This is a genomic window from Variovorax sp. Soil_C_33 (assembly GCF_057656935.1).
This window is the reverse complement of record NZ_JBDGJK010000014.1, coordinates 110619-166161: the sequence shown is the minus strand read 5'-3', so window position 1 is coordinate 166161 and position 55543 is coordinate 110619. Positions and strand designations below refer to the sequence as shown.

Here is a 55543-nt window from a genome sequence, read left to right as displayed (position 1 = left end):
GCGCCGAGCCCGATGGCGCGTTCATAGGCGGCCTTGGCGTCCTGCACGCGGAAGGCGATCGCGCAGACGCTGGGCCCGTGCTGACGTGCGAAACGCTGCGCAAAGGAGTCCGGCTCGGCATTGACGATGAAGTTGATCGTGCCCTGCCGGTACAGCAGCACGTTCTTGTGGCGGTGCTTGGCCACGGCCTTGAAGCCCATGCGCTCGAACACCTGGCCCATGGCGGCCGGATCGGGTGCGGCGTACTCGATGAATTCGAAGCCGTCGGTGCCCATGGGGTTCTCCCAAGGGGTGAAGGCGGGGGCGTCGGCGGTGCTCATGGGCTTGTCTCCAATGGAAGGCGAGAGGATGGAAGGCGGGATTCAGTGTCGCGCCGCGCATGCGCAGCGTCCGTGTTGAACTGTAAAAGCGCAAGCCATCATGATTTCAGCGTTATCGCGCCCGATTCAATGCTTGGACGCAAGAAAACTGCGAAAATTTAGGAATGAATGCACTCGACAAGCAAGATCGGCTTATTCTGCGCACCCTGCAGACCGACGGCCGCGCCACCTACGACCAGCTGGCCGAAGAGGTGAGCCTCTCGCCCAGCGCGGTGCTGCGGCGGGTCAAGCGCCTGGAGGAAAGCCGCGTGATCGACCGCTACGTGGCGCTCGTGAAACCCGAAGCGGTCGGGCTTGGGCTCACGGCTTATCTCAACGTCCGGCTCGAGAAGCACACGGAGAGCCACAAGCGCAACCCCATGGATCTGTTCCGCGCCAGCGTCCAGACCTGGCCCGAGGTGGTCGAATGCGCGGCGCTGACGGGCGAGATGGACTATCTCTTGCGCGTGGTCGTTGCCGACATGGCGCACTACAGCCGCTTCATCATGGACACCTTGCTCAAGCACCCGAGCGTGCAGGACTGCAAGACCAGCTTCGTGCTCGACCGCGTCAAGGCAACCACTGCCGTGCCCGTGTAACAACATATTGGTTGCGTGCACCCCACGGGATTGGTATTCGTTTACCAATGACCTACGTTTTCGACCCTACGGTCTTGTCGTTTAGGGGAAAACCCTTATATTGAATGCATGCTAACCGCCAAGGCACTCCTCAAAGCCTCGCTTGGCCTCGGCTCCTTCCTGAAAGCGCCGATGGTTGAGGCCCAACCGCGCGCCGCCGCGCCCGCACCCGTCATGGTGCCGATCCGCTCGATCGGCCCGCGTGAGCGCGACCGCATCGCGCAGCATCTTCTTTCCCTCAAGCCGCACGATCGCTACCTGCGATTCGGCTATGCCGCCTCCGACGAGCAGGTTCAGCGCTATGTCGACGGCCTGGACTTCGATCGCGACGAGCTGTTCGGCATCTACAACCGCCGTCTCGACCTGATCGCGATGGCCCATCTTGCGTTCGCCCCGGCAGACCAGCACAAGGATTGCGCCGAATTCGGCGTCTCGGTGGCCGAACATGCGCGCGGGCGCGGCTATGGTGCCCGGCTCTTCGAGCGCGCGGTGGTGGTCGCACGCAACGAAGGCATCGGCATGCTGTTCATCCATGCGCTGAGCGAGAACGCCGCCATGCTCAAGATCGCGCGCAATGCCGGCGCGACCGTGGTGCGCAGCGGCTCCGAGTCCGAGGCGCACCTGGAGCTACCCGTCGCCACCTTCGACAGCCGCATGAGCGAGATTGCGCTCGAGCACTACGCGCAGGTCGACTTCCAGCTCAAGACGCGTGCCAAGCAGTTCTGGGCCTTCCTGGCCGACCTGCAGGAAATCCGCAGCGGCGTGCGTGCCGCCCGCGACCAGTCCTCGCCCTGAGCGGGGCCATACCGGGGGAGGCGCGTGCTTCTTCCGGTATCCTTGGGATCCCCCAACTCCGCCCTCCCGCAGTGGCCGACCCTCACCCTGAACGCGCGCCCGTCGAACGCGAAGACAAGCGCAGTTTTCTGCAGAAGCTCGCCGAATTCATTCATCCGGGCCCCGACTCGCGCGACGAGCTGATCGAAACGCTCGCAGACGCCGAGGACAACGACGTGATCGGCGCCGAATCGCGCGTGATGCTCGAAGGCGTGCTCCGCATGGCCGACATGACCGCCGGCGACGTGATGGTGGCGGCGCCGCGGATGGACCTGGTCAACATCGACGCACCCTACGACGCGCTGCTGCATCTCGTGATCGACACTGCGCACTCGCGCTTTCCGGTGTACGAGGGCGAAAAAGAAAACATCATCGGCATCCTGCTCGCGAAGGATCTGCTCAAGCTGCAGCGCGCGCCGGGACTGAACATCCGTGCGCTGTTGCGCCCCGCCACCTTCGTGCCTGAGAGCAAGGGCCTGAACGACCTGCTGCGCGAATTCCGCGGCAACCGCAACCATCTCGCGATCGTGATCGACGAGTTCGGCCGCGTGGCAGGCCTGATCACCATCGAGGACGTGCTGGAGCAGATCGTCGGCGAGATCGAGGACGAGTTCGACATCGCCGAGGACGAGGGCGATATCTTCGGCCTGGCCGATCGCACCTACCGCGTCTCGGGCGATACGCCGATCGAGCGCGTGGCAGAGGCTTTCGGCATCGTGTTCGACGAAGAAGTGCTGAGCGAAGACTTCGACACCATCGGCGGCCTGATCGCGCACGAGATGGGCCATGTGCCCAAGCGCGGCGAGCACTATGCGCTGGGCGCCTTCGACTTCGTCGTGCTGCACACGAAGGGTGGCGCGGTGCGCTGGTTCAAGGTCTCGCCCGCACGCGGCGACGACGCGACCGATTGAAAACGCTCGCGCGCGCGCTGGGCTTCGGCATTGCGGGGCTCGCGCAGGCCGCTGCCATCGCGGCCCCCTGGAACGGACAGCCGCTCTGGTGGCTGCAATTGATCTCGCTCGCCGCGCTGGTCTGGCAGCTCGATGCGCTGCGGGTCCGCACCAGCCCGCGCCCCTCGTGGCGCAGCGCAGCTTTCTACGGCTGGCTGTTTGCGACCGCCTGGCTTTGCGGCACCTTCTGGTGGCTCTTCATCTCGATGCACACCTACGGCGGGCTCGCTGCGCCGCTCGCCGCGCTGGCGGTGTTGGCGCTCTCTGCAGCGCTGGCGCTGTACTACGCCGCGGCCTGTGCCTTCTTCGCCGCGTTCGCACCGGCCAGCCGGGCGTACGCTGCTGTGCTGTTCGCGGCGCTGTGGACCCTGGCCGAGCTGTTGCGAAACAGCCTGTTCACCGGCTTTCCTTGGGGCGCCGGGGGCTACGCGCACGTCGACGGGCCGCTTGCCGCCTATGTGCCCTGGCTCGGCGTCTACGGCGTCGGCGCACTGGCCACGGGCATCGCGGCGCTCGCGGCGCCGGTGCTGCGTCACGCGCACGGCCGCGCATTGGCGGTGCCTGTCGGCGCCGCGCTGGTGCTGCTTTGCGTGCCCGCTCTCATCGGCGCGGTACGCGGCGAGGCCGATGAAGCAGCGCAGTCGCGCGGCCGCCTCGGCCTCGCGCTGCTGCAAGGCAACATCCCGCAGGACGAGAAATTCATTCCGGGCGGCGGCATCGCGACCGCGCTGAGCTGGTACGGCGAGCAGCTGCAGAGCGCGACCGCGCCGCTCGTGATCACGCCCGAGACCGCGCTGCCCTTGCTGCCTTCGCAATTGCCGCCTGGTTATCTCGATGCGATCGCTGCGCGCTATGCGAACGGCAAGCAGGCCGCCATCGTGGGCCTGCCCTTGGGCGATGGCCGGCTCTACACCAATACCGTGCTGGGCTTCGGTCCCGGCCGGGGCACGCCCTATCGCTACGACAAGCACCACCTCGTGCCCTTCGGCGAGTTCATTCCGAGGATGTTCCGCTGGTTCACCGAGATGATGAACATCCCGCTCGGCGACTTCAAGAGCGGCGGCCTCGCGCAGCCGTCCTTCGCGTGGCAGGGGCAGCGCATCGCGCCCAACATCTGCTATGAAGATCTGTTCGGCGACGAGATCGGTGCGAACTTCCGCGACGAGGCCAGCGCGCCCACCGTGCTGCTCAACGTGAGCAACATCGCCTGGTTCGGCGACAGCATCGCGATCGACCAGCACCTGGCCATCTCGCGCATGCGCGCCCTCGAGTTCCAGCGCCCGATGGTGCGCGCCACCAACACCGGCGCCACTGTCGTCATCGACCACCGCGGCCGCGTCACGCATGCGCTGCCGCGCCTCACGCGCGGCGTGCTCGTGGCAGAGATCGAAGGCCGCGCCGGGCTCACGCCCTACGCGATGTGGGTGTCGCGCTTCGGGCTCTGGCCGCTGTGGGGCCTGGCCCTGCTGATCGTCGCGACGACGCTGTTGCTCAACCGGCCACAGGCCAGTCGCGCAACTTCCCGGGGTTGAGCAGGCCCTCAGGGTCGAAGCGTTTCTTGAGCTCGATCACTTCGGTCGGCAGCGGCCCGCCGGCCTTGCCGTCCTCGACGATGTTGACGTGCGGGTTGTTGATGTGCACGCCGCGCTCGCGGTGCATGCGGATGATCTCTTCGAGCCGCTCCTCGGTCGTGAAGCGCACCAGCTGCAGCCCGCTGCAGGTCATGAGGCCTGCGGCAGTGCGCAGGAATTCCAGATGCATCATGACCTCGCCCGCGAACAGCTGCTCCATCTCCTTGACCTGCTGCAGATGCTGTCCGGGCGTGAAGCCGCTTTGCAGATAGGTCAGCGTCTTGTCGACCTTGAGCGCATGCAGCGTCGTGTGGTTCCAGGTGAACTCCATCAGCGTGCGGTTGCTCTTCTGCACTTCCTCGGCGGTCTTGCGGTAGCTCATTCGGCCGCCGTGCGCCTCGACAAGTTCCAGCATCGGCGCCTCGCAGGATTCGGCCACAAGCGAGAGCACCGCGTGGCAACCCTTCGGCAGATGCTCGGCCAGCTGCGCCAGGTGGTCGGGCACAGGGCTTCCGAAGAACGCGATCTCGCGCTTGACGATCCCCGGTGCATGGGCGAGGGCGTCGGCAAAGGCCAGCGCGTGGTCGAAGGCTTCGAAGACAACCAGGCTCTCCAGCCACGGATGGGCAGGTGCCAGCCCCACCTCGAGCTCGAGCACCAGCCCGTTGGTGCCCCACAAATGGTGCATGCGCATCGCCTCGGCACCGCGCAGCTCGACCACCTGCGGCTTCGCCTCGATCGTCATCGCGCGCAGGCCCAGCACGTTGCCGATGGCGCCTAGGGGCCCGTAGTTGATCGAGCCGATGCCGCCGAAGCCGCCGCCGAACAGGCCGCCGAGCGTCGCGCTGCGGTAGGTGGAGGGCACGCAGCGCAGCTCCTGGCCCGAGGGCCGCGTGTGCTTTTCGAGCTCGCCGAGCCGGATGCCGGCTTGCGCGCGCGCAACGCCGGGGCGCACCCATTGCATCGCGTTGTAGCCCGTCATGTCGAGCACCACGCCGCCTGCGAGCGGCGTGGTCTGGCCGTAGTTGCCGGTGCCGCTGCCGCGGATCGTGATCGGCACGCCGCGACGCGCGCACGCGCCCACCACCGCGCGGATCTCGTCATCGGTGCGCGGGCGCACCACCGCGTCGGCGCGCTTGTCCTTCAGCTGGCGCTGCAGCACCGGGCTGAACCACGAGAAGTCCTGTGAGAGCCGGGCGATGCGGCTTTCGTCGGTGATCCAGTCGAGTTCGGGCAGTTCGAGGTGCAATTGCTCGATGGCGGATGCGGGCGCGTTCATGGAGAAATCAGTCTTGTGAAAGTTCGCTCGCGTGCCAGGAGCCGAGCGCGAGCTTGGTGAGCCAGGCCATCAGCACGAACAGCGCGACGCCGGTGAAGGAGATCAGGAGCAAGGCGGCGAACATGCGCGGGATGTTGAGCTGAAAGCCGGCCTGCAGGATCTGGTAGGCCAGCCCCGCACCGGAGCCGCCGGTGCCGGCCACGAACTCGGCCACCACGGCGCCGATCAACGCCAGGCCGCTCGAGATGCGCAGCCCGCCGAAGAAGTAGGGCAGCGCGCTCGGAACTCGCAGGCGCACCAGCTGCTGCCAGCGTGTCGCGCGGTTGAGCTTGAAGTAGCTTTGCAGATCGGGCTCGACGCTGCGCAGGCCGAGCGTGGTGTTGCTGATGATCGGAAACAGAGCGACCAGTGCCGCGCATACCACCATCGCGGCGGTCGGGTTCTTGACCCAGATGATGATGAGCGGCGCGACCGCGACGATCGGCGTCACCTGCAGCAGCACGGCATAGGGGAACAGCGCAGTCTCGATCCGCTTGCTCTGCACGAAGAGGAAGGAGATCAGCACGCCGGCCACCGTGGCCGCCAAGAAGGACAGCACCGTGATCTTCAGCGTGACCAGCAGCGCGTTGCCCAGCGGCACCCAGTCGGCGATGAGCGTCTTCATCATCAGGTAGGGCGAGGGCACCAGGTAGGGCGGCAGCTCCATGGCCGTGACCAACCCTTGCCATAGCGCGACCAGCGCCACGCCCACCAGCACGGGATAGATCACGCGCTGAACGCGCGGCTGCTGCAGCAGAGGAATGCGTGCGCTCAAACCGAGGACTCCTCGTGCGTGCCATTGCTGGCGCGCAGCAGGCTGTCCTGCAGCCGTTTCGCATAGCGGCTGAACTGCGGCGAGACCATGAAGTCGGCGCTGCGCGGATAGGGTTCGTCGATCAAGACCTGCTCGACCACGCGGCCCGGCCGCGCGGCCATCATGATCACGCGGTTCGAAAGGAACACCGCCTCGTGGATCGAATGGGTGACGAAGATCACGGTGAGCTTCTTCTTGCGCCAGAGGTCGAGCAGTTCGGCATCGAGCTTGTGGCGTGTGATCTCGTCCAGCGCACCGAAGGGCTCGTCCATCAACAGCAGGTCGGGCTGCGTCACCAGCCCGCGCGCGATCGAGACGCGCATCTGCATGCCGCCCGAGAGCGCGCGCGGCAGGGCCTGCGCGAACTTGTCCAGGCCCACCAGCTCGAGCGCCTCCGCGACACGGGCGTCGGCCTCCTTGCGCGGCACGCCGGCCAGATCCAGCGGCAGGCGCACGTTGCTGCGCACGCTGGCCCAGGGCATCAGCGTCGGCGACTGGAACACGAAGGCCATCTTGTGCGCGCAGGTGTGGAGCTCGGCCACCGGCCTGCGCCACAGCAGCAGGCGGCCGTCGCTCGGCTCCAGCATGCCGGCCACCATCTTGAGCAGCGTGCTCTTGCCGCAGCCCGAGGGGCCGAGCAGGGTGACGAACTCGCCTTCTGCGATGGCGAGGTCCACCGGCAGCAGCGCCTGCGTGCCGTTCGGGTAAGTCTTCTCTGCCGAGAGCACCTCGACCGCGGGCATGGCGGATACAGCGGGTGCCGCGGGCGGCGCGAGGACGGCGGGCTCGATGCGATTCATGGCGATGTCAGGGCAGGACCTTGGCGTCCTTCACGAACTCGGTCGTGTAGGTCTTCGCGATCTCGACCTTGGCCGGATCGAGCAGCTTGGCCGCGACCAGGAAGTCGTAGCTCGCCCTGGTGCGCGCATCGGTGATCACGCCGATGCCCATCGTCGCGGCATCGCCGCCGGTGATCATGCCCATCTCCTTGAGCTTGGCGACGCTGTAGGCCAGCTGGTCGTCGGTCATGTTGGGGTTGTCCTTCTTGATCAGCACGTTGGCCGGCGCCGGATCGGCGAGGTAGCTCTTCCAGCCCTCGGCCGAGGCCTTGACGAAGGCAGCCACCTGCTTGCTGCGCTCTTTCACGGTCTTGTCCATGCACGACACGGTGGTGGCATAGGCCGGGAAGCCGTGGTCGCTGAACATCAGCACCGTGCTCTTCACGCCGGCCTTCTGGATCGCGTAGGGCTCCGAGGTCAGGTAGCCCTGCTGGGCGGTGTTCTTGTCGGCGACGAAGGGCTGGATGTTGAAGGTGTAGGGCCGCGTCTGCTCGTCGGTGAGGCCGAACTTGGCCTTCAGCCAGGGCCAGTAGCCGCGGTTGGCCTGCGAGCCGATCAGGATGGTCTTGCCCTTCAGATCCTCGAACTTCTTGACGTCGTCGTGCGCGATCAGCACCTGCGGGTCCTTCTGGAAGAAGGCCGCCACGTTGATCACCGGCACGCCGCCTTCGCGCACCTGCATCATCTGGATGTCGCTCGAGCCCATGATGCAGTCGGCCTGGCCGGCGGCCATCATCTGCGTGATGTTGACCTGCGGGCCGCCCATCTTGATGGTGACATCCAGCCCGTACTTCTTGTAGATGCCCTGCGCGACCGCCTGGTAGAAGCCGCCGTGCTCGGCTTGCGCATACCAGTTCGTCATGTAGGTGAACTTGTCCTGGGCTTGCACCGGGGCGGCGGCAGCGAAGGCGAGTGCGGCGGCCGCGGCCAGGTGACCGGTGCCGAGAACGAAACGGTTGCGCATGGTGTGGACCTCTCTCGATGAAAAAGACGGGTGGAAACGGGGCGCTCTATGCAAGTAGCGGGCCTCAGGCAATGGATAGGAAAGCGGACTGGATGAAGCCCTGCTGGTGCCCGCGCTCCCAGGTGGTTTGTTCGCGCACCACCCAGCGCAGCGCGTAGAGCTCGGTCAGCGCCTGCACCCAGCTGGCGGCGAGCGTGTCGAGGATCTCTTCGCCCTGTTCGCGCGTGGCGCTGGTGGGGTCGCCGATCACGCCGCTCGGGCCGAAGTCGCGCGCGGTCCAGGCGCAGGCCGGGCGTCCGTCGGCCGACAGCAGCTTGATCGGGAAGGGCGGCGGAAAGTTGGCCGCGGCGCGTTCCATGTGCACCGTGTCGGGCGCGAGCGCGAGCATCAGCGCGGTCTCGGAATGGCCGGCGTGCATCGAGAGCTTCTTCTCCTGCTCGCTGATCTGCCTGCTCGATGCATTGGGCAGGCGCGAGACGCCGTGCGGCACGACCACGAAGTCGCCGTGACGCAAGCGCAGTTCGCGCGCCGCCATCTCCAGCACCTGGGGCTGGCCGCCGTGGCCGTTGGCGAACAGCAGCTTGCGAAATCCGGCACGGTAGACCGACTCGCCGATCTCGGTCACGGTCGAGAGCAAGGTGGTGCCGGTCAGCGTCATGGTGCCGGGAAAGTGCAGGTGCTCTTCCGATTTGCCGTAGGTGATGGTCGGCAGCGCGAAGGCACGCACCTCGGCCGGCAGGCGCTCGAGTGCCTTGCCCATCACGCCGGATGCGATCACGCTGTCGACCGAGCAGGGCAGGTGCGGTCCATGCTGCTCGATCGCGCCGCAGGGCAGCACGATCACCGTGTTCTCGCGGTCGGGCAGCGCATCGATCTCGGTCCAGCTCAGGTAGGGCAGGAAGCGGTGGGGCGGGATGTAGCCGTGAAGCATGGGAGCGTCCTGTGTGTGGGAAGAGGGGGGTGTGCTCAGGCGAAGCGCGCCATCGCGTTGCCGACGCGCTGCATGAAGCGCTTCCGCTGGGGCTCGGTCGCCACGTTCATGTGGTAGTGCGCGTGATAGTCGACGCGCGCCTGCCGTCCGGTGAGCCGCAGCATGTAGCGCGTCACGATCTTGCGCGGCGGGTCGCCCATGTACCAGGCCACCCAGCGCGGGCGGCCGTAAGTCACGACGGCCGAGATGCGCTTGATGTGCGTCAGCATCGGCTTCACGTTGGCCGGGTCGCTCAAGTCGAAGGCCACGCCCGGCATGAAGAGGCGGTCGAAGTAGCCCTTCAGCATCGCCGGCAGGCCGAAGCACCAGGTCGGAAAGCAGAACACGATGCCCTCGGCCCACTGCAGCCGCTCGATGTAGGGTTTGAGCGCCAGCTGGTTGCTCGGCACCTCGTGGTAGCCCAGGCGCTCCTCGCGCGAGAGCACCGGATTGAAGCCTTCCGCATAGAGATCGCAGTCGTCTACCTCGTGCCCGGCCGCGCGCAGGTTGCGCAGCACTTCCTGGTGCAGGGCGGCGTGGAAGCTGGTTTCGACCGGGTGGCAGTAGACGACGAGCACGCGCATGGGGATTGTTGACCGCTTAATCAGAGCAAGTGGTCAGGTTACGCAAGCGACGTGCCAGCGCTGTCGCACCAAAAGAGAGCCGTGTCGCTCGTTGTGCCCTCCTTCGACAAGTGCTACGGTCGAACTTCCGTCGTACATCCGACGACACCGCGAAGGGGAATGCCGTGGGAGACCCGATACGCCCGTTGCAACCGGGAGAAGCTGCGCCCGAGTTCGCATTGCCCGCGGTCAATCTCGAGGGAGCGGTCTCTCTCTCCGACTTGCGTGGCCGTCCCTTCCTGATCGGCTTTTTTCGCGGCCTGCACTGCCCGTTCTGCAGGCGACAGGTGATGCAGCTTGGCCACGTACAACCCGCCCTGCAGAGCGCAGGGGTCAAGACCCTGGCCGTGATCAATACGCCGTTGGAACGCGCCCGCCTGTACTTCCGCTACCACCCGACGCCGATCGTGCTGCTGAGCGACCCGGATTGCCGCTCGCACCAGGCCTTCGGCGTGCCGCACATCGAGTTCCTGCCCGAAGGCAGCAGCGAGCGGCCCGAATGGCCGCACCGCGCCAGCATGGCGCAATTCGAGGCGGCACGCGTCAATCCGACCGGCGAGCTGCCGGAGCCGTTGCAGCCGATGGCGTCCAACCCCGTACTCAACGCCAAGGACGGCTTCGAGCTTGACGAAACCGATTTGGCGATCTTCGCGGACCACGGCACTCAGCTGGTCGGACACTTCCTGGTCGATGCGGCCGGCATCGTCCGATGGGTGCACATCGAGGCGCCCGACGGGCCGAACAGCCTCTGCATCTTCCCGAATGCGGCGCAGATCATCGCCGCCGCCGGCAGCCTGTGATGCCGACGAGGCGCGGCCATGACCAAGGAAAGGAATCGCTGGATGGAAGCCTCGGACGTCATTCCGATGTTTCCCAGCCTGGTCTGGAAAATCCAGATCGAGGCCGGCTTGCGCGATGCGCTGGGGCGAAACATCCTCTCCGCGCTGGCCGACATGCGGCGCGGACTGCCGCCGCTGGAAGCCGGCCGCGGTTGGCAGTCGGGGCAGGCGCTGCATGATCGCGAGGACTTTGGCGACCTGGTTTCGTGTATTCGTCGCGGCGCCGCGAGCATCCTGCGATTTCTGCGCGTCGGCGATGCCGCCTTCGAGATCACGGCCTGCTGGGCCACCGTTCTGGCCAAGGGCGCCGCGCACAAGATTCACAGCCACCCCAACAATTTCCTGAGCGGCGTCTACTACGTGCACACCCCACCGGGCGCCGACGCCATCAACTTTCACGACCCGAGAAGGCAGGCCGCCGTCATCAGGCCACCGGTCGTGGAGTTGACGGCGGACAACACCGACCAGGTGGTGGTCAAGGTGCGCAACGGAGCGCTTCTGATGTTCCCCTCCTTCCTGGAACACTCGGTCGATGCCAATCCGAGCGAGGAAGAACGCATCAGCGTCAGCTTCAACGTGATGTTCTCTTCGTTCACGCAGCAGATGAGCAAGCCGCTCTGGTAGCACCAGCCAGGAGATCCCGATGGACGACGAGACACTCAACCTCAGCATTCGCAAGTTCCTCAAGATGGTCGGCGTCAGCTCGCAGCGCGAGATCGAGCAGGCGGTGGCGAAGGCCGTTGCCGCCGGTACCGGCGCCGAGACCTTTGCCGCCACCATGACCCTGGAGATCCCGGCGCTGGGGCTCAAGGTCGGGTTCGACGGCGACATCAAGCTGCGCTAGGCCTTGATCCCGCAGCCGCCCAGCACGAAGGCCACCAGCTCGCGCGCGATCGGCTCGCGCTCGATCGGCGCATCCGGCGGCAGCCCCAGCATGACGCGCGTCTGCAGCGCGTAGTCGGCGTAGCTCTGGGTCATGGCCCAGATGTGCATCAAGAGCAGGCGCGCGTCCAGCGGCCGCATCTGCCCGCGCGCGATCCAGCCGTTGATGATGTCGACCTTCTTTTGCGTCCAGGCCTGCGCGTTGGGCCAGTAGCGCTCGAGGTTGCGGCCGCCGTCGAGCACTTCGCGCGTGAAGATGCGCGAGATCTCGGGGTTGTCGAAGGCGTGGTCGAGTTTCTTGCGAATGTAGTCGCCCAGCACGGCGCCCGGGTCGTTGGCATGCTCCTCGAAGGAAAACACCACCTTCCAGTCGTGCAGCACCTGCATCAGCAGCTCTTCGTAGAGCTCTTCCTTGCCGGCGATGTAGTAGTGCAGCTGGGGCTTGGTGAGGCCGGCGCGCGCCGCGATCGCCTGGGTCGAGGTGCCCTTGAGCCCGTGCAGGCTGAATTCGGCGATGGCCGCGCCGCGGATCGCGGCCAGGATGCGTTCGCGCCCCGGCCGTGCGCGCGACAGCGGGCCGTCGGGCGCCGGCATCTGTTGCGCCACCACGGGCGCGGGGGAAAGGGTCGGGGTCGTCATCGCTTGGGCGGGCTGTGCCGCCTTGGCGATGGTAGCGCTTCGGTCCGATCTCGCCCGCGGCACGCTGCCGGGCCGCCTGCATCGACGCATGCACACAAGGCATTTCAGGCCTGTGACGCCATGGCACGCTTCCTGTATCGTCTCGCCGCTTCGTGAAATTAGTCACATCCCAACAGGAGCTCCCATGTTCTTCGCCCCCCGTTTCCGCACCTTCGCGGCCACCGCTGCGCTGCTCGCCGCCAGTGCCATCGCACACGCCCAGCAGGCCTTGCCCAACGTCGTGATCCTCGCGACCGGCGGCACCATCGCCGGCGCCGGCGCCTCGGCCGTCAACAGCGCCACCTATGCGGCCGCCAAGGTGCCGGTCGACAAGCTGATCGCCGGCCTACCCGAGATTTCCAAGGTCGCCAACGTGCGCGGCGAGCAGGTGTTCCAGATCGCCTCGGAAAGCTTCACCAACGACAACCTGATGGTGCTGGCCAAGCGCGTCTCGGCCTTGTCGAAGCAGGCCGACGTCGACGGCATCGTGATCACCCACGGCACCGACACGCTGGAGGAAACCGCCTACTTCCTGAGCCTAGTGGTGCGCACCGCCAAGCCGATCATCGTGGTCGGCTCGATGCGCCCGGGCACCGCGCTCTCGGCCGACGGCGCGTTGAACCTGTTCGACGCCGTCAACGTCGCCGCCAGCAAGGACGCCGGAGGCAAGGGCGTGCTGGTGACGATGAACGATGAGATCCAGAGCGGCCGCGACGTCAGCAAGGTCGTCAACATCAAGACCGAGGCCTTCAAGAGCCAGTGGGGTCCGCTGGGAATGATCGTCGAGGGCAAGAACTACTGGTTCCGGGCGCCGGTCAAGCGCCACACGATGCAGTCGGAGTTCAACATCGACGAGATCACGGCGCTGCCCGCGGTCGACATCGTCTACGGCTACGGCAGCGTGCCTGCCACCGCGATCGACGCGCTGGCCAAGAGCGGCGTGAAGGCGCTGATCCACGCCGGCACCGGCAACGGCTCGGTGGCCGACCGCATCGTGCCGGTGCTGCAGAAGCTGCGCGGCGACGGCGTGCAGATCATCCGCAGCTCGCGCGTGTCCGACGGCTTCGTGATCCGCAATGCCGAGCAGCCCGACGACAAGTACGACTGGGTGGCCGCGCACGACCTGAAGCCGCAGAAGGCGCGCATCCTGGCGATGGTGGCGCTCACGAAGACCAACGACCCCAAGCAACTGCAACGCATCTTCTGGGAGTACTGAGGCCCCCCGGCTTTTCACTTCGCTTCGCTGCGTGTAATTCGCCACCCCCCGAGGGGGAGGCTCGGCCGCCTTGGGGCGGCCCGGCGGCGGCCGACTTCACCTCTTGAAGCGGCATGCACCTTGACCGGCCGCAGCGGCGCAAGCCCTGCGGCCGTTCCTGCGTCTGGGCGCTCTTAAAATGGCCCACTCGTCGCGTTGGAGGCCGCCCGCTTCCGACCGGCCACCAGGCCCACCATGCTGACCTTCCAACAAATCATCCTCAAGCTTCAGTCCTACTGGGACGCCCAGGGTTGCGCGCTGCTGCAGCCCTACGACATGGAGGTGGGTGCCGGCACCTCGCACACCGCCACCTTCCTGCGCGCCCTCGGCCCCGAGCCCTGGAAGGCCGCCTATGTGCAGCCGAGCCGCCGCCCCAAGGACGGCCGCTACGGCGAGAATCCGAACCGCCTGCAGCACTACTACCAGTACCAGGTGGTGCTGAAGCCGGCGCCGAGCAACATCCTCGAGCTCTACCTCGGCTCGCTCGAAGCGCTGGGCTTCGATCTCAAGAAGAACGACATCCGCTTCGTCGAGGACGATTGGGAGAATCCGACGCTTGGCGCCTGGGGCCTGGGCTGGGAGGTCTGGCTCAACGGCATGGAGGTGACGCAGTTCACCTACTTCCAGCAGGTCGGCGGCATCGACTGCAGGCCGATCACCGGCGAGATCACCTACGGGCTGGAGCGGCTCGCCATGTACCTGCAGGGCAAGGAAAGCATCTACGAGCTGGAGTGGGCGCCCGGCATCAGCTATGGCGACGTGTACCACCAGAACGAGGTCGAGCAATCGACCTACAACTTCGAGCACAGCGACGCCGACTTCCTGTTCACTGCCTTCGCCGCGCACGAGAAGCAGGCCAAGCACCTGATGGAACAGAAGCTTGCGCTACCGGCCTACGAGCAGGTGCTCAAGGCGGCCCACAGCTTCAACCTGCTGGATGCGCGCGGCGCAATCAGCGTGACCGAGCGCGCGGCCTACATCGGCCGCATCCGCAACCTCGCGCGCAGCGTCGCGCAGAGCTACTACGAAAGCCGCGAACGGCTCGGATTCCCGATGGCGCCGCGCGAATGGGTCGCTGAGATCTCGAAGAAGGCGGCCTGATCGATGACTTCCAAGAACAACCTGCTCGTCGAACTTTTCGTCGAGGAACTTCCCCCCAAGGCGCTGAAGAAGCTCGGCGACGCCTTCGCTTCCGTGCTGCGCGACCAGCTGGTGGCCCAGGGCCTGGCCAATGCCGGCTCGGTGCTCACCGCCTACGCCTCGCCGAGGCGCCTCGCGGCGCACCTCACGAACGTGCTGGGCCTGGCCGCCGACCGCGCGGTCTCGCAGAAGCTCATGCCGGTGGCGGTGGGGCTCGATGCCTCGGGCAACGCCAGCCCGGCGCTGCTCAAGCGCCTGACCGCGCTGGGCGCCGACGCCTCGGCCGTGCCCGGCCTGAAGCGCGCGATGGACGGCAAGGCCGAGGCGCTGTTCTTCGAAAGCACGGCCAGGGGCGCGACGCTCTCTGAGGGCCTGCAGAAGGCGCTGGCCGAGAGCATCGCCAAGTTGCCGATCCCCAAGGTCATGAGCTACCAGCTCGAGACCGGCTGCGAGCTGCCCGGCTGGAGCAGCGTGAGCTTCGTGCGTCCGGCGCACGGGCTGGTGGCGCTGCACGGCGACACGGTGGTCCCGGTCGAGGCGCTGGGCCTCCGAGCCGGACGCGAAACGCGCGGCCACCGCTTCGAGGCGCAAGTCGATCCGATCGTGCTGCGCGATGCCAACAGCTATGCGGTGCAGCTGGCCGACGAAGGCGCCGTGATCGCGGGCTTCGAGGCCCGCCGCTTCGAGATCGCCCGCCAGCTCGCCGAGGCGGCGTTGACGGTCGGCACCGGCTCGCAGCCGATCGACGACGATGCGCTGCTCGACGAGGTCACGGCCCTGGTCGAGCGCCCGAACGTGCTGGTGTGCGAGTTCGAGCGCGAGTTCCTCGACGTGCCGCAGGAGTGCCTCATCCTCACGATGAAGGCCAATCAGAAATACTTTCCGCTGCTCGACGCCGCGGGCCGGCTCACCCACAAGTTCCTGGTGGTCAGCAACATCCGGCCCGACGACGCCAGCGCGGTGATCGGCGGCAACGAGCGCGTGGTGCGCCCGCGGCTGGCCGATGCCAAGTTCTTCTTCGACCAGGACCGCAAGAAGTCGCTGGCCTCGCGCGTCGAGTCGCTGGCCAAGGTGGTCTATCACAACAAGCTCGGCACCCAGGGCGAACGCGTGCAGCGCGTGATGCGCATCGCGCACGCCATCGGCGAGCAGCTGGGCGCCGCGTCGCACGACAGCACGCTGGCGCCGCACGCGGTGCAGGCGGCACAGCTGGCCAAGGCCGACCTGGTGACCGACATGGTGGGCGAGTTCCCCGAGCTGCAAGGCACCATGGGCCGCTACTACGCGCTGCACGACGGGCTCGAGCCCGCGGTGGCCGACGCGGTCGAAGACCACTACAAGCCGCGCTTCGCGGGCGACGAGCTGCCGCGCAACCCCGTCGGCATCGTGGTCGCGCTGGCCGACAAGCTCGAGACTCTGGTGGGCATGTTCGGCATCGGCAACCTGCCCACCGGCGACCGCGATCCCTTCGCGCTGCGCCGTCATGCGCTGGGCGTGATCCGCATGCTGATCGAGCGCCGGCTGCCGCTCGACCTGCGCGCCTTGCTCGGCCAGTCCTTCGCCGCCTTCGCGCCGAAGGCAGGCGAAACCGCGCTCGCCGACCCGACCGAAGCGCTCGAAGCCTTCCTCTACGACCGCCTGGCCGGCAGCCTGCGCGAGCAGGGCGCCAGCGCCCAAGAGGTCGATGCCGTGCTGGCGCCCCAGCCCCAGCGCCTCGGCGAAGTGCCGAAGCTGCTCGCCGCCGTGCGCGCCTTCGCCGCGTTGCCCGAAGCCCCGGCGCTGGCCGCGGCCAACAAGCGCATCGGCAACATCCTGAAGAAGTCGCCGGAAGCCGATGCGCACGTGAGCGCGCTGCTGCTGCAGGAGCCGGCCGAGAAGGCGCTCCATGCAGCGATGCAGGAGGTCGTGCCTGTCGCCAATGCGCAGTTCGACGCCGGCGACTACACCGCTTCGCTGCAAACCCTGGCCGCACTGCGCGAGCCGGTCGATGCCTTCTTCGACGGCGTGATGGTCAATGCCGACCAGTCCGACCTGCGCCTCAACCGCCTGGGCCTCCTGATGCTGCTGCATGCGGCGATGAACCGCGTGGCGCAGCTCGAGCGCCTCGCCACCTGATCGGTACGCCATGAAAATCGTCATCCTCGACCGCAACGGCACCCTCAACGTGCATCGTGAGGACTTCGTCAAGAGCGACATCGAGTGGACGCCGCTGCCGGGCGCGCTCGAGGCGGTCGCGCGGCTCAACCACGCGGGCTGGCATGTCGTGATCGCCTCCAACCAGTCCGGGCTCGGGCGCGGACTGTTCGACATGGCTTCGCTCAACGCCATGCACGCCAAGATGCACAAGATGCTGGCGGCCGTCGGCGGCCGCGTCGATGCGGTGTTCTATTGCCCGCACAGCCCCGACGAGGGCTGCGAGTGCCGCAAGCCCAAGCCGGGCCTGTTCCTCCAGATCGGCGAGCGCTACGGCGTCGACCTGGCCAACGTGCCGGTCGCGGGCGACAGCCTGCGCGACATGCAGGCCGGCGCGGCCGCCGGCTGCGAGCCGCACCTGCTCTTGACCGGCATGGGTGCGGCCTGCCGCGGCGTGACGCCGTTGCCGCCCGAGTACCCGCCGAACACCAAGGTGCACGACGACCTGGCGGCCTTCGTCGACTTCCTGCTGGAACGCGAAGAGCAGCAGGCCGCCCTGCAGGTGGCTGTCTGATGGCCTTTCTTCGATCCGTCGTCCACGCGCTGTGGATGCTCGTCACTGTGATCCCCTGGGGCATCATCATGGTGGTCAGCTCGCTCTGGAAGCGCGGCATCCCGCTGTACTGGATGGCCGTGCGCTGGCTCGGCTGGGCCATCGGCGGCGCGCGGCTGCTGCTGGGCATCAAGACGCGCGTGAGCGGCATGGAGAACCTGCCACAGGACAAGCTCGCCGGCTGCGTGCTGCTGGTCAAGCACCAGTCGACCTTCGAGACCTTCCTGATGCCCACGCTGATGCCGCACCCGCTGGCCTTCGTGTTCAAGAGGGAGCTGATCTACGTGCCCTTCTTCGGCTGGGCCATGGCCCGGCTCGACATGATCCACATCGACCGCAGCCAGCGCACGCAGGCTTTCAACAAGGTCGTCGCGCGCGGCCGCGAGCTGTTGGCGCAGGGCATCTGGATCATCATGTTTCCCGAAGGCACGCGCATTCCGCGCGGCCGGCAGGGCGTCTACAAGACCGGCGGCACGCGGCTCGCGTGCGAGACCGGCGTGCCGGTGGTCCCGATCGCCGTGACCTCGGCCAAGGTCTGGCCGCGCAAGGCCTTCATCAAGCGCCCGGGCGTGGTCGATGTCTCGATCGGCCCGGCCATTTCGAGCGTCGGGCGCCGGCCCGACGAGCTGATGCGCGAAGTCGAGGCCTGGATCGAGGGCGAGATGCGCCGGCTCGACCCCGAGGCCTACGTCTCGATCGAGACGGTTTCGGCCTGAGGCCCGGCCATGCGCAGCCTGCTGCAGTTCACGCTCGACCTGTTCGACGAGCCTGCGCCGCCTGCGCCCCCGCCTGTCGTCGAGCAGGCGCCGGCGGGCACCGTCTTCCCGCCGGCGATCCCGCTGGCCGATGCGATGAGCCCGGCCAGCTTCGTCCATCCGCGCGCCACGCGTGAGCTGGTGCTGGGCCACGCTCGCGTGGCCTATGAGTTCACGCGCGGCAAGCGGCGCACCATCGGATTCGTGGTCGGCGCCGAGGGGCTTTCGGTGCGCGCGCCGCGCTGGGTGGCGCTGCGCGACGTCGACGCCGCAGTGAAGGAGAAGGCCGACTGGATCCTGCGCAAGCTGTCCGAGACGCAGCAGCGCCATGCGCAGCTCGAAGCGGCGCGCATCGAGTGGAAGGACGGCGTCAACTTTCCCTTTCTCGGCGAGCCGGTGGTGGTGCGGCTCGATCCGCACCATGCCTTCGACGGCATCGGCGCCATGCTCGATGCGGGGGCGGGCGTCGAGCCGCACACGCTGCGCCTCGCGCTGGCGAACAACGCCAATCCGGCCCAGATCCGCGATGCCGCGCAAGCCTGGCTGATGCGTCAGGCGCGGCGTGTCTTCACCGAACGGCTCGACCACTTCGCGCCCCGCCTCGGCGTGGCCTGGCGCAAGCTGGCGCTGTCGAACGCTTCCACGCGCTGGGGCAGCGCCAGCGCCGACGGCGCGATCCGGCTGCACTGGCGGCTGGTGCACTTCAAGATGTCGGTGATCGACTACGTGGTGGCGCACGAACTGAGCCACCTGCGCGTGATGGACCACAGCCCGCGCTTCTGGGAAACGGTGGAAAGCGTGGTGCCGGACTACGGCGCGCTGCGGCAGCAGCTCAAGGAGCAGCCGGTTCCGAAATGGTGAACCGGCGCCATCAGCGTGCGTGCGTCACGCCGCCATCGACGACCAGCGTCGAGCCCATCACGTAGTCTCCGGCCCGCGACGCGAGGTAGATCGCCGCACCCGCCATGTCCTCCGGCTCGCCGATCCGGCCGGCCGGAATGCGCCCCTTGATCTCGTCCCCGTGGTCGCGCGCGACCTTGTTCATGTCGGAGGCGAAGGCGCCCGGCGCGATCGCGCTCACGACGATGCGGTCCTGCGCAAGCCGCAGCGCCATGCGGCGCGTGAGCTGGATCAGCCCGGCCTTGCTGGCCGCGTAGGAGTAGGTTTCTTGCGGATTGACCGAGATGCCGTCGATCGAGGCGATGTTGATGACCTTCGCCAGGTGGTCGGTTGCCGCCTTCTTGAGCATCGGCGTCAGCGCCTGGGTCAGGAAGAAGGGCGTCTTGAGGTTGAGGTCGACCACCTTGTCCCAGCCGCTCTCGGGAAACTCCTCGTAGGGCGCGCCCCAGGCGGCACCGGCGTTGTTGACCAGGATGTCGAGCGTGTCTTCGTGCTTCGAATACGCGTCGACCAGCGCTTGCGCCCCCGCCAGCGTCGACACGTCGGCCGGCAGCGAGACGCAATGGCCGAAGGCCGAGAGTTCCTTGGCCGTCTGGTCGCAGGCGGCGGCCTTGCGCGCCGAGATGTAGACGCGGGCGCCCTGCGCCAGGAAGCCTTCGGCGATCATGCGGCCGATGCCGCGCGAGCCGCCGGTGATGAGGGCGCTGCGGCCCTCGAGCGAAAAGAGTCGGGTGGTGTCCATGCGTTATGTCTCCTGAGGATGCGGCACAGCTTAGTACGGCGTGCCGGCGATTCGCGTCACCTTGGCGCCAGACACCGCCTTGCTGCGCGACCGGGGGACCTGCCAAGCGCGGTTTCGTTTTGTCACTTCATAATCCGACCGCACCCGCACCGACAACGGTCGGCAAGGCCAGTTCTCCCTCTTCGTCGGTCCAGCGCGTGATCTCCAAATCCTTCGTCGGCGCAATGAACGCGCCCGAGCACTTTCGGTTCGCCCGCCTGCGCCATTGGCGCGACTGGCAAAGCCTGGCCTATCTCGGCGCGCTGCCCGCGCTGGCGGCCTGGCAATGGATGCACGGCTTCAATTGGCTGCTCTACGGTCTGATGCTGTTTCTCACGCTGGGCGTCGGCGTGATCCATCACAACCATGCGCATCTGCGTATGTGGCGCGGCCGCTGGGCGAACCGATTCACCGATGGCTGGTTGACCCTGCTGCAGGGCCATCCGACCTTCGTGTTCTGGCCGGCGCACGTGGCCAATCACCATCGCCACCGGCACGGACCGCAGGACGCTGCGCGCACCTATCGCTTCGGCGGCGACACCAATCACCTGCCGGGCTACCTTCTGCATCCACTGCAGGCTGCGGCCGTGCTCTACCCGATGTTTGTGATTTGGCTGGGCCGGTTGCGGCGCCACTGGCCGGGCGCCTGGCGCTACTGCATGGCGCAGTATGTGCTTTGGCTCGGCAGCTGGGCCGCGCTGCTGGCGCTCGATTGGCAGAAGGCGCTGCTGTTCGTCATCCTGCCGCAGCTGCATGGCCTGCACTGGCTGCTGGCCACCAACTACCTGCAGCACGCGCATGCGGACGGCCGGCCGCGGCCGGAAGGCGGCTTGCTCGACTACGCGCGCAACTTCGAAGGGCTGGTCAATCCGCTTCTTTTCAACATCGGCCTGCACACGGCGCACCACGAGAACTCGAAGGTGCACTGGACGGCGCTTTCCCGGCTGCACCGCGATCGCTATCGCGCGCGTGTCGACCCGGCACTCAACGAGCGCGGACTGGTTCCGTACATGGCGCGCGTGTTCGTCCTGGGTGCGCTCGTGCCGCGCTTTCGCAGCCGCTCGCTGATGTCTCCGAATTCCCCTCCACAGCCCTGATCCATGCCCGTCTCATTCCAACGCGTCTATCTCGAAAGTGCCGGCTACTTCATGCCCGGCGAGCCGGTGTCCAACGAGCACATGGATGCCTACATCGCGCCGCTCAACCGGATGTCGGAGCGCATCAAGCGGCGCATCCTGGCCGAGAACGGCATCCGCGAGCGCTACTACGCGATCGACGCCGAGGGCCGCACCGTGCACACCAACGCGCAGCTCGCGGCCGGTGCGATCCGCCACTGCCTCCAGCAGGGCGCAGCCGAGCTGTCGCGCGTGTCGCTGCTGGCCAGCGGCTCCTCGGGCGGCGATGTGCTGATGCCGGGCTTCGCCAACATGATCCAAGGCGAGCTCGCCGCGCCGCCGATGGAAACGCTGTCGGTGCACGGCATCTGCGCGGCGGGCGTGTCGGCGATCCAGTCGGCGGCGCAGGGCGTGGAGCTCGGCGCGCATCGCTCTGCGCTGGCGGTGGCGAGCGAGATGCCTTCGCGCCTGTTCAAGCGCTCGCGCTTCGCAGCGCGCGGTTACGACACCGACTTCGACTCGCATTTCCTGCGCTGGATGCTGTCCGACGGCGCCGGTGCGCTGCTGCTGTCCGACGGCGCACCGGCGCTGGCCGGCGCGCCGGGCCTGCGCTTGCGCCTCAAGTGGATCCATCAGCGCGCCTTCTCCGGCGACTATCCCGTGTGCATGCAGCTGGGCCTGACCGAGGATCGCGCGCGCGGCCACCTGGACTTCGGCTCCTGGGACGAGGCCGAGGCTGCGGGTGCCTTGTCGCTCAGGCAGGACATCCGCCTCTTGCCGCACCTGTTCGACATCGGCATCCACGAATACGCGGGGCTGGTGCGCGAGGGCTGGCTCGATCCGTCGCGGGTCGACCATTTCCTGTGCCACTACTCGTCGGAGAAGTTCATCCCGGTGGTGGACGACCTGATGCAGAAGGCCGGCCTCGCCATTCCGCGCGAGCGCTGGTACAGCAATCTGGCCTGGCGCGGCAACACCGGCGCCGCCTCGATCATGATCATGCTGGCCGAGTTCCTGCAGACCAAGACCCTGAAGGCCGGCGAGCAGATCTTCTGCTACGTGCCCGAGTCGGGCCGTTTCATGGCGGCGTACATGCTGTTCGAGGTCGAGGAGGCCGGCGCCGCTGCTGCCGCTGCGCCTGCGCCGCTTCGCGCAGAGGCGGCGGCCGAGGCGTCGACCGAAGTCATTGCGCCCCCGCACGACCCGGCGGCCGCGCCGGAGGGCCTGGGCGAACTGCTCACCGAACTGGCTTCAATCTGGCACGACTACCGCTCGCGCGTCTGGCGCACGCCGCTGGTGCGGCAGATCCGCGAACGCCGCTTCGCGCTGCCGGACTACCTGAACTGGATGGAGAACTGGATTCCCCAGGTCCGCGAAGGCAGCAAGTGGATGCGTGAAGGCGCCGCCTCGCTGGCCGATCCCTACCAAGCGCTGGCCGCGCTGATCGGCGTGCATGCCGGCGAGGAGCAGGACGACTTCATGATCCTGTTCAACGACTACCGCAAGGCCGGCGGCAGCATCGCGGACATCGATGCGCTGCGGCGCAACCCCGGCGGCGAAGCGCTCAACGCCTACCTGCATGGCCTGGCTGCGACGCGCAACCCGATCGGCCTCCTGGGCGCGATCTACGTCATCGAAGGCACCGGGCAGCGCATCGTGCCGGCGCTGCTGCCGCTGATCAAGGCCGGGCTGAAGCTGCCGCCCGAGGCCTTCCGTTTCCTCGAGTACCACGGCCACAACGACGAGAACCACCTCAACCGCTGGCTGGCTGCGGTCGAGATGGCGATGGCACTCGACGGCGGAGGCAGGGCGGCGCGCCGGATCGTCGACACCGCGCGCCACACGGCGGCGCTCTACCTGATGCAGTTCCAGCACGTCACGGAGCGCGTTTCTCCCTGAGCAGCACCGGGCAGGCGCGCTAAGGGAAAGCATCTCCCGCCAGGGTCGGCGTCGCTCGCGGGCTGATTCCAAGCGCCACCTCTTGCAGGGTGCGCGCCAGGTGTTCGCCGTTCAGGGGCTTGTGGAGGACTCTCGCGGCCACGTTCGACAACTCGGCGAAACGCGAGGGCGCCGTCTCGCCCGTCACGATCACCGCCGGCAGGGCCGGCATGTCCTGGCGCAGGCGCTCGATCACGTCGATGCCGGTTTCGTTGCGCAAGCGGAAGTCGACCACCAGCACGTCGGGCTCGAAGCCGTCGTCGATCGCCTGCTGCGCCTTGTCCCCATCCATGACGCCCTTGACCGACCAGCCCATCTGATGCAGATAGACGCACATCGCGTTGAGCACTTCGGCCTCGTCGTCGACCAGCAGCACCGCCAGGCGCGTGCCGTCGGCGTCGCGCGCGGCGACCGGCAGAGGCAACGGGAGTTCCGGAACCGTCGGCGGCGCGGCATCCATCTCGAGTTCGAAGGTCGTGCCCCGGCCCGGCTCGCTGTCGAGCTTCAGCTCGATGGCGAGCAGCGCGGCAGTTCGCTGCACGATGGCGAGGCCCAAACCGAGGCCTTGCGCGCGATCGCGCGACGGGTTGCCGATCTGATAGAACTCTTCGAACACCCGTTCGCGTTCGCTCGCCGGAATGCCCGGACCCGTGTCCGAAACCTGGATCAGGACGCGCCCCGACAGCGTGCGTCGGGCCGCGAGCGTGACGCCGCCGGTCGATGTGAACTTGATGGCGTTGTTGACCAGATTGCCGAGGATGCGCAGCAGCTGGTCGCTGTCGGTGAGGCCCCACAGCGGCTCGTCCTTCAGGTCGACCCGGAGCGACAGCCCCTTCTGCGCCGCGAGCGCCGCGTACTCGTCATGCACTGCGCGCAGCACCGCTCCGATGTCATGGGATGCGAACTTCGCAGCGATGGAGTGAGCGTCGAGGCGTGAAATGTCGAGCAGGCCGTCCAGCAATCCGCTGCTCTGGCGCAGCGCGCTGCCGATGCCCCGGCTCACCTCTTTCAACAGCGGATCGGTTGCGCGCTGGGCCAGGATGTCGAGCGTGGTCGCGTTGATCGAGAGCGCATGCAGCGGTTGGCGCAGGTCGTGGCTGGCGGCCGCGAAGAAGCGCGTCTTGGCCTCGCTGGCGGCGGTGGCGCGGTCGCGCTCCTGACGCACGGCATCGGACAGCACCGCGTTGTCGTCGACCACGCTGATGAGCTTGTGCAGCATGCGTCCCTGGTCCCTGACCGTAGCCAGCAGCATGAAATAGACGAGCAGGATGCCGGCCGCGAACATGTAGCCGACAGCGCCGCCGCGCCAGGCCCAGCCGCCGGCCAGAAAGCAGAAGGTGAGCGTGCAGAAACCCACGAAGGCGCGCTGCGAGCCTGCGACCGAGGCGGCACCGATGGTGCAGCCGGCCATCAGCACCGCCGCCACTGCCATCGGCGCGAAGTCTCCTGGCGCGAAGAAGGCGAAGGGAACGATGGCGGCTGTCGAGATGCCATTGACGTCAAAGCCGCGCAGCAGCCGCGGCAGGTACTGCAGCTGGGTTTCGGGCTCGGCGCGCTCCACCACCAGACCCAGGCGCCAGCGGTACACCATCACCGCGCCTGTGAGGGCCAGCCAGATCCAGGGCCAGAGCTGCACGCCCTGGCGCCAGACGATGAAGGCCACCAGGATATAGCCCAGGTAATTGAGCGGCAGGCGCCGCGAGTACTGCAGGATGAGGGCCAGCCGGCGCTCGAGAATGCGTCGCCCGATGCGTGCCTCGCGCGCGCTGCCGGCAAGCGGGATCGGCGCGGATGCGGTGTCAATCAATGCGGATGCCCTCGCGCGATGCCTGGTAGGCGGCCTCGGTCCGGTTGCGCACGCCGAGCGCCGTGTAGACGGCGGTCAGGTGGGCCTTGACGGTGGACTCGGCAATGTTGAGCTGGCGCGCGATGAGCTTGTTGGGCAGGCCGCGCGCGGCCGCGCGGTAGACATCCATCTGGCGCGCGGTGAGGCCGGCGAGCCGGGGGTCGTTGCCTGTGTTCGGCGGGGTTTCGCCATCGGGCGGGGCCGCATTGAGGGTTTCCAGCGGCAGGAAGATGCGCCCGGCCAGCACATGCCGCAGCGCGGCGACCATCATCTCAGAGCTGTACTTCTTGGGAATGAAGCCGGCCGCGCCCAGGTCGACCGAGTTGCGGATCAGCGTGGCGTCGGTCTCGCCGGAGAGCACCACGATGCGCGCCATGCAGCCGGCGTCGCGCAGCCGGCGGATGGACTCTTCGCCGTCGCAGTCGGCCAGGTGCCAGTCAAGCAGCACCAAGTCGAACTCGGCGAGCGCCACCAGCTGCGCGGCATTCGTCATTTCGCCCGTGGTTTCCACGCGCAGTTCAGGGACCAGGACGCTCAGCAGGTTCTTCATGCCCTGCAGAAACATCACGTGGTCATCAATCATCAATACGTTCATCGGTACCCTCTGGGTCCGAGTATTCATCAGATTGAGGCCGGAATGAACGGCCTAAGACTTTGGTCGGAGCGGCAGTGAAAGTGCTCTTGCGCTTTTGAATTCGCGCCGGATGCCGGTGACCGGATCGCGAAAGGCCAGTCCCTTGGCCAGCAGCTGCAGCGGCCGCTCGAAGTCCTCGTCGCCTTCCGGCAGAAGTTCGGGATAGATCGCGTCGTTGCGAATCGGCATGCCTAGCGCCGCGCAATGCACGCGCAGCTGGTGCCGGCGCCCGGTCAGCGGCGCGAGATGAAGGCGGGCCCAGCCCTCGCGGGCTTCCAGCAGTTCGAAGCGCGTCTCGGAGTTGGGCTCGCCGGGCGCCTCTCGCATGCGCATGAAATGCGCGTCGTCCACGAGGCGGCTGCGGCGCACGGCGGGCAGCACCGGCTCGCCGCGCCACGGCACGATGGCCTCGTAGTGCTTGGCGATCTCGCGCTCGGCAAACAGCGCGTGGTAGATGCCGCGCGTCTCGGGCCGGACCGAGAACAGCACCACGCCGGCGGTCTCGCGGTCGATGCGGTGCAGGGGCGCCAGGTCGTCGAGGCCCAGCCTGCGCTTCAGGCGCACCAGCAGGCTCTCCTGCACGTACTTGCCAACCGGCGTGACCGGCAGGAAGTGGGGCTTGTCCACGGCCAGCAGGTGCTCGTCCTGGAACAGGATGACTTCGTCGAAAGGGATGCGGCGTTCCGACTCGAGCGAGCGGTAGTAGTAGATGCGCAGCCGCGGCTCGTAGGGCCGCGTTTCGGTGACGGGCACGCCGTGCTCGTCGACCACCTCGCCCGAGCGCATGCGCGCTTCCCAGGTGCTGCGCGGGATCGCCGCGAAGCGCTGCACCAGGAACTCGGCGATGGTGGGCCATAGGCCGGGCGGCAGCGCGACGCAGCTCGGGCCGACGCCGTCGCGGGTGGGCAGCGGCAGGAGGGTGGGCATGGCGGGTGCGCGCTCAGGCGGCCCCGAGCGCCGACACGATCTCGGCAAAGGCCGGGCGCGCGGCGGGTTCGGGTAGCGCGCAGCGTGCCTGAAGAGCGGCCAGCCGTGCGAGCGAGGCAGCGCCCGCGCCGCCCGCCGGCCGGCAGCGCGCCAGCAACTCTTCCAGCAGATGGCCGAAGGCGCACACCTCGATGCGCTGCAGGGCCTGCGCCTGGATGCCATCGTCCAGCGGCAGGAAGGAGGCGGCACCGAAGTCGCCCAGGAGGCAGTCGCCCTGGCCGTCCCACAGGATGTTGTGGGCGTAGAGGTCGCCGTGCAGGATGCCGCGTGCATGCAGCTGCGCCGCGGCCGAGGCGATGCCACGCGCCATGCGCAGCGCGGTCGCCACCGGCCAGCCGGCGTCGTCGGCATAGACGTCGCGCGTGCACGAGGCCAGGCTGGGCGGGCCGGCCAGGTTGCCGAAGCGCGGATCCACCAGCGCCAGCACCAGGCCGGGCGTGGCCTCGGGGTGGTTGCGGAGCTGGCCCTGCACTGCTATCAGGTTCGGGTGCGCGCCGGCGGCGATGCAGGCCGCCATCTCGCTGTGGGGCCAGCCGTCGCTGGTGACGGCGCCCTTGAACAGCTTGGCCGCCACCGGCTGGATGCGGCCGTCGGCCTGCGTCCAATCCGCCTGGTGAATCACGCCGGAAGCGCCTTCGCCGAGCTTGTGTTGCAGCGAGAGAGAGCGCCAGTCGATGGCTGGGATGGCCTCTGCGGCCAACGCCGCCGCTTCGGCGCGGTCGTCGAAGGGATTGCCTGCGAAAGCCAGCCAGGCCAACCGCGGCAGCGAGAGCAGCCAGTCGGGCAGGGCGTCGAGGCGGTTGGCCGAGATGCGCAGCAGCTCGAGCCCTTGGCAGGCGGCCATCTCGGCCGGCAGCGACTGCAGGCGGTTGCCCGCGAGCATCAGTTTTTGCAGCCGCTTGCAGCGGCCGATGGTGGGCGGCAGGGCTTCGATCTCGTTGTCGGTCAGGATCAACCAGCGCAGCGACGCCGGCAGCGAGGCGGCAGGCACCTCGCGGATGCGGTTGGCCTTGAAGCCCGCCATATCGAGTTGCACGCATTGCCCCAACGAGTCGGGCAGTTGCGTGAAGCGGTTGTTCGAGCAGAAGAGCACCCGCAGCCGGTGCAGCCGGCCCAGATCGTCCGGCAGCGTGGCGAGCGCATTGCCCGAGAGATCAAGCACTTCCAGCGTGTCAGCCAGGTCGAAGATCTCGCGCGGGAATTCGGCGAGCCCACATGAGAGGTCCAGCCGCCGGGCGCCGGCCAGCTGGCCCGCACGCAACCGGGCGAGCGTGTCCTTCATCCGAACACGCCGAAGCGGTAGATGCCGTCCTCGCCCCTGCGGCGTTGCAGCAGCCCCTCGAACCACAGCAGGTGCAAGTGGGCCACCGTCTCCCCCATCGCGAAGGTCATCTGGTGCAGGTCGAGCTGGCGCTTGAACAGAATCGGCAGGCCCTCGGCCGCGCTGTGCGGCTTCTGCGTGCAGGCCTCCAGCAGCTCGGCCAGGCGGTCACGGTGATGTTCCTGCAACTGCTCGACGCGCCGGTGGATGCCGGTGAAGGGCTTGCCGTGCGAGGGCAGGCCCAGCGTGCCGGCGGGCAGGGTCTTGAAGCGCTCGATGCTGTCGAGGAAGAGGCGCAGCGGATTCGCCTCCGGCTCGCCCGCATGCACGCTCACGTTGGTCGAGATGCGCGGCAGCATCATGTCGCCGCCGAGCAGCGCATTGAGCTCCTCGCAGTAGAGCGCGATGTGCTCGGGCGCGTGGCCGTAGCCGCTGATGCAGCGCCAGGCGCGCCCGCCGATCGAGACCGTGGCGCCATCGAGCAGGCGCACGAAGCTGGCCGGCAGCGCGGGCACCATGTTCGCGTAGTAGTTGCTGCGCGCGCGGATCTTGGCCACCGATTCGGGGTCGACCAGGCCATGCGAGGCGAAGAAGTCGGCCGCCGCGTCGCCGCCGGCCAGGGTGTCGCCGGCGCTGGTGAGCACGCGCGCCACGTGGTAGTCGGTGGCACTGATCCACAGCGGCGCGTTCCAGCGCCGGCACAGCCAGTCGGCCAGGCCGATGTGGTCGGGGTGCATGTGGGTCACGATCACGCGCAGGATCGGCAGGCCCTCCAGCTGCGTGGCGAAGATCTGCTCCCACTGCGCGCGAGAGGCATCGTGGGCGATGCAGCAGTCCACCACCGTCCAGCCTTCCACGCCGTCGAGGGTGTCGCGCAGGAGCCAGAGGTTGATGTGGTCGAGCGCGAAGGGCAGCGCCATGCGGATCCAGCGCACGCCGGGTGCGACCTCGAAGGTCTCGCCCGGTGCGGGCAGCGTGTCGCCGAAGGGGTATTGGAGTTCGCGTTCGAGGAGGTTCATGTACGATTGACGTTAACGTAAACGTCATGGGGAAGAGCCAACATTGTAGGCAGTGCGACCCGAACCTGCTGTCGCCGCCGCAACCCGCATCCGCATCATGCCTTCACAGACCTTCACCATCGGCGAACTCGCCCGGGAATTCGACCTCACCACGCGGGCGATCCGCTTCTACGAGGACATGGGGCTGCTCGCCCCGGAACGCGCCGGGCAGCAGCGCGTCTACACCGCGCGCGACCGTGCACGGCTGACGCTCACCCTGCGTGCCAAGCGGCTCGGCCTGAAGCTGACCGAGGCCAGGGAAATTCTCGACATGTACGACAGCCCGCGCGACACGGCCGCGCAGCTGCAGCGCTTTCTGGGCGTGCTCGGCAGCCACCGCGCCCAGCTCGAGGCGCAGCTGGCCGAACTGGAGGCCAACCTGGCCGAAGTCCGCGCCCAGGAAAAGCAGGCGCGCGCCGCGCTCGCGCGTGCCGTCAAACCCAAGGTCCGCTGAAGGCCCGCCGAAGGCCCCACTTCCACCCCAGTCACCGACAATGGACAACAACATGCCTGACAACCTCGATGACCTGTTCTCCCATAACCGCAGCTGGGCTGCGCGGATGGAGCGCGATCGCCCCGGCTTCTTCACCAGCCTGGTGAAGCAGCAGACCCCCAAGTACATGTGGATCGGCTGCTCCGACAGCCGCGTGCCCGCCAACCAGATCACCGGGCTGGAGCCGGGCGAGGTGTTCGTGCACCGCAACGTGGCCAACATCGTGGTGCACTCCGACCTCAACGCGCTGTCGGCGATCCAGTTCGCGGTCGAGCGGCTCAAGGTGCGGCACATCATGGTGGTTGGGCACTACGGCTGCGGGGGCGTCCAGGCTGCGCTCGAGGGCATACGCATCGGATTGGCCGACAACTGGATCCGCCATATCCAGGACGTGCGCGACCGCCACCGCGTGCTCCTCAACAGCCTGCCGGAGTCGCTGCGTGCCGATGCCCTGTGCGAGCTCAACGTGACGGAGCAGGTGGTCAACGTGGCGCTCAGCACCGTCATGGAAGATGCCTGGAGCCGCGGGCAATCCGTGTCCATCCATGGCTGGGCCTTCGGCGTGCACGACGGCCTGCTCCAGGATCTGGGCATGACGCTCGACGGCGCCAAGCCGATCGAGGGGATGTACAAGGCGGCCGTGCAGCGCATCCGGTACAAGTGGAGCAAGCTTGGCGAAGTGCAGCCCGACGCCGACGCCGAGCAAGCTGCGCCCTGACCCATGTTCCCCCAGCGCCTGGACTCGCCGCTGGCCTACGACATCGCGAAGGCGATGCGCGACGGCTTCAACCGCCACTACCAGCTGTTCCGCGCCGAGTCTGCGCGCGCCAAGCACCGCTTCGAGACCGCCGACTGGCACGGCCAGCAGCGGGCGCAGCGCGAGCGCATCGAGTTCTACGACCTGCGGGTGAGCGAGGCGGTGGCGCGGCTCGAGAAGGAGTTCAAGGCCGGCGAGCAGCCGATGGACGTCTGGCACCAGGTCAAGCTGCACTTCATCGGCCTGCTGGTCGACCACCACCAGCCCGAGCTGGCCGAGAGCTTCTTCAACTCGGTGACCACCAAGATCCTGCACCGCGCCTACTTCCAGAACGACTTCATCTTCGTGCGGCCGGCCATCAGTACCGAGTACATCGAGCCGCGCGATGCGCCCACCTACCGCGCCTACTACCCCGAGCGCGAGACGTTGGCCGACACCGTCGAGCGCGTGCTCGAGGACTACGCGCTGCAGGGCGGCTACGCCAACCTGCAGCGCGACGCCGAGCGCGTGGCGGCCGCCATCCTCGGGCGCTTCCACCAGGTCAAGCTGCGCGCCAATTTCCAGCTGCAGGTGCTGTCGGGCCTGTTCTACCGCAACAAGGGCGCCTACGTGGTCGGCAAGATCATCAACGGCTTCATCGAACTGCCCTTCGCGCTGCCGATCCTGCACGACAGCGCCGGCAAGTTCTACATCGACGCAGCGCTCTTCGGCGAGGAAGACCTGCAGATGCTGTTCAGCTTCGCGCGCGCCTATTTCATGGTCGACATGGAGGTGCCTTCGGCCTATGTGCAGTTCCTGCGCTCGCTGATGCCGCGCAAGCCGCGCGCCGAGATCTACAACGCGCTCGGGCTGGCCAAGCAGGGCAAGACGCTCTTCTATCGCGACTTCCTCTATCACCTCAACTACTCGACCGACAAGTTCCGCATCGCGCCCGGCATCAAGGGCATGGTGATGCTGGTGTTCGACCTGCCGTCCTTCCCCTACGTGTTCAAGGTCATCAAGGACTTCTATCCGCCGCAGAAGGACACTACGCGGGAGCAGATCAAGAGCAAGTACATGCTGGTCAAGCAGCACGACCGCGTGGGCCGCATGGCCGACACGCTGGAGTACAGCGACGTGGGCTTCCCTCTCGATCGCTTCGAGCCCGAGCTGATCGAGGAGATCCAGAAGTTCGCGCCCAGCCAGCTCGAGATCGGCGACCGCGACGGCAACGGGGAGATGGAGGTGGTGCTCAAGCACGTCTACATCGAGCGCCGCATGATCCCGCTCAACATCTACCTGCAGGAAGCCTTCGACCAGCTCGAGCATCCCGAGCACGCCAAGCGCGCGGGCAAGCAGCTGGAGCATGCGGTCATCGAGTACGGCAATGCCATCAAGGACATGGTTGCGGCCAACATCTTTCCCGGCGACATGCTGTGGAAGAACTTCGGCGTCACGCGCGGCGGCAAGGTCGTGTTCTACGACTACGACGAAATCGAGTACCTCACCGACTGCAACTTCCGCCGCGTGCCGACGCCGATCCACGAGGAAGACGAGATGAGCGGAGAGGTCTGGTACTCGGTCGGCCCGAAGGACGTGTTCCCCGAGACCTTCGGCCCCTTCCTGCTCGGCAACGAGGCGGTGCGCGAGGCCTTCATGGCTCACCATGCCGACCTGCTCGACGCCGCCTTCTGGCAAAGCCACAAGGAACGCATCCAGGCCGGCCAGATGCTGGACGTTTTTCCCTACGACGAGGCGCAGCGGTTCATTCACGACGGCCACGCCCCATACTTTTAGCTCGCCCCCAGGCTGCGCGCACTTCGTGTCGCTTCGCCAACCCCCTACCGGGGCAACACCAGCGGCCCGGCAAAGCCGGTTCCGCGGTGTTTCACGAATGGGGCAGAGGCGGGCGCCGGAGTAGATTTCTGCTAGTGCACATTTTTCTTTAAGGAGCAACTTCCATGACCGAATCCATCGTCATCGTCGGCGCCGCCCGCACCCCCATGGGCGGCTTCCAGGGCGACTTTTCTTCCCTCGCGGCGCACGACCTGGGCGGCGTCGCCATCAAGGCCGCGGTCGAGCGCGCGGGCATCGCGCCCGAGGCGGTCGGCGAGGTGCTGTTCGGCAACTGCCTGATGGCCGGCCAGGGCCAGGCGCCGGCGCGCCAGGCGGCCTACAAGGGCGGGCTGCCCGACAGTGCGGGCGCGGTCACGCTCAGCAAGATGTGCGGCTCGGCCATGAAGGCGGCGATGCTTGCGCATGACCTGCTGCTCGCGGGCACGCACGAAGTCATGGTGGCCGGCGGCATGGAGAGCATGACCAACGCGCCCTACCTCATGCTGAAAGGCCGCGGCGGCTACCGCATGGGCCACGACCGCATCTTCGACCACATGATGCTCGACGGCCTCGAAGACGCCTACCAGCCCGGCCGCTCGATGGGCACCTTCGGCGAGGACTGCGCGGCCAAGTACAAGTTCACGCGCGAGCAGCAGGACGCCTTCGCAATCGCCAGCGTGGAGCGCGCCAAGGCCGCCACCACCTCGGGCGCCTTCAAGGCCGAGATCGCGCCGGTCACGGTCAAGGGCCGCGGCGGCGACACCGTGATCGAGATCGACGAAGGCCCGGGCAAGGTCAAGCTCGACAAGATCCCGCAGCTCAAGCCGGCCTTCAAGAAAGAGGGCGGCACCATCACCGCGGCCTCGAGCTCGTCGATCAACGACGGCGCCGCCGCGCTGGTGATGATGACCGAGAGCACCGCGAAGAAGCTCGGCGCCAGGCCGATCGCGCGCCTCGTCGGCCATGCCACCCACGCGCAGCAGCCCGAGTGGTTCTCGACCGCGCCCGTGGGCGCCGTGTCCAAGCTGTTCAAGAAGACCGGCTGGGGCGTGACGGACGTCGACCTCTGGGAAGTCAACGAGGCTTTCGCCGTGGTGCCGATGGCGCTGATGCACGAGCTCGACGTCTCGCACCACATCGTCAACGTGCACGGCGGCGCCTGCGCGCTCGGCCACCCAATCGGCGCCAGCGGCGCGCGCATCATGGTCACGCTGATCCATGCGCTACAGCAGCAGGGCAAGAAGCGCGGCGTGGCGACCTTGTGCATCGGCGGCGGCGAAGGCACGGCGGTCGCGCTCGAATTGGTCTGAGGCAAGAGCAGGCACGATAACTGCAGTTCAGAGCGCAACGAAGGCGGCGGCCGTTGGAAAGAAAGGGCGCCGTCCATTCGATGCGCGACCTTTCCATGCTGGAGTTCTCTTTTCATGCCGTCTCCGATCTCGAAGGCTCAGTTCGACAAGCTTCGCGCACTGGTCGACCAAGGGCGCATCCATACGGCCTATGACTACCTCGCCGACCGCGGCTACTACTACGCGTGCTGGGCCGCCGGCGATGTCGACGACAGCCTGCCGCCCGAGGCGCGCGGCCGCACGGTGCCCGGCCTGGGCCCGGAGGCCCGCCAGAAGCTGACGGAGCACGAGCTCGCGCGCTTCCGAACCAGCATGGCAAAAGGCTATCTGGGCGCCCTGCGCGCCCAGTTCGAACACGGTTCTTCCATCACGCGCGATGTCAGCGCGGAAGAGACGGCCGAGTTTCATGGTGAGGTCTTTCGAACTCACTTTCTCGGCATCAAGGACTGGACACTCTGCGTTCCCTTCGAGCTGCAGGAGAAAGCCGGCGGGCTCGAAGCCGTCGAGCGCTACTGGGACGGCGTGCTGCGAACCGCCGCCAAACTGAGTGCGCGGGCCATTGCGCGCTCGGCCGCGCTGATCGCCGCATAGCGACAAGGCCCAGTGCGCGGTTGACATTTTTTTGCCATATCGCCGCGCGCTGTGACATTTCTTGTTCGGCGCGGGGCGAGCCGTGTCGCGGCGAGCGGTACCTAGAATGACGGGCTTGCCTACTCTCTAGGAAACCCTGTTCATGCTTCCTGTCGCTCCCGCCACGCGCTCGCCGCACTGTTCGCCACCGCTTTCCTCAGCCCCGCCGCCTGGAGCCAGACGCGTGACGAGGCGCTTTTCAGCGCCGCCACTGCCGAACAGCCGGCTGTCGTCAAGACGCTGGAGCGGCTGGTCAACATCGAGACCGGCACCGGCGATGCCGAAGGCATGGCTGCCGCGGGCAAGTATTTCGAGGACGAGCTCAAGGCGCTGGGCTTCACCGTGACGCGCAGCAAATCGGCCGGCATCGTGGTCGGCGACAACATCGTCGGCAAGCTGAAAGGCAAGGGCGGCAAGAACATTCTCCTGATGTCGCACATGGACACGGTCTACCTGAAAGGCATCCTGGCCAAGGCGCCCTTCCGCGTCGAAGGCAACAAGGCCTACGGCCCCGGCATCGCCGACGACAAGGGCGGCAACGCGGTCGTGCTGCACACGCTGAAGCTGCTCAAGGCGCGCGGCTTCCAGGACTTCGGCACGATCACCGTGCTCTTCAACACCGACGAGGAGAAGGGCTCCTTCGGTTCGCGCGACCTGATCCAGGAGGAGGCCAAGGCCAGCGATTACGTGCTCTCCTTCGAGCCCACCGGCGCCGAAGCCGAGAAGCTCTCGCTCGGCACCTCGGGCATCGCCTACGTGCAGGTCAACATCAAAGGCAAGGCCTCGCATGCGGGCGCAGCGCCCGAGCTCGGCGTCAATGCGCTGGTCGAGGCCTCCGACCTGGTGCTGCGCACCATGGACATCGACGACAAGTCGAAGAACCTGCGCTTCAACTGGACCATCGCCAAGGCCGGTGCGGTGTCGAACATCATTCCCGACAGCGCCAGCCTCAACGCCGACGTGCGCTACGCGCGCAACGAAGACCTGGAAGCCGCGATCAAGACGCTGGAAGAGCGGGCGCAGAAGAAGAAGCTGCCGAACTCCGAGATCAAGGTGCTGGCCACGCGCGGCCGTCCGGCCTTCAATGCCGGCGAAGGCGGCAAGAAGCTGGTCGACAAGGCGGTGGCCTACTACAAGGAAGCCGGCGGGACGCTCGGCGTGGAGGAGCGCACCGGCGGCGGCACCGACGCTGCCTATGCGGCGCTCTCGGGCAAGCCGGTGATCGAAAGCCTGGGCCTGCCGGGCTTCGGCTACCACAGCGATTCGGCCGAGTACGTGATGATCGACGCCATCCCGCGCCGCCTCTACATGGCGAGCAGGCTGATCATGGACCTTGGCGCGTCGAAGTAGGCAAGCAAACAGCAAGCAGGAGACAAGACCATGCTGCTCAACGCCGACCAGGAAGCGATCCGCGACGCGGTGCGCGATTTCGCACAAGCCGAACTCTGGCCTCATGCCTCGCGCTGGGACCGCGAGCACAGCTTTCCCAAGGAAGCGCACGCAGGCCTGGCGGCGCTCGGCGCCTACGGCATCTGCGTGCCCGAGGAAGACGGCGGCGCCGGTCTCGACTACCTGACGCTCGCGCTCGTGCTGGAGGAAATCGCGGCCGGCGACGGCGGCACCAGCACCGCGATCAGCGTCACCAACTGCCCGGTCAACGCGATCCTCATGCGCTACGGCAATGCGCAGCAGAAGAAGAAGTGGCTGCAGCCGCTGGCGCAGGGGCGGATGCTCGGCGCCTTCTGCCTGACCGAGCCGCAGGCCGGCAGCGATGCCTCGTCGCTGCGCACCACGGCGCGCAAGGACGCCGACGGCTGGGTGATCGACGGCGTCAAGCAGTTCATCACCAGCGGCAAGAACGGCCAGGTCGCGATCGTGATCGCGGTCACCGACAAGGGCGCGGGCAAGCGCGGCATGAGCGCCTTCATCGTGCCCACCGACGCGCCCGGCTACACGGTCGCGCGGCTGGAGGACAAGCTGGGCCAGCATTCGAGCGACACCGCGCAGATCAACTTCGACGCCTGCCGCATCCCCGCCGAGAACCTGATCGGCCAGGAGGGCGAGGGCTACAAGATCGCGCTCGGCGCGCTGGAGGGTGGCCGCATCGGCATCGCCGCGCAGAGCGTGGGCATGGCGCGCAGCGCCTTCGATGTGGCGCTGGCCTACGCCAAGGAGCGCCAGGCCTTCGGCGGCTCGATCTTCGAGCAGCAGGCGGTGGGCTTCAGGCTGGCGGAATGCGCGACACAGCTCGAAGCGGCGCGCCAGCTGATCTGGCATGCGGCGAGTCTGCGCGACGCGGGCCGGCCCTGCCTCAAGGAGGCGGCGATGGCCAAGCTCTTCGCGAGCGAGATGGCCGAGCGCGTGTGCAGCGCGGCGATCCAGACCCTGGGCGGCTATGGCTATGTCAACGACTTCCCGCTGGAACGCATCTACCGCGACGTGCGCGTGTGCCAGATCTACGAAGGCACCTCCGACATCCAGAAGCTCCTGATCCAGCGCGCCCTGGCTTGAACCAGCGCTTCGCACTGTCTAAAGCTCTATGGCGCCTGCGGCCGGCATCCTTGCCGATTGGCGGATTCACGCGCGCGCTGCGAAGGCCCAGACTGGTGCCAGTGGAAACGATGAGGAGCGCATCATGGCAACGGATCTCATGACTCTCGGCGTGCTTGGAATGGTCATGCTGGGCGGCTGGCTGATCGATCATGTGGGGCAGCAGGCCAAGGCGCGCCTCGCGCGCGCTCGGAAGCCGGTGCAACACGAGGCGACGGCAGGCAGGCCCTCGCCTCGCTGTCGTCGATCTGGATGACAGACAGGCGCCGCACGGCGGCGCAACATGGCGGCCTCTCTCCCCGGAGCTTTCGTCATGTCCCATTCGAATTCCGCCCTGGCGCTTCGCGCAGCGGCCCTCTTGTGCATCGCGGGGCTCGCCCCGCAATCCCACGCCCAATCCGCGCCCCCTGACATCGCCACGCTGACCGCCAGCGAGGCCGCGCAGCGCCTCTGCGCCGGCTCGCTGACCAGCGAGCAGCTGGTCTCGGCCTACCTCGCGCAGGCCAAGGCCAGGCCGCAGCTCAATGCCTTCATCACGCTCGACGAGGCCGGCGCCCTCAAGGCCGCACGCGCGGCCGATGCGGCGCGCAAACGCGGCGGTCCCTGCAAGCCGCTGGGCGGCGTGCCCGTGGTCATCAAGGACAACATCCAGGTCCAGGGCCTGCCGGCGACCGCCGGCACGCCGGCGCTCAAGGGCTTCGTGCCATCGGCCGACGCGCCAGTGGTCGCCAAGCTGCGCGCGGCGGGTGCGATCGTGCTGGGCAAGACGCACATGCATGAGCTCGCCTTCGGCGTGACCGGCTACAACCCCGCCTTCCAGAGCGGGTCCGAGGTCGGCGTGCGCAATGCCTACGACGCGACCAGGATCGCGGGAGGCTCCTCCTCGGGCAACGGCGCGGCGCTCGGCGCGCGCATGGCACCGGCCGCCCTCGGCACCGACACCGGCGGCTCGGTGCGCATTCCCTGCGCCTTCAACGGCTGCGCGGCGCTGCGCCCGAGCATGGGCCGCTACTCGCAGCAGGGCATCGCGCCGATTTCGCACACGCGCGACACCGCCGGGCCGATGGCGCTTTCGGTGGCCGACCTGGCGCTGCTCGACCGCGCCATCGCCGGCGGCGCGCCGGTGGTGCCGGCCGACCTGAAGCGCACGCGGCTCGGCGTGGTGCCGGACTTCTTCGCCAATCTCGATGCCGACACGAAGGCCGCCACCGATGCGGCGCTGGCCAAGCTGCGCGTCGCCGGCGTCACGCTGGTGGACGTCGAGATGCCGAAGCTGATGGAGCTCAACGGCGCCGCCGGTTTCCCGATTGCGCTCTACGAGGCGCACGACGACATGGTGGCCTACCTCGCGAAGTACCGCACCGGCGTCGACATCCGGCAGCTGGCCGCGGCCGCCGCCAGCCCCGACGTCAAGGGCACCTTCGACGGCCTGGTGATCCCGCGCAAGCTGCCCGCGGCCAACGGCGTGGTCGATGCCAAGCCTGCCTACGACAAGGCGATCGCCAAGGCGCGGCCGGCGCTGCAGAAGCTCTACCGCGACACCTTCAAGGCGAACCGGCTCGATGCGCTGGTGTTCCCGACGGTGACGCGCGTGGCGCTCGCCGCCACGCCGGAGGCCAGCAGCCCGGAAAACTTCGGCGCGCTGATCCAGAACACCGACCCCGGCAGCAATGCCGGCATCCCGGGTCTGCAACTGCCCTCGGGCCTGGGCGCCGCCAGCGGGCTGCCGATCGGCCTGGAATTCGACGGCCCGGCGGGCAGCGACCGCAAGCTGCTGGCCCTGGGACTGGCGATCGAAGGCGTGCTCGGCCGCCTGCCCGCGCCGACCAAGTAGTCAGCGATCGGGGCCGGGCGCCGCCCAGCCCGCCAGCGCCGAGCGGCGTTCGATGCCCAACTTGCCGAAGATGCGCCGCAGGTAGGTGCGCACCGTCGGCACGCCGACTTCCATGCGCCGCGCGATGTCCTTGTCGGTGAGGCCTTCGCGCACCGCCCGCGCTACCTGCTGCTCGCGCGGACTCAGCTGCGGCCATGCGGCGGGCCCAACCTCGATGCGCTGCGCGCGCTGCAGCGCGCCGGCGAAGGCCGGCTCGATCAGGTCCAGCAGCGCCTTCTCGTGCTCGCTGAAGTCGCCGCGCCCGCGGCAGCGCCAGATGCGCAGGTCGCCCAGCGCGCGCTCGCCGTCGAAGGCGTGCAGGTTCATGCCCCAGTGCAGGCCATCGCGCGAGAGGAAGTCGTTGAAGAAGGGCGTGCGCATCAGCTCCCGCTGCGGCATCAGCTCGGTCACGCGGGTGGCGCGGCGGCGCGACTGCAGGGCGAAGGTGATCGGGTCGTGATGCTGGTGCCATTCGGCGTAGCGGTCGAGGTTGGCCGGGTCCATGTTGAGCGCCACCCGGCGGCCGAAACTGTTGCTCTGCGCATCCCACACGAAGGAGGCGAACTGGTCGGCATGCAACAGGTCGAGCAGCGCCCAGCCGATGCGCTCGCGGATCGCGCGCTCGCTCTGGTCTTCTGCGAGCAGCGCGAAGATGCCGCGCAGCGCGTTCTGTTCCGAAGCTTTCAGGTACATGGCCTCCTCCTCTGCGTGCCGAGCATAGTGCGCGAGCAGGTGCCGCGCCATCCGTGGCGATTCAGGGTTTGCGAGAGGATTTGCACAATGCGCGAGAATCTCGCTTTCCCTCATGTCCACTTCCTCTCCCAACTCCGCGCGCGCTCCCTGCCCCTGCGGGCGCCGCGACCGCCGGGAGCTGCCGCTGCCCTATGCCCAGTGCTGCGGGCGCTATCTCGAGGATTTCGAGCGCACGCCGGCGCCGGATGCCGAATCGCTCATGCGTTCGCGCTACACGGCTTTCGTGGTCGAGCGGGCCGATTACCTGCTGGCCACCTGGCACGCGTCGACGCGCCCGGCGACGCTCGGCTTCGAGCCCGGCGTCAAATGGCTGGGCCTGGAGGTGCGCTCGCGCTCGGTGCTCGATGCCGACCATGCCGAGGTCGAGTTCGTCGCCCGCCAGCGCAGCAGCGCCGGCGTGGCGACCCGGCTGCACGAACGCAGCCGCTTCGTGCGCGAGGACGAGGGCGGACTCAGCCGCTGGTACTACCTCGACGGCGATCTGCGCTGAAGCCTCCGGGCCAACTGAAAAAGCTTTCGCCGCCGCGCGCAGCCTGCGCCGCTTGCTAGCAATTCGATAGCGCGCGGCGCGCCATTGTGTCCAGAACAGAGACAGTCCGATTCCGTTTGGGCTATTTATCCGCGGCCGTTGTGCCCGCACACTCTCTTCCACACTCCGAACAGATCCAGCACCAGAGGGCGACATGGCCAGCAGCACGAAGATTCCGACCGCCTACCGGCAATGGCTCTGGGCCATGCTGGTGGCGCCGGTCGTGGCCGCCGGGCTCTGGATGGCCGCATCGGCCGCGCACGCCGGCGACGCCGCCGACATCACGCCTTTCTCGAGCGCGCGCAGTGCCGAAGCCCCGGCGCCATGGCGCTTCACCACGCTGCCCAACAAGACGCCGACCCGCTTCGAGGTCGTGCAGCAGGATGGCCGCCGCGTCCTGAAGGTCGAGGCCGACCAGTCCTATGGCAACCTCGTGCATGCCACCCAGGTGCCGCTCAACGCCTCCACCACGCTGGCCTGGCGCTGGCGCGTCGACGATTTCGTGAAGGACGCCGACCTGCGCAAGCGCAGCGGCGACGATGGCGCGGCCAAGGTCTGCGTGTTCTTCGATTTCCCCACCGACCGGCTGTCCTTCGGCGAGCGCACGCGCCTGGCGCTGGCGCGCCGCACCACGGGAGAGCAGGTGCCCAGCGAGGCGCTGTGCTACGTGTGGGACAACAAGGAAGCCAAGGGCACGGCGCTCGTGAATGCCTTCACCCAGCGCATGCGCATGGTGGTGCTCGAGTCGGGACCGGCCGCGTCGCCGGGCGCCTGGGTCAGCGAACGCCGCAACCTGTTGGCCGACTACCGGCGCGTCTTCGGCGACGAGGCCGGCGACACCATGCCCGACGTGGTCGCGGTCGCGATCTCGGCCGACGCGGACAATACGCAGGGCCACGGCCTGGCCTATTTTTCCGACATCGATCTGCGCAGCATCGCGTCCACGCGCAGCGCCGGCGGCTTCGCGGCGGGGCGCCCCGCGCCCGGGGAATAGCGGATGGACGATCTCGTCATGCTGCTCTCGGCCCAGGGTGCCGCCGTGGTGTTCCTCGCCACGCTGGCGACGCGCCTCGGCGCGCCGGTGCCGGCCGCGCCCTTCCTCATCGTCGCCGGCGGACTGTCGGTCGGCGGGCAGGTCTCCTTCGCCGCCGTGCTGGCGGCGGCACTGGCCGGCAACATCCTCGGCGACGGCGCCTGGTTCCTGGCCGGGCGCCGCTGGGGCTACCGCGTGATGCGGCTCCTGTGCCGCATCTCGCTGTCGGCCGACTCCTGCGTGCGGCGCAGCGAGGCCATCCTCGGCCGCTGGGGCGGGCTGTCGCTGATCGCGGCGAAGTTCGTGCCCGGCGTGTCGATCGTTGCGCCGCCGATGGCGGGCGCTCTGGGCATGTCGAACACGCGCTTCCTGTCCTACGAGACAGTTGCCGCGCTGATCTGGACGCTGGGTTTCCTGCTGGTCGGCCGCATCTTCCACGCCGCGATCCAGGACGTGCTCGCGGTGCTGTCCAACGTCGGCCTCACGGCGGCCGCCGTGGGCGCGCTGGTGCTCCTCGCTTTCGTCGCCTGGCGCTATCGCCGGCGCCGCATCGCGCTCGCTGCCGAGGACATCGAGCAGATCGAGGTCGGCGACTTGCGCGACGCCTTCGCCGCCGGCGAGCGCCCGACGCTGATCGACGTGCGTTCTGCTGAGGGCCGCGCGCTGGACCCGCGCGCGATTCCCGGCGCCGTCGGCGTCGCGCTGCGGGAACTGCCGTCGCAATTGGCCGCGTTCTCGGACGGGCGCGAACTGATCGTGTTCTGCGACTGCCCGAACGACGAGACCGCCATCGCCGCGGCGCGCGTGCTGACGAAGGCCGGCTTGCCGCGCGTGCGCGTGCTCGCCGGCGGGCTCGCGGCCTGGACCGCCGCCGCCTCGATCGAGACCGATGAAGAGGCGCAGCCGGCCGGCGCGCCGCGCATCGCCGCCCATGCTGCTTGATACCGCTTGATCCCGGGCGCGAACGAGGCCTAGAATCGGCCCCGCTCCGGGGTGCACGCAGATGCGTGCTGAGATGGCCAAGCGGCCGAACCCGCGAACTTGATCTGGTTCATACCAGCGTAAGAAGAGCTGCGACTCCCCGGCCCCGGACATTCTTTTTCCGCGGTGCCGATCCTGGAGCCATCGCGGAGCACCCGTCCAACGAACCGGAGTGCCCCGCATGAATGCCCCTGACAAGTTCGCCTCGCTGCTCACGCTGACGCGCGAGCCCTTTCCTGCCTCGACCAAGAGCGCCATCGCCGGCAGCCGCCCCGACCTGCGCGTGCCGGTGCGCGACGTGCTGCTCACCAACGGCGAGCAGGTCTCGCTCTACGACACCTCGGGCCCGTACTCGGACCCGTCGGCCGAGATCGACGTGCGCCGCGGCCTGCCCGGCGTGCGCGGCGCCTGGATCGCCGAGCGCGGCGACACCGAACGCTACCAGGGCCGCTTGCACCAGATGCTCGACGACGGCGCCACCCATGCCGACCGCGACGCCCAGCGCCTGGCCGAGCTGCGCGCTGCCGCCTCGGGACTGCAGCGCCAGCCGCTGCGTGCCAAGTCCGGCATGAACGTGAGCCAGATGCACTACGCGCGGCGCGGCATCGTCACGCCCGAGATGGAATACGTGGCCTTGCGCGAGAACGGCAAGCGCGAATGGATGGCCGAGTACCTGGCCGACGCGGCGCGCGAGAAGCGCCTGGCCGGCAACCCGATGGGCGCGCGGATCCCGAAGATCATCACGCCCGAGTTCGTGCGCGACGAGGTGGCGCGCGGCCGCGCCATCATCCCGGCCAACATCAACCACCCGGAGGTCGAGCCGATGGCGATCGGGCGCAACTTCCTGGTCAAGATCAACGCCAACATCGGCAACTCGGCCGTGACCTCGAGCATCGAGGAAGAGGTCGAAAAGCTGGTGTGGGCGATCCGCTGGGGCGCCGACAACGTGATGGACCTCTCCACCGGCCGCAACATCCACACCACGCGCGACTGGATCGTGCGCAACAGCCCGGTGCCCATCGGCACGGTGCCGATCTACCAGGCGCTCGAGAAGGTCGGCGGCGTGGCGGAAGACCTCACCTGGGAGATCTACCGCGACACGCTGATCGAGCAAGCCGAGCAGGGCGTCGACTACTTCACCATCCACGCCGGCCTGCGCCTGCCCTTCATCCATCTCACGGCCGACCGCCGCACCGGCATCGTCTCGCGCGGCGGCTCGATCATGGCCAAGTGGTGCATCGCGCACCACCAGGAAAGCTTCCTCTACACGCGCTTCGAGGAGATCTGCGAAATCATGAAGGCCTACGACGTGAGCTTCTCGCTCGGCGACGGCCTGCGCCCGGGCTGCGCCGCGGACGCCAACGACGAGGCCCAGTTCGCCGAGCTGCGCACGCTGGGCGAGCTCACGCAGATCGCGTGGAAGCACGATGTGCAGACCATGATCGAAGGCCCCGGCCACGTGCCGATGCACATGATCCAGGCCAACATGGACGAGCAGCTCAAGCACTGCCACGAGGCGCCCTTCTACACGCTGGGCCCGCTGACCATCGACATCGCGCCCGGCTACGACCACATCGCCAGCGCGATCGGCGCTGCGATGATCGGCTGGGCCGGCACCGCGATGCTGTGCTACGTCACGCCCAAGGAGCACCTGGGCCTGCCAGACCGCGACGACGTGAAGCAGGGGATCATCGCGTACAAGATCGCGGCGCATGCCGCCGACGTGGCCAAGGGCCATCCGGGCGCGCGGGCGCGTGACGATGCGCTCAGCAAGGCGCGCTTCGAGTTCCGCTGGCAGGACCAATTCAACCTCGGCCTCGACCCCGACACCGCGCGCGAGTTCCACGACGAGACCCTGCCCAAGGATTCGAGCAAGGTGGCGCATTTCTGCTCGATGTGCGGCCCGAAGTTCTGCTCGATGAAGATCACGCAGGAGGTGCGCGAGTACGCGGCGCAGCGCGGCATCGACGAGGCCAAGGCCCTGGACGAGGGCATGGCGGGCAAGTCGGCGGAGTTCAAGGCCGGCGGCGGCGAGATCTACATACCGATCCAGTCGGCCTGAAGACAGGGGGCGATCAGGCCGGCGCCGGGCCGCCCCAAGGCGGCCTGCGGCCCCCTCGGGGGCAGCGAGTACACGAAGTGACGGAGCGTGGGGGCACATTGTTTAGGATCAGCCTCATGAATTCCATCCCCTTCGACGCCGTTCTCTTCGATTGCGACGGCGTTCTCGTCGACTCCGAACCCATCACCAACCGCGTGCTCGCCGAGATGCTCGGCGAGCTCGGCTGGCAGCTCACGGTGGAGGAGTCGATGCGCCTCTTCACCGGCAAGGCGGTGAAGGACGAAGTCGCGCTGATCGAGGCCAACACCGGTTTCGTCATCACCCCCGAATGGCTGCACGGCTTTCGCGGCCGCCGCAACGCCGCGCTCGAACGCGAGCTGGTCGCGATCCCCAACGCCGCCGGCGCGGTGCGCGCGCTGCACGCGGCGCTCGACGGGCGCATCGCCTGCGCGTCGGGCGCCGACCGCCACAAGGTGGAGCTGCAGCTCGACAAGATCGGCATCCTCGACTGCTTCGAAGGCCGCATCTTCAGCGGCCACGAGATGCCGCGCTCCAAGCCCGCGCCCGACGTCTACCTCGGCAGCCGCCGCGCTGGGCGTCGATCCGGCGCGCTGCGCGGTGGTCGAGGACACGGTGACCGGCGCGACAGCCGGCGTGGCCGCGGGCGCCACCGTGTTCGGCTACAGCCCTTCCGACCTCGGCCACAGCGGGCCGGAGGCGCTGCGCGCCGTCGGCGTGACGCAGGTGTTCAGCGACATGGCGCAGCTGCCGGCGCTGCTGGCGGCGCAGGAACGCTGAGGGACAAGAAAAACTTCAGCTGCTGCGCTGCGTGGCCGCCTTGGCCATGGCGGCCAGGGCCTGGGTCATGGCCTGGGCGCGTGCCGACCAGAAGCGGGTGATCAGCTTGTCGGCGTTCTCGACCACCGCCGGATGGATGCGCGAGCGGCCCGAGGTCGCGGCGAATTCGACCAGGGCCGCGTATTCGGAAGTGTCGGTGTCGGGAGTATCCATGCCTTCGATCCTAGGGCGGGAGGGCGCGTCGATGGCATGCGATGCGTGCTGGCGGCGAGCGAAGCGCAGAACTTTGTCACGGATCATCCGCGCGAGGCAAGCCTGCGCCCGGCCTCCGATGCGCCGCCGCGACGAAATGCGCCGGGTGTTACACCTGCCCAGGCCCGGAACGCGCGGGAGAAGCTTTTCTCGTTGCGAAATCCCACCGCCAGCGCGATCTGCTTGATCGGCCGCTCGGTGCGGCGCAACTGCTCGGCCGCCTGCTCATGCCGCACTTCGTCCTTCAGCGCCTGCAGCGAAACGCCTTCTTCCTGCAACTGCCGATGCAGCGTGCGGGCCGACAGGTTCAGGATCGCAGCCAGCGCCTCGGCCGTGGCGGCCTCCCTGCCGCGCGTGCGCAGCAGCTCGCGCACGCGCTGGCCCAGCAGCCGGTCGCGGCGGTACTGCAGCACCGTGAGCGGCAGCGCGCGCCGCAGCATGGTGCGCAGCGCCTGCTCGTCGCGCTGCGGGGGCAAGGCCAGGTAGCGTTCGTCGAAGCTGTAGCTCGCTACCTCGGCACCGAAGCGCAGCGCGCCGCCGAACATCAGTGGATAGGCATCGCGGTGCGGCGGCGCCTCGAAGGGAAAGGCCGCTTCGCGCAGCGAGACCCGCGAGTCGATGACCCAGGAGGCATAGCCGTGCAGGAAGCGCAGGTTCGACACCAGGCAGAACTCGCGCAGGGCGCCGAGCTCGGCCTGCTCCCGGATCGACACCGTCGCCACGCCGCCCGCCACCTTCAGCTCGAGCGCGATTTCCTCGGTCAGGAGCCGGTGGTGCCGGCACCAGCGCTTGATCGCGACCCCGAGGTTGGGCGAGCTCAGCGAGGCGCGGCACAGCATGCCGTAGGTGCCCCAGGGCAGGCGGCGGCTGAACCAGCCGAGCGCCTCGTCGTCGAGTTCCTGCATCGCGAAGCCCGACAGCACCTCGAACTGCGCGGCCGTCACCCGGCCCTGCGCGTTCTTCAGATCGCGCGGCGCAATCTGTGCCTGTGCGAGGGCCTTGGCCGGGTCCATGCCGTAGCGCTCGTAGCCCAGGACGATCGCTCGCACGAAGGCCATGGGCGTGGCGGCGCGGCTGGCCGGCTTGAAGAGCGAAGAGGACATGGAGGAGGGCGGTCTCGGTGACGCAATATGCAACCATTGTGGCGCCAATTGCAACGGCACAGGGCGTAAGCTGCGCCTTCCTGCGCGGGATTTCCGGCGCCAACGACACCGCTTGTGAGGAGACAACCCCATGCATGACCCCGGCCTGAACTTCGACCTGGGCGAGACCATCGATTCGCTGCGCGATGCGATCCAGAACTTCGCCGCCGACGAGATCGCGCCGCGCGCCGCCGACATCGACCGCGAGAACCTGTTCCCGCACGACCTCTGGAAGAAGCTCGGCGAGCTCGGCCTGCACGGCATGACGGTGAAAGAAGAGTACGGCGGCACCGAGCTCGGCTACCTCGCCCACATCGTGGCGATGGAAGAGGTGTCGCGGGCCTCGGCCTCGGTCGGCCTCTCCTACGGCGCGCACTCGAACCTGTGCGTCAACCAGATCCACCGCAACGGCAGCGAGGCGCAGAAGAAGAAGTACCTGCCCAAGCTGGTGAGCGGCGAGCACGTGGGCGCGCTCGCGATGAGCGAGCCCAACGCCGGCTCCGACGTGGTCAGCATGAAGCTGCGCGCCGAGAAGAAGGGCGACCGCTACGTGCTCAACGGCGGCAAGATGTGGATCACCAACGGCGGCGACGCCGACACCTTGGTGATCTATGCCAAGACCGAGCCCGAGATGGGCGCGCGCGGCATGACGGCCTTCATCGTCGAGAAGGGCTTCAAGGGCTTCTCGGCCGGCACCAAGCTCGACAAGCTCGGCATGCGCGGCTCCAACACCTACCCGCTCTTCTTCGACAACTGCGAAGTGCCCGAGGAGAACGTGCTGGGCGGCGAGGGCGCCGGCGCCAAGGTGCTGATGAGCGGCCTCGACTACGAGCGCGCGGTGCTCTCCGGCGGCCCGCTCGGCATCATGGCCGCCTGCATGGACGCGGTGCTGCCCTTCGTGCACGAGCGCAAGCAGTTCGGCCAGAGCATCGGCGAGTTCCAGCTCATGCAGGGCAAGCTGGCCGACATGTACTCGACCTGGCAGGCCACGCGAGCCTATGTATATGCAGTGGGCAAGGCCTGCGACCGCAACGACCATGCGCGCACTTTCCGCAAGGACGCCGCTGGCGCGATTCTCTACTCGGCCGAAAAGGCCACCTGGATGGCCGGCGAGGCGATCCAGGCGCTGGGGGGCGTGGGCTATACCAACGAGTTCCCGGTCGGACGGCTGTGGCGCGATGCCAAGCTGTACGAGATCGGCGCCGGAACCAGCGAGATCCGGCGCATGCTGATCGGCCGCGAACTGTTCGCCGAAACCGCCTGAAGGAGGTTTTCATGTCCCTCACGCGCAGCCTGGCGCAAGGCGCCACCGATGTGCCGCTGATCGAGCAGACCCTCGGCGATTTCCTCGACGACATGGCGGCGCGGCAGGGCGCGCGTGAAGCGCTGGTCAGCGTGCACGAGAGCAAGCGCCTGAGCTACCTCGAACTGCAGCGCGAAGCCGACCGCCTGGCCAGCGCGCTGCTCAACCTCGGGCTCGCGCCCGGCGACCGCGTCGGCATCTGGTCGCACAACAACGTCGCCTGGGTGCTGATGCAGATCGCCACCGCCAAGGTCGGCATCATCCTGGTCAACATCAATCCGGCCTACCGCACCGCCGAGCTCGAATACGCGCTCAACAAGGTGGCATGCAAGGCGCTGGTCACGATGCCGCAGTTCAAGACCAGCGACTACCTCGGCATGCTGCGCGAGCTGGGTCCGGCGCGCCTGCCGCTCTTGAAGCACATCGCCTGGATCGACAAGGAGGGCGCCGGCGACGAGGTGCCGGGTGCGCAGCGCTTCTCCGCGCTGCTGGCGAGCGGCGATCCAGACGATCGGCGCATCGCGCAGATCGGCCGTACGCTCAAGGCCACCGACCCGATCAACATCCAGTTCACCAGCGGCACCACCGGCTTTCCCAAGGGCGCGACGCTCACCCACCGCAACATCCTCAACAACGGCTTCTTCATCGGCGAGTGCATGAAGCTCACGCCGCAAGACCGGCTCTGCATCCCGGTGCCGCTCTACCACTGCTTCGGCATGGTGCTCGGCAACCTGGCCTGCCTCACGCACGGCTCGACCATCGTCTATCCGAACGACGGCTTCGACCCGCTCACCGTGATGCAGACGGTGCAGGCCGAGCGCTGCACCGGCCTGCACGGCGTGCCGACGATGTTCATCGCCGAGCTCGACCATCCGCGCTTCAAGGAGTTCGACTTCAGCACGCTGCGCACCGGCATCATGGCCGGCTCGCCGTGCCCGACCGAGGTGATGAAGCGGGTGGTCGACCAGATGCACTTGCGCGAGATCACCATCGCCTACGGCATGACCGAAACGAGTCCGGTGAGCTGCCAGAGTTCGACCGACACGCCGCTCGAGAAGCGCGTGTCGACCGTCGGCACCGTGCAGCCGCACATCGAGATCAAGATCATCGACCCCGAAACGGGCGAGATCATCGCGCCCGGCGTCTCGGGCGAGTTCTGCACGCGCGGCTATTCGGTCATGCACGGCTACTGGGAAGACGAGGAGAAGACGCGCGAAGCCATCGATGCCGAAGGCTGGATGCACACCGGCGACCTCGCCACCATGGACGCCGAGGGCTACGTCAACATCGTCGGCCGCATCAAGGACCTGGTGATCCGCGGTGGCGAGAACATCTACCCGCGCGAGATCGAGGAATTCCTCTACCGGCATCCGAAGATCCAGGACGTGCAGGTGGTCGGCCTGCCCGACAAGAAATACGGCGAGGAGCTCTGCGCCTGGATCATTCCCAAGCCGGGCCAGGCACTGACGGCCGATGAAGTGCGCGACTTCTGCAAGGGCCAGATCGCGCACTACAAGGTGCCGAAGTACATCCAGTTCGTCACCGAGTTCCCGATGACGGTGACAGGCAAGATCCAGAAGTTCAAGATCCGCGAAGCGATGAAACACCAGCTGGGCCTGGACGAAGAAAAAACCGCATGAGCAAACTCGAAACCAAACTCAACGCCCGTTCCGCCGATTTCCAGGCCAACGCCACCGCGATGCGCGCACTGGTCGACGACCTGCTCGCGCAGTTCGCCAAGGTCCAGGCCGGCGGCGGCGAGGCGGCACGTGCCAAGCACACGGCGCGCGGCAAGCTGCTGCCGCGCGATCGCGTGGCGCAGCTGCTCGACCCGGGCACGCCCTTTCTCGAAGTCGCGCCGCTCGCGGCCCACGCGATGTACCACGGCGCGGCGCCCGGCGCCGGGCTGATCGCCGGCATCGGGCGCGTGAGCGGCGTGGACTGCATGATCGTGTGCAACGACGCGACGGTGAAGGGCGGCACCTACTATCCCGTCACCGTCAAGAAGCACCTGCGCGCGCAGGAGATCGCGGAGCAGAACCGGCTGCCCTGCATCTACCTGGTCGATTCGGGCGGCGCCAACCTGCCGAACCAGGACGAGGTGTTCCCGGACCGCGATCACTTCGGCCGCATCTTCTACAACCAGGCCAACATGAGCGCGCAAGGCATCGCGCAGATCGCGGTGGTCATGGGCTCCTGCACGGCCGGCGGCGCCTACGTGCCGGCAATGAGCGACGAGTCGATCATCGTCAAGAACCAGGGCACCATCTTCCTGGGCGGCCCGCCGCTGGTGAAGGCGGCCACCGGCGAGGTGGTGACGGCCGAGGACCTGGGCGGCGGCGACGTGCACACCCGGCTGTCGGGCGTGGCCGATCACCTGGCGCAGAACGACCTGCATGCACTGGCGCTCGCGCGTTCGGCGGTGAAGAACCTGGATGCAAACCGGGCGCAAGCACCCGGTCCTTCTGTGGCGCGCGCCCCCTGCTATGCGGCGGAGGAGCTCTACGGCGTGATCCCCACCGACACCCGCAAGCCCTTCGACGTGCGCGAGATCATCGCGCGCATCGTCGACGGCAGCGAGTTCCACGAGTTCAAGTCGCGCTTCGGCGCCACGCTGGTCTGCGGTTTCGCCGAGATCGAAGGCATGCCGGTGGGCATCGTCGCCAACAACGGCATTCTTTTCAGCGAATCGGCGCAGAAGGGCGCGCACTTCATCGAGCTGTGCTGCCAGCGCAAGATTCCGCTGGTGTTCCTGCAGAACATCACCGGCTTCATGGTCGGGCGCAAGTACGAGAACGAAGGCATCGCCCGTCATGGCGCCAAGATGGTGACGGCGGTGGCCACCGCCAACGTGCCCAAGTTCACCATCATCATCGGCGGCAGCTTCGGCGCCGGCAACTACGGCATGTGCGGCCGCGCCTACTCGCCGCGCTTCCTCTGGATGTGGCCCAACGCGCGCATCAGCGTGATGGGCGGCGAGCAGGCCGCGAGCGTGCTGGCCACCGTCAAGCGCGACGGCATCGAGGCCAAGGGCGGGCAGTGGAGCGCCGAGGAGGAAGAAGCCTTCAAGTCGCCGATCCGCCAGCAGTACGAGGCGCAGGGCCATCCCTACTACGCGACGGCGCGGCTGTGGGACGACGGCATCATCGATCCGGCCGACACGCGCCGCGTGCTGGCGCTGGGCCTGGCGGCGGCGCGCAACGCGCCGATCCCGGAGCCGAAGTTCGGCATCTTCCGCATGTGAGGCAGAGGCTGTCATGTCGCTTCCGAACTACTTCGCGAGCCTGGGGCGCTACCACGTCTGGGCCACGCACACGCTGCTCGACGCCCATCTGAAAGGGCTGTCCGATGCCGACTGGCATCGCGACTGCGGCCTCTTCTTCCGCTCGGTGCATCGCACGGTCAACCACCTGCTGGTGGCCGACAACATCTGGTACGCGCGCTTCGCCGAAGGCCGCTCGCCGCGCATCCCGCTCGACAGCGAGCTGCACGCCGAGCGCGCCGCGCTGTGCGAGGCGCTGGGCGCGGCGGTGACGCGCTGGAGCCCCTGGCTCGCGACGCTCGCGCCCGAGCGCTACGACGGCGAGCTGGCCTACACGCGCAACAACGGCGAGGAAGTGCGCATCCCCTTCGCGCCGGCGCTCGGCCATGTGTTCAACCACGCGACCCACCATCGCGGCCAGTTGACGGCTGCGCTGACGGCCATGGTCCAGCCGGGGCCCGAGATCGACTGGGTCTTTCTGTTGCAACAAGAGGCACGTTCTCCATGAGCACACCATTCACCACGCTCGACCTCGCAATCGAAGGCGCGGTCGCGCGCATCTGGCTCGACCGGCCCGAGCTGCGCAATGCCTTCGACGACGTGGTCATCCGCGAGCTGGGCGATGCCTTCTCGCAGGCCAGCGCCGCGCCCGATGTGCGCGTCATCGTGCTGGGCGCCAACGGCCCGGCCTTCTGCGCCGGCGCCAATCTCAACTGGATGCGCCGCGCGGCCGACTTCACGCACGAGCAGAACCTGGCCGATGCGGGCGGCCTGGCCGATATGCTGCGCACCATCCACGAGAGCCCGAAGCCGGTGATCGCGCGCGTGCAGGGCGATGTCTATGCCGGCGGCATGGGGCTGGTCGCCGCCTGCGATGTCGCGGTGTCGGTCGACACGGCCTGGTACTGCCTGAGCGAAGTCAAGATCGGCCTGATCCCCGCGACCATCAGCCCCTATGTGCTGCGCGCGATGGGCACGCGCGCGGCGCAGCGCTACTTCCTGACGGCCGAGCGCTTCACTGCGGCGGAGGCGCATCGCATCGGTTTCGTGCACGAGGTGGTGGCAGCCGATGCGCTCGATGCCAAGGTGGCCGAATTGGTGAAGGCCTTCGCCGGCGCGAGTCCGGCGGCCGTGCGCGCCTGCAAGCAATTGATCGCCGATGTCGCCGGCCGCGAGATCGACGATGCGCTGATCGCCAAGACGGTGCAGCGCATCGCCGACATCCGCACCAGCGAAGAAGGCCGCGAAGGCGTGCGGGCCTTCCTGCAAAAGCGCAAGCCCTCATGGCTTGAATCATGAACAGCCTCGACCTGCCGCAACTGCTCGCGCTGTCCGCCGCCATCGGCTGGGCCAGCGGCGTGCGGCTCTACCTGGTCGTGCTGCTGACCGGCCTGGCCGGCTACCTCGGCTGGGTGCAGCTGCCGGGCGGGCTGCAGATGCTCGCGCATCCGGTGGTCATCGCGGCCAGCGGCTTCATGGTTTTCATTGAGTTCTTTGCCGACAAGATCCCGGGCCTCGATTCGCTGTGGGACATGGTGCACACGGCGATCCGCATTCCGGCCGGCGCGGCGCTGGCCGCCAGCGTCTTCGGCACCGACCATGCGGTGATGGCGATCGTGGCTGCGCTGCTGGGCGGCGGCTTCGCGGCCACCGCGCATGCGGCCAAGGCCACCACGCGCGCCGCGATCAACACTTCGCCCGAGCCCTTCAGCAACGTCGGCGCTTCGCTGGTCGAAGACACGCTGGTGCCGGCCGGCCTGTGGCTGGCCGTGGCGCATCCGCTGGTGTTCGCGGTGCTGTTCATCGCCGTGCTCGTGCTCAGCGTGTGGCTGATCCGAAAGAGCTGGCGCTTCCTCAGGGCGCTGTTCGGACGCGTGGCGCGCATCTTCAGCGGACAGCCGGATCCCGGCGTCGTATCCGCGTTCCAGTTCAAGAAAAATCCTCCGGAAGACACCCCTCATGTTTAAGAAGATTCTTATTGCCAACCGCGGTGAAATCGCCTGCCGCGTCGCCGCCACGGCCCGCCGCATGGCCATCCGCACGGTGGCCGTGTACTCCGATGCCGACGCCCATGCCAACCACGTGCGCGCCTGCGACGAATCGATCTACCTGGGCGGCAGCGCGCCGAAAGACAGCTACCTGCGCTGGGAAAAGATCCTCGAAGCGGCCAAGGCTACAGGCGCGCAGGCGGTGCACCCGGGCTACGGTTTCCTGAGCGAGAACGAGGAGTTCGCGCAGGCCTGCGCCGATGCCGGCCTGGTCTTCATCGGCCCGCCGCCTTCGGCCATCAAGGCCATGGGCCTGAAGGCCGAATCCAAGCAGCTGATGGAAAAAGCCGGCGTGCCGCTGGTGCCCGGCTACCACGGCAGCGACCAGAACCCGGACCTGCTGCAGCGCGAGGCCGACCGCATCGGCTACCCGGTGCTGATCAAGGCCAGCGCCGGCGGGGGCGGCAAGGGCATGCGCGTGGTCGAGAGGGCGGTCGACTTCGCGCCCTCGCTGGCTTCGTGCCAGCGCGAGGCCATCAACAGCTTCGGTGACGACGCGGTGCTGATCGAGAAGTACGTGCAGCGGCCGCGCCACATCGAGATCCAGGTGTTCGGCGACACGCAAGGCAACTACGTCTACCTGTTCGAACGCGACTGCTCGGTGCAGCGACGCCATCAGAAGGTGCTGGAAGAGGCGCCGGCGCCGGGCATGACGGAGGCGATGCGCAAGCAGATGGGCGAGGCCGCGGTGGCTGCCGCGCGTGCGGTGAAGTACGTGGGCGCGGGCACGGTGGAGTTCATCGTCGAACAGCGCGGCGATGGCGAAATGAATTTTTTCTTCATGGAGATGAATACGCGCCTGCAGGTGGAGCATCCGGTGACCGAAGCGATCACCGGGCTCGACCTGGTCGAATGGCAGTTGCGCGTGGCCGCGGGCGAAACGCTGCCGCTCGCGCAGGATCAATTGCAGATCCACGGCCATGCGATCGAGGCGCGCATCTGCGCCGAGAACCCGGACAACAACTTCCTGCCCGCCACCGGCACCTTGCACGTTTATCGCAAGCCGCAGGCCACGGCCTTCCAGCGCAGCCGGGTGCGCATCGACGACGGCGTGCGCGAAGGCGGCGTGATCTCGCCCTTCTACGACTCGATGATTGCCAAGCTGATCGTGCACGGCGCCACGCGCGAGGAAGCGCTGGCCCGGCTCGACGCCGCGCTGGCGCAGACGCACATCGTCGGCGTGGCAACCAACGTGCAGTTCCTGCGCGGCATCCTCTGCACCGACTCCTTTGCGAACGCGAAGCTCGACACTGCGCTGATCGAGCGCGAACGCGCGGTGCTGTTCGACCAGGAGCCGCTGGGCCTGCCGCTGGCGGCCGCGGCATCGATCGCGCACACCCTGCTCGAAGAAGCTGCGAGCGCCTCGGCCGACCCCTTCAGCCGCCGCGACGGCTGGCAATCGCACGGCATCGCGCTCAGGCCCTTCGCCTTCGAGTTTCGCGGCGAGCCGCAAAGCGCCGAGCTGAGCTACCTGCACGATGGCGCGCTCGCGCTGTGCGTCGGCGAGGTGTCGGGTCCGCTGGTGATCGGCCGCTTCCCCACGGGCGAGCTCGAGGTCCAGTTCAACGGCCAGCGCCACACCCTGGACGTCTACGAAGACCAGGACACGGCCTACATCTTCGCAGCGCACGGCGCCACGCGGATCGTCGCCATCGACCGCCTGGCCCATGCCGGCGACGTGCACGCGGAGGGCGGCCGGCTCACGGCGCCGATGCCCGGCAAGGTGGTGTCCTTTGCGGTCAAGGCCGGCGACAAGGTCAGCCGCGGCCAGCCGCTCGCGGTGATGGAGGCGATGAAGATGGAGCACACGATCGCAGCGCCGGCGGACGGGACCGTGGAGGAACTCCTCTACATGCCCGGGGATCAGGTCACGGAGGGCGCGGAGCTTCTGCGCATTGCCGCCTGAGCTCACCCCCAGGCTTGCCCACTTCGTGTGGCCGCCAACCCCCTCGCCGGGGGCAACACCAGCGGCCCGGCAAAGCCGGTTCCGCGGTGTTCCCCGAACAGGCCAGGCCTTCCTCGACCTAAGATGCAGGACAAATGCGAATCACCGTCTGCCTCACCGACAACCGCCCCGATGCCTGGATCGAAGGCCTGCGCGCCGCGCTGCCCGAAGCCGTGGTGGAGAACTGGCGTCCCGGCGCACCGCAGGCCGACCACGCCGTGGTCTGGTCGCCGCCGCAGGAATTCATCGACGACCAGCCGCGGCTGCGCGGCATCTTCAACATCGGCGCCGGCGTCGATGCGCTGCTCAAGCTGAAGCTGCCGCCCGAGGCGCAAGTGGTGCGGCTCGACGATGCCGGCATGTCGGTGCAGATGGCCGAGTACGTCTGCCATGCGCTGATCCGGCATTTCCGCGAGTTCGACATCTACGAGGCCGACGCGCGCGAAGGCCGCTGGAGCTTTCGCAAGCCGCGCGAGCGCGAGGACTTCGCGGTCGGCGTAATGGGGCTCGGCGTACTGGGCGAGCGCGTCGCGAAGGCTGTTGCGCAGTTCGAGTTCCCGGTCAACGGCTGGAGCCGTTCGCCCAAGGCCATCGAGGGCCTGCGCTGTTTTGCCGGCGAGGCGGAGTTCGATGCCTTCCTGGGCGCGAGCCGCGTGCTGGTCAACCTGCTGCCGTTGACGGAGGCCACGCGCGGCATCCTGAACCGCGAGAACCTGTCGCGCCTGAACGGCGGCGGCCCCGGCGGCTACCTGATCAACGTCGCACGCGGTGCGCACCTGGTGGAGGCCGACCTGATCCCGCTGCTCGACAGCGGCCAGCTGGCCGGCGCGACGCTCGACGTGTTCGAGGTCGAGCCCCTGCCCGCGGAGCACCCGTTCTGGCGCCATCCGAAGATCACGGTGACGCCGCACGGTTCCGCGCGCACGGTGCGCGAGGCCTCGATCGCCCAGATCGCCGGCAAGATCCGCGCGGTCGAGCTCGGTGAGCCTATTGCGGGCGTGGTCGGGCGTGAGCGTGGATACTGATGCGCTCCGTGAGGCAAGCATGAAACTTCCATCCAAAGTCAAGATCGTCGACGTCGGCCCGCGCGACGGCCTCCAGAATGAGAAGCAGCCGGTATCGGCCGAGATCAAGATCGGCCTGGTGCACCGGCTGCAGGATGCGGGCCTGAAGGAGATCGAGGTCACCAGCTTCGTCTCCCCCAAGTGGGTCC

53 protein-coding genes, 2 pseudogenes and 1 riboswitch (2 of these 56 only partly in view) are annotated in these 55543 nt (G+C 67.9%); of the genes and pseudogenes, 38 read left to right on the top strand and 17 right to left on the bottom strand.

Annotation, left to right across the window (positions count from 1 at the left end):
• A protein-coding gene (gene hppD / locus AC3A6B_RS21500; RefSeq protein ID WP_487838678.1) for a 4-hydroxyphenylpyruvate dioxygenase crosses the window boundary here: on the bottom strand, positions 1–320 show its 5' portion. Its footprint begins 808 nt before the window's first position; only the first 320 of its 1128 coding nucleotides appear in the window; the start codon lies at positions 318–320; the stop codon falls past the left edge of the window.
• Positions 321–484: 164 nt separating this feature from the next.
• On the opposite strand from hppD, the gene AC3A6B_RS21495 reads away from it, so the two are divergent.
• From AC3A6B_RS21495 to lnt, 4 genes are all read left to right on the top strand, one after another.
• Positions 485–958 (top strand): Lrp/AsnC family transcriptional regulator, encoded by a 474-nt coding sequence (locus tag AC3A6B_RS21495; protein WP_487838677.1) that lies wholly within the window; start codon positions 485–487, stop codon positions 956–958.
• A 108-nt stretch (positions 959–1066) separates the two neighbouring features.
• Positions 1067–1792 carry an N-acetyltransferase family protein gene (locus AC3A6B_RS21490; protein ID WP_487838676.1) on the top strand — a complete coding sequence of 242 codons (726 nt, stop codon included), beginning with the start codon at positions 1067–1069 and terminating at the stop codon, positions 1790–1792.
• 71 nt (positions 1793–1863) lie between these two features.
• Positions 1864–2742, top strand: a complete 879-nt coding sequence (locus AC3A6B_RS21485) for a CorC family transporter (protein WP_093109454.1) — start codon at positions 1864–1866, stop codon at positions 2740–2742.
• Entirely contained in the window at positions 2739–4313 is a 1575-nt protein-coding gene (gene lnt, locus AC3A6B_RS21480; RefSeq protein ID WP_487838675.1) for an apolipoprotein N-acyltransferase, read from the top strand. Before AC3A6B_RS21485 ends, lnt begins: the two co-directional genes overlap by 4 nt.
• Here the strand turns inward: lnt and AC3A6B_RS21475 are convergent.
• The 6 genes from AC3A6B_RS21475 to AC3A6B_RS21450 all read right to left on the bottom strand — a co-directional run bounded on the left by AC3A6B_RS21475 (position 4273) and on the right by AC3A6B_RS21450 (position 9841).
• Positions 4273–5631: an FAD-binding oxidoreductase gene (locus AC3A6B_RS21475; RefSeq protein ID WP_487838674.1), complete on the bottom strand. Its 1359-nt coding sequence runs from the start codon at positions 5629–5631 to the stop codon at positions 4273–4275. The two genes, lnt and AC3A6B_RS21475, sit on opposite strands and share 41 nt — an antisense overlap.
• A 7-nt stretch (positions 5632–5638) precedes the next feature.
• Positions 5639–6445: an ABC transporter permease gene (locus tag AC3A6B_RS21470; RefSeq protein ID WP_487838673.1), complete on the bottom strand. Its 807-nt coding sequence runs from the start codon at positions 6443–6445 to the stop codon at positions 5639–5641.
• Positions 6442–7284 (bottom strand): ABC transporter ATP-binding protein, encoded by an 843-nt coding sequence (locus AC3A6B_RS21465; RefSeq protein WP_487838672.1) that lies wholly within the window; start codon positions 7282–7284, stop codon positions 6442–6444. Before AC3A6B_RS21465 ends, AC3A6B_RS21470 begins: the two co-directional genes overlap by 4 nt.
• A gap of 7 nt (positions 7285–7291) precedes the next feature.
• Positions 7292–8287: an ABC transporter substrate-binding protein gene (locus AC3A6B_RS21460; protein ID WP_487838671.1), complete on the bottom strand. Its 996-nt coding sequence runs from the start codon at positions 8285–8287 to the stop codon at positions 7292–7294.
• Positions 8288–8351: 64 nt separating this feature from the next.
• Complete coding sequence (locus AC3A6B_RS21455) at positions 8352–9218, bottom strand: creatininase family protein (RefSeq protein ID WP_487838670.1); 867 nt, start codon at positions 9216–9218, stop codon at positions 8352–8354.
• 35 nt (positions 9219–9253) lie between these two features.
• On the bottom strand, positions 9254–9841 hold the full coding sequence (locus AC3A6B_RS21450; RefSeq protein WP_487838669.1) for an NAD(P)H-dependent oxidoreductase: 588 nt from the start codon (positions 9839–9841) through the stop codon (positions 9254–9256).
• Between the two features lie 185 nt (positions 9842–10026).
• On the opposite strand from AC3A6B_RS21450, the gene AC3A6B_RS21445 reads away from it, so the two are divergent.
• The 3 genes from AC3A6B_RS21445 to AC3A6B_RS21435 are packed head-to-tail and all read left to right on the top strand — an operon-like array spanning position 10027 to position 11563.
• Positions 10027–10680, top strand: a complete 654-nt coding sequence (locus AC3A6B_RS21445; protein ID WP_487838668.1) for a redoxin domain-containing protein — start codon at positions 10027–10029, stop codon at positions 10678–10680.
• An 18-nt stretch (positions 10681–10698) separates the two neighbouring features.
• Entirely contained in the window at positions 10699–11343 is a 645-nt protein-coding gene (locus AC3A6B_RS21440) for a 2OG-Fe(II) oxygenase family protein (RefSeq protein ID WP_487838667.1), read from the top strand.
• A 19-nt stretch (positions 11344–11362) separates the two neighbouring features.
• A complete protein-coding gene (locus AC3A6B_RS21435) occupies positions 11363–11563 on the top strand; it encodes a DUF6494 family protein (RefSeq protein ID WP_487838666.1) in 201 nt (66 codons plus the stop codon).
• On the opposite strand, the gene AC3A6B_RS21430 is transcribed toward AC3A6B_RS21435, so the two are convergent.
• A complete protein-coding gene (locus AC3A6B_RS21430) occupies positions 11560–12240 on the bottom strand; it encodes a TetR family transcriptional regulator C-terminal domain-containing protein (protein WP_487838665.1) in 681 nt (226 codons plus the stop codon). The genes AC3A6B_RS21435 and AC3A6B_RS21430 overlap by 4 nt on opposite strands.
• Positions 12241–12424: 184 nt before the next feature.
• On the opposite strand from AC3A6B_RS21430, the gene AC3A6B_RS21425 reads away from it, so the two are divergent.
• From AC3A6B_RS21425 to AC3A6B_RS21400, 6 genes are all read left to right on the top strand, one after another.
• Entirely contained in the window at positions 12425–13495 is a 1071-nt protein-coding gene (locus tag AC3A6B_RS21425) for an asparaginase (RefSeq protein ID WP_487838664.1), read from the top strand.
• A 234-nt stretch (positions 13496–13729) separates the two neighbouring features.
• Positions 13730–14635: a glycine--tRNA ligase subunit alpha gene (glyQ, locus tag AC3A6B_RS21420; protein WP_214696286.1), complete on the top strand. Its 906-nt coding sequence runs from the start codon at positions 13730–13732 to the stop codon at positions 14633–14635.
• Positions 14636–14638: 3 nt separating this feature from the next.
• Positions 14639–16789, top strand: a complete 2151-nt coding sequence (gene glyS, locus AC3A6B_RS21415; protein WP_487838663.1) for a glycine--tRNA ligase subunit beta — start codon at positions 14639–14641, stop codon at positions 16787–16789.
• A gap of 10 nt (positions 16790–16799) precedes the next feature.
• Positions 16800–17381: a D-glycero-beta-D-manno-heptose 1,7-bisphosphate 7-phosphatase gene (gmhB, locus tag AC3A6B_RS21410; protein WP_487838662.1), complete on the top strand. Its 582-nt coding sequence runs from the start codon at positions 16800–16802 to the stop codon at positions 17379–17381.
• Positions 17381–18136 (top strand): lysophospholipid acyltransferase family protein, encoded by a 756-nt coding sequence (locus AC3A6B_RS21405; protein WP_487838661.1) that lies wholly within the window; start codon positions 17381–17383, stop codon positions 18134–18136. The genes gmhB and AC3A6B_RS21405 overlap by 1 nt, the downstream gene beginning before the upstream one ends.
• Before the next feature lie 9 nt (positions 18137–18145).
• Entirely contained in the window at positions 18146–19036 is an 891-nt protein-coding gene (locus tag AC3A6B_RS21400; protein ID WP_487838660.1) for a M48 family metallopeptidase, read from the top strand.
• Positions 19037–19046: 10 nt separating this feature from the next.
• Here the strand turns inward: AC3A6B_RS21400 and AC3A6B_RS21395 are convergent, their stop codons facing one another.
• A complete protein-coding gene (locus tag AC3A6B_RS21395; protein ID WP_487838659.1) occupies positions 19047–19817 on the bottom strand; it encodes an SDR family oxidoreductase in 771 nt (256 codons plus the stop codon).
• 224 nt (positions 19818–20041) lie between these two features.
• Here AC3A6B_RS21395 and AC3A6B_RS21390 point away from each other — a divergent pair, with 224 nt between their 5' ends.
• On the top strand, positions 20042–20953 hold the full coding sequence (locus AC3A6B_RS21390) for a fatty acid desaturase (protein WP_487838687.1): 912 nt from the start codon (positions 20042–20044) through the stop codon (positions 20951–20953).
• Between the two features lie 3 nt (positions 20954–20956).
• Positions 20957–22870 (top strand): iron-containing redox enzyme family protein, encoded by a 1914-nt coding sequence (locus tag AC3A6B_RS21385; RefSeq protein ID WP_487838658.1) that lies wholly within the window; start codon positions 20957–20959, stop codon positions 22868–22870.
• Between the two features lie 19 nt (positions 22871–22889).
• Here the strand turns inward: AC3A6B_RS21385 and AC3A6B_RS21380 are convergent, their stop codons facing one another.
• The 5 genes from AC3A6B_RS21380 to AC3A6B_RS21360 form a co-directional block, all read right to left on the bottom strand.
• The gene (locus AC3A6B_RS21380) at positions 22890–24716 is read right to left on the bottom strand and encodes a sensor histidine kinase (protein WP_487838657.1); all 1827 of its coding nucleotides are present in this window, start codon (positions 24714–24716) and stop codon (positions 22890–22892) included.
• Positions 24709–25338, bottom strand: coding sequence for a response regulator (locus tag AC3A6B_RS21375; protein ID WP_487838656.1), 630 nt, complete (start codon positions 25336–25338; stop codon positions 24709–24711). The genes AC3A6B_RS21380 and AC3A6B_RS21375 overlap by 8 nt, the downstream gene beginning before the upstream one ends.
• A 63-nt stretch (positions 25339–25401) precedes the next feature.
• On the bottom strand, positions 25402–26316 hold the full coding sequence (locus AC3A6B_RS21370) for a pseudouridine synthase (protein WP_487838655.1): 915 nt from the start codon (positions 26314–26316) through the stop codon (positions 25402–25404).
• Between the two features lie 13 nt (positions 26317–26329).
• Positions 26330–27658 (bottom strand): leucine-rich repeat-containing protein kinase family protein, encoded by a 1329-nt coding sequence (locus tag AC3A6B_RS21365; protein WP_487838654.1) that lies wholly within the window; start codon positions 27656–27658, stop codon positions 26330–26332.
• Positions 27655–28716 (bottom strand): MBL fold metallo-hydrolase, encoded by a 1062-nt coding sequence (locus AC3A6B_RS21360; protein WP_487838653.1) that lies wholly within the window; start codon positions 28714–28716, stop codon positions 27655–27657. The genes AC3A6B_RS21365 and AC3A6B_RS21360 overlap by 4 nt, the downstream gene beginning before the upstream one ends.
• 97 nt (positions 28717–28813) lie before the next feature.
• Here AC3A6B_RS21360 and AC3A6B_RS21355 point away from each other — a divergent pair, with 97 nt between their 5' ends.
• From AC3A6B_RS21355 to iaaH, 9 genes and pseudogenes are all read left to right on the top strand, one after another.
• A complete protein-coding gene (locus AC3A6B_RS21355) occupies positions 28814–29209 on the top strand; it encodes a MerR family transcriptional regulator (RefSeq protein ID WP_487838652.1) in 396 nt (131 codons plus the stop codon).
• 52 nt (positions 29210–29261) lie between these two features.
• Positions 29262–29966, top strand: coding sequence for a carbonate dehydratase (gene can, locus AC3A6B_RS21350; RefSeq protein ID WP_487838651.1), 705 nt, complete (start codon positions 29262–29264; stop codon positions 29964–29966).
• A 3-nt stretch (positions 29967–29969) separates the two neighbouring features.
• On the top strand, positions 29970–31781 hold the full coding sequence (gene aceK / locus AC3A6B_RS21345; protein ID WP_487838650.1) for a bifunctional isocitrate dehydrogenase kinase/phosphatase: 1812 nt from the start codon (positions 29970–29972) through the stop codon (positions 31779–31781).
• Between the two features lie 164 nt (positions 31782–31945).
• Positions 31946–33130 (top strand): acetyl-CoA C-acyltransferase, encoded by a 1185-nt coding sequence (locus AC3A6B_RS21340; protein ID WP_487838649.1) that lies wholly within the window; start codon positions 31946–31948, stop codon positions 33128–33130.
• Positions 33131–33244: 114 nt separating this feature from the next.
• The gene (locus tag AC3A6B_RS21335) at positions 33245–33760 is read left to right on the top strand and encodes a hypothetical protein (RefSeq protein ID WP_487838648.1); all 516 of its coding nucleotides are present in this window, start codon (positions 33245–33247) and stop codon (positions 33758–33760) included.
• 159 nt (positions 33761–33919) lie between these two features.
• Positions 33920–35149: pseudogene (locus tag AC3A6B_RS21330) on the top strand (glutamate carboxypeptidase); the annotation flags it as partial.
• 30 nt (positions 35150–35179) lie between these two features.
• Positions 35180–36310: an acyl-CoA dehydrogenase family protein gene (locus AC3A6B_RS21325; protein ID WP_487838647.1), complete on the top strand. Its 1131-nt coding sequence runs from the start codon at positions 35180–35182 to the stop codon at positions 36308–36310.
• 124 nt (positions 36311–36434) lie between these two features.
• Positions 36435–36605, top strand: coding sequence for a hypothetical protein (locus AC3A6B_RS21320; protein WP_487838646.1), 171 nt, complete (start codon positions 36435–36437; stop codon positions 36603–36605).
• Positions 36606–36662: 57 nt separating this feature from the next.
• Positions 36663–38183 (top strand): indoleacetamide hydrolase, encoded by a 1521-nt coding sequence (gene iaaH / locus AC3A6B_RS21315; protein WP_487838645.1) that lies wholly within the window; start codon positions 36663–36665, stop codon positions 38181–38183.
• Here iaaH and AC3A6B_RS21310 read toward each other — a convergent pair whose 3' ends face one another.
• Positions 38184–38915 carry a helix-turn-helix transcriptional regulator gene (locus tag AC3A6B_RS21310; protein ID WP_487838644.1) on the bottom strand — a complete coding sequence of 244 codons (732 nt, stop codon included), beginning with the start codon at positions 38913–38915 and terminating at the stop codon, positions 38184–38186.
• A 112-nt stretch (positions 38916–39027) separates the two neighbouring features.
• Between AC3A6B_RS21310 and AC3A6B_RS21305 the strand changes: the two genes are divergently transcribed.
• The 5 genes and pseudogenes from AC3A6B_RS21305 (at position 39028) to AC3A6B_RS21285 (ending at position 44378) form a co-directional block, all read left to right on the top strand.
• The gene (locus tag AC3A6B_RS21305) at positions 39028–39465 is read left to right on the top strand and encodes a YchJ family protein (protein ID WP_487838643.1); all 438 of its coding nucleotides are present in this window, start codon (positions 39028–39030) and stop codon (positions 39463–39465) included.
• A 193-nt stretch (positions 39466–39658) separates the two neighbouring features.
• The gene (locus AC3A6B_RS21300; RefSeq protein WP_487838642.1) at positions 39659–40498 is read left to right on the top strand and encodes a DUF3047 domain-containing protein; all 840 of its coding nucleotides are present in this window, start codon (positions 39659–39661) and stop codon (positions 40496–40498) included.
• A gap of 3 nt (positions 40499–40501) precedes the next feature.
• Complete coding sequence (locus tag AC3A6B_RS21295; RefSeq protein ID WP_487838641.1) at positions 40502–41479, top strand: rhodanese-like domain-containing protein; 978 nt, start codon at positions 40502–40504, stop codon at positions 41477–41479.
• Positions 41480–41516: 37 nt separating this feature from the next.
• Positions 41517–41622, top strand: a riboswitch (TPP riboswitch).
• A 77-nt stretch (positions 41623–41699) separates the two neighbouring features.
• The gene (gene thiC / locus AC3A6B_RS21290; RefSeq protein ID WP_487838640.1) at positions 41700–43580 is read left to right on the top strand and encodes a phosphomethylpyrimidine synthase ThiC; all 1881 of its coding nucleotides are present in this window, start codon (positions 41700–41702) and stop codon (positions 43578–43580) included.
• A gap of 116 nt (positions 43581–43696) precedes the next feature.
• Positions 43697–44378: pseudogene (locus tag AC3A6B_RS21285) on the top strand (HAD family hydrolase).
• 15 nt (positions 44379–44393) lie between these two features.
• On the opposite strand, the gene AC3A6B_RS21280 reads toward AC3A6B_RS21285, so the two are convergent.
• Positions 44394–44591 (bottom strand): hypothetical protein, encoded by a 198-nt coding sequence (locus AC3A6B_RS21280; RefSeq protein ID WP_487838639.1) that lies wholly within the window; start codon positions 44589–44591, stop codon positions 44394–44396.
• 83 nt (positions 44592–44674) lie between these two features.
• A complete protein-coding gene (locus AC3A6B_RS21275; protein ID WP_487838638.1) occupies positions 44675–45733 on the bottom strand; it encodes an AraC family transcriptional regulator in 1059 nt (352 codons plus the stop codon).
• Between the two features lie 130 nt (positions 45734–45863).
• On the opposite strand from AC3A6B_RS21275, the gene AC3A6B_RS21270 reads away from it, so the two are divergent.
• The 9 genes from AC3A6B_RS21270 to AC3A6B_RS21230 all read left to right on the top strand — a co-directional run.
• On the top strand, positions 45864–47036 hold the full coding sequence (locus AC3A6B_RS21270) for an isovaleryl-CoA dehydrogenase (RefSeq protein ID WP_487838637.1): 1173 nt from the start codon (positions 45864–45866) through the stop codon (positions 47034–47036).
• An 11-nt stretch (positions 47037–47047) separates the two neighbouring features.
• The gene (locus AC3A6B_RS21265) at positions 47048–48715 is read left to right on the top strand and encodes an AMP-binding protein (RefSeq protein WP_487838636.1); all 1668 of its coding nucleotides are present in this window, start codon (positions 47048–47050) and stop codon (positions 48713–48715) included.
• Positions 48712–50319: a carboxyl transferase domain-containing protein gene (locus AC3A6B_RS21260; protein ID WP_487838635.1), complete on the top strand. Its 1608-nt coding sequence runs from the start codon at positions 48712–48714 to the stop codon at positions 50317–50319. The genes AC3A6B_RS21265 and AC3A6B_RS21260 overlap by 4 nt, the downstream gene beginning before the upstream one ends.
• Positions 50320–50332: 13 nt before the next feature.
• Positions 50333–50845, top strand: coding sequence for a DinB family protein (locus tag AC3A6B_RS21255; RefSeq protein ID WP_487838634.1), 513 nt, complete (start codon positions 50333–50335; stop codon positions 50843–50845).
• The gene (locus AC3A6B_RS21250; RefSeq protein ID WP_487838633.1) at positions 50842–51636 is read left to right on the top strand and encodes an enoyl-CoA hydratase/isomerase family protein; all 795 of its coding nucleotides are present in this window, start codon (positions 50842–50844) and stop codon (positions 51634–51636) included. Before AC3A6B_RS21255 ends, AC3A6B_RS21250 begins: the two co-directional genes overlap by 4 nt.
• Positions 51633–52304, top strand: coding sequence for a DUF4126 domain-containing protein (locus AC3A6B_RS21245; RefSeq protein ID WP_487838632.1), 672 nt, complete (start codon positions 51633–51635; stop codon positions 52302–52304). Before AC3A6B_RS21250 ends, AC3A6B_RS21245 begins: the two co-directional genes overlap by 4 nt.
• Complete coding sequence (locus AC3A6B_RS21240) at positions 52297–54291, top strand: acetyl/propionyl/methylcrotonyl-CoA carboxylase subunit alpha (protein WP_487838631.1); 1995 nt, start codon at positions 52297–52299, stop codon at positions 54289–54291. Before AC3A6B_RS21245 ends, AC3A6B_RS21240 begins: the two co-directional genes overlap by 8 nt.
• A gap of 134 nt (positions 54292–54425) precedes the next feature.
• Positions 54426–55355, top strand: a complete 930-nt coding sequence (locus AC3A6B_RS21235; RefSeq protein ID WP_487838630.1) for a 2-hydroxyacid dehydrogenase — start codon at positions 54426–54428, stop codon at positions 55353–55355.
• A 19-nt stretch (positions 55356–55374) separates the two neighbouring features.
• Positions 55375–55543, top strand: partial view of a hydroxymethylglutaryl-CoA lyase gene (locus tag AC3A6B_RS21230; protein ID WP_487838629.1) — the 5' end (the start) only. Its footprint extends 752 nt past the window's final position; the window shows 169 of its 921 coding nt (coding positions 1–169); it begins with the start codon at positions 55375–55377; the stop codon falls past the right edge of the window.

What these genes read in the sequence shown, in the direction of transcription:
- AC3A6B_RS21495 (WP_487838677.1), top strand. Translation starts at nt 485, where the DNA reads ATGAATGCACTCGACAAGCAAGATCGGCTTATTCTGCGCACCCTGCAG.
- AC3A6B_RS21490 (WP_487838676.1), top strand. Translation starts at nt 1,067, where the DNA reads ATGCTAACCGCCAAGGCACTCCTCAAAGCCTCGCTTGGCCTCGGCTCC.
- AC3A6B_RS21475 (WP_487838674.1), bottom strand. Translation starts at nt 5,631, where the DNA reads ATGAACGCGCCCGCATCCGCCATCGAGCAATTGCACCTCGAACTGCCC.
- AC3A6B_RS21465 (WP_487838672.1), bottom strand. Translation starts at nt 7,284, where the DNA reads ATGAATCGCATCGAGCCCGCCGTCCTCGCGCCGCCCGCGGCACCCGCT.
- AC3A6B_RS21460 (WP_487838671.1), bottom strand. Translation starts at nt 8,287, where the DNA reads ATGCGCAACCGTTTCGTTCTCGGCACCGGTCACCTGGCCGCGGCCGCC.
- AC3A6B_RS21455 (WP_487838670.1), bottom strand. Translation starts at nt 9,218, where the DNA reads ATGCTTCACGGCTACATCCCGCCCCACCGCTTCCTGCCCTACCTGAGC.
- AC3A6B_RS21450 (WP_487838669.1), bottom strand. Translation starts at nt 9,841, where the DNA reads ATGCGCGTGCTCGTCGTCTACTGCCACCCGGTCGAAACCAGCTTCCAC.
- AC3A6B_RS21440 (WP_487838667.1), top strand. Translation starts at nt 10,699, where the DNA reads ATGACCAAGGAAAGGAATCGCTGGATGGAAGCCTCGGACGTCATTCCG.
- AC3A6B_RS21435 (WP_487838666.1), top strand. Translation starts at nt 11,363, where the DNA reads ATGGACGACGAGACACTCAACCTCAGCATTCGCAAGTTCCTCAAGATG.
- AC3A6B_RS21430 (WP_487838665.1), bottom strand. Translation starts at nt 12,240, where the DNA reads ATGACGACCCCGACCCTTTCCCCCGCGCCCGTGGTGGCGCAACAGATG.
- AC3A6B_RS21425 (WP_487838664.1), top strand. Translation starts at nt 12,425, where the DNA reads ATGTTCTTCGCCCCCCGTTTCCGCACCTTCGCGGCCACCGCTGCGCTG.
- glyQ (WP_214696286.1), top strand. Translation starts at nt 13,730, where the DNA reads ATGCTGACCTTCCAACAAATCATCCTCAAGCTTCAGTCCTACTGGGAC.
- glyS (WP_487838663.1), top strand. Translation starts at nt 14,639, where the DNA reads ATGACTTCCAAGAACAACCTGCTCGTCGAACTTTTCGTCGAGGAACTT.
- gmhB (WP_487838662.1), top strand. Translation starts at nt 16,800, where the DNA reads ATGAAAATCGTCATCCTCGACCGCAACGGCACCCTCAACGTGCATCGT.
- AC3A6B_RS21405 (WP_487838661.1), top strand. Translation starts at nt 17,381, where the DNA reads ATGGCCTTTCTTCGATCCGTCGTCCACGCGCTGTGGATGCTCGTCACT.
- AC3A6B_RS21400 (WP_487838660.1), top strand. Translation starts at nt 18,146, where the DNA reads ATGCGCAGCCTGCTGCAGTTCACGCTCGACCTGTTCGACGAGCCTGCG.
- AC3A6B_RS21395 (WP_487838659.1), bottom strand. Translation starts at nt 19,817, where the DNA reads ATGGACACCACCCGACTCTTTTCGCTCGAGGGCCGCAGCGCCCTCATC.
- AC3A6B_RS21390 (WP_487838687.1), top strand. Translation starts at nt 20,042, where the DNA reads ATGAACGCGCCCGAGCACTTTCGGTTCGCCCGCCTGCGCCATTGGCGC.
- AC3A6B_RS21385 (WP_487838658.1), top strand. Translation starts at nt 20,957, where the DNA reads ATGCCCGTCTCATTCCAACGCGTCTATCTCGAAAGTGCCGGCTACTTC.
- AC3A6B_RS21375 (WP_487838656.1), bottom strand. Translation starts at nt 25,338, where the DNA reads ATGATTGATGACCACGTGATGTTTCTGCAGGGCATGAAGAACCTGCTG.
- AC3A6B_RS21370 (WP_487838655.1), bottom strand. Translation starts at nt 26,316, where the DNA reads ATGCCCACCCTCCTGCCGCTGCCCACCCGCGACGGCGTCGGCCCGAGC.
- AC3A6B_RS21365 (WP_487838654.1), bottom strand. Translation starts at nt 27,658, where the DNA reads ATGAAGGACACGCTCGCCCGGTTGCGTGCGGGCCAGCTGGCCGGCGCC.
- AC3A6B_RS21360 (WP_487838653.1), bottom strand. Translation starts at nt 28,716, where the DNA reads ATGAACCTCCTCGAACGCGAACTCCAATACCCCTTCGGCGACACGCTG.
- AC3A6B_RS21355 (WP_487838652.1), top strand. Translation starts at nt 28,814, where the DNA reads ATGCCTTCACAGACCTTCACCATCGGCGAACTCGCCCGGGAATTCGAC.
- can (WP_487838651.1), top strand. Translation starts at nt 29,262, where the DNA reads ATGCCTGACAACCTCGATGACCTGTTCTCCCATAACCGCAGCTGGGCT.
- aceK (WP_487838650.1), top strand. Translation starts at nt 29,970, where the DNA reads ATGTTCCCCCAGCGCCTGGACTCGCCGCTGGCCTACGACATCGCGAAG.
- AC3A6B_RS21340 (WP_487838649.1), top strand. Translation starts at nt 31,946, where the DNA reads ATGACCGAATCCATCGTCATCGTCGGCGCCGCCCGCACCCCCATGGGC.
- AC3A6B_RS21335 (WP_487838648.1), top strand. Translation starts at nt 33,245, where the DNA reads ATGCCGTCTCCGATCTCGAAGGCTCAGTTCGACAAGCTTCGCGCACTG.
- AC3A6B_RS21325 (WP_487838647.1), top strand. Translation starts at nt 35,180, where the DNA reads ATGCTGCTCAACGCCGACCAGGAAGCGATCCGCGACGCGGTGCGCGAT.
- AC3A6B_RS21320 (WP_487838646.1), top strand. Translation starts at nt 36,435, where the DNA reads ATGGCAACGGATCTCATGACTCTCGGCGTGCTTGGAATGGTCATGCTG.
- iaaH (WP_487838645.1), top strand. Translation starts at nt 36,663, where the DNA reads ATGTCCCATTCGAATTCCGCCCTGGCGCTTCGCGCAGCGGCCCTCTTG.
- AC3A6B_RS21310 (WP_487838644.1), bottom strand. Translation starts at nt 38,915, where the DNA reads ATGTACCTGAAAGCTTCGGAACAGAACGCGCTGCGCGGCATCTTCGCG.
- AC3A6B_RS21305 (WP_487838643.1), top strand. Translation starts at nt 39,028, where the DNA reads ATGTCCACTTCCTCTCCCAACTCCGCGCGCGCTCCCTGCCCCTGCGGG.
- AC3A6B_RS21300 (WP_487838642.1), top strand. Translation starts at nt 39,659, where the DNA reads ATGGCCAGCAGCACGAAGATTCCGACCGCCTACCGGCAATGGCTCTGG.
- AC3A6B_RS21295 (WP_487838641.1), top strand. Translation starts at nt 40,502, where the DNA reads ATGGACGATCTCGTCATGCTGCTCTCGGCCCAGGGTGCCGCCGTGGTG.
- thiC (WP_487838640.1), top strand. Translation starts at nt 41,700, where the DNA reads ATGAATGCCCCTGACAAGTTCGCCTCGCTGCTCACGCTGACGCGCGAG.
- AC3A6B_RS21280 (WP_487838639.1), bottom strand. Translation starts at nt 44,591, where the DNA reads ATGGATACTCCCGACACCGACACTTCCGAATACGCGGCCCTGGTCGAA.
- AC3A6B_RS21275 (WP_487838638.1), bottom strand. Translation starts at nt 45,733, where the DNA reads ATGTCCTCTTCGCTCTTCAAGCCGGCCAGCCGCGCCGCCACGCCCATG.
- AC3A6B_RS21270 (WP_487838637.1), top strand. Translation starts at nt 45,864, where the DNA reads ATGCATGACCCCGGCCTGAACTTCGACCTGGGCGAGACCATCGATTCG.
- AC3A6B_RS21265 (WP_487838636.1), top strand. Translation starts at nt 47,048, where the DNA reads ATGTCCCTCACGCGCAGCCTGGCGCAAGGCGCCACCGATGTGCCGCTG.
- AC3A6B_RS21260 (WP_487838635.1), top strand. Translation starts at nt 48,712, where the DNA reads ATGAGCAAACTCGAAACCAAACTCAACGCCCGTTCCGCCGATTTCCAG.
- AC3A6B_RS21255 (WP_487838634.1), top strand. Translation starts at nt 50,333, where the DNA reads ATGTCGCTTCCGAACTACTTCGCGAGCCTGGGGCGCTACCACGTCTGG.
- AC3A6B_RS21250 (WP_487838633.1), top strand. Translation starts at nt 50,842, where the DNA reads ATGAGCACACCATTCACCACGCTCGACCTCGCAATCGAAGGCGCGGTC.
- AC3A6B_RS21245 (WP_487838632.1), top strand. Translation starts at nt 51,633, where the DNA reads ATGAACAGCCTCGACCTGCCGCAACTGCTCGCGCTGTCCGCCGCCATC.
- AC3A6B_RS21240 (WP_487838631.1), top strand. Translation starts at nt 52,297, where the DNA reads ATGTTTAAGAAGATTCTTATTGCCAACCGCGGTGAAATCGCCTGCCGC.
- AC3A6B_RS21235 (WP_487838630.1), top strand. Translation starts at nt 54,426, where the DNA reads ATGCGAATCACCGTCTGCCTCACCGACAACCGCCCCGATGCCTGGATC.